58 protein-coding genes (1 of these 58 running past the window's edge) are annotated in these 54,485 nt (G+C 72.0%); 23 read left to right on the top strand and 35 right to left on the bottom strand.

The genetic code is table 11. The features are described 5' to 3' along the window. Together ACEPPI_RS12945 and ACEPPI_RS12940 are read right to left on the bottom strand one after the other, a co-directional pair. Positions 1-233: the beginning of an alpha/beta fold hydrolase gene (locus tag ACEPPI_RS12945; protein ID WP_373915372.1), read on the bottom strand. 592 nt of this gene lie to the left of the window's left edge; 233 of the gene's 825 nt are visible here — the first part of the coding sequence; the start codon lies at positions 231-233; its stop codon lies beyond the left edge, outside the window. A gap of 27 nt (positions 234-260) precedes the next feature. Continuing rightward, a complete protein-coding gene (locus tag ACEPPI_RS12940) occupies positions 261-680 on the bottom strand; it encodes a nuclear transport factor 2 family protein (RefSeq protein ID WP_373915371.1) in 420 nt (139 codons plus the stop codon). 94 nt (positions 681-774) lie between these two features. On the opposite strand from ACEPPI_RS12940, the gene ACEPPI_RS12935 reads away from it, so the two are divergent. Then, entirely contained in the window at positions 775-1,305 is a 531-nt protein-coding gene (locus ACEPPI_RS12935; RefSeq protein ID WP_373915370.1) for a TetR/AcrR family transcriptional regulator, read from the top strand. A 21-nt stretch (positions 1,306-1,326) separates the two neighbouring features. Here the strand turns inward: ACEPPI_RS12935 and ACEPPI_RS12930 are convergent, their stop codons facing one another. The 14 genes from ACEPPI_RS12930 to ACEPPI_RS12865 all read right to left on the bottom strand — a co-directional run bounded on the left by ACEPPI_RS12930 (position 1,327) and on the right by ACEPPI_RS12865 (position 12,359). Beyond that, entirely contained in the window at positions 1,327-1,965 is a 639-nt protein-coding gene (locus ACEPPI_RS12930; RefSeq protein WP_285535539.1) for an OmpA family protein, read from the bottom strand. Positions 1,966-1,969: 4 nt separating this feature from the next. Next, positions 1,970-2,539 (bottom strand): hypothetical protein, encoded by a 570-nt coding sequence (locus ACEPPI_RS12925; RefSeq protein WP_373915369.1) that lies wholly within the window; start codon positions 2,537-2,539, stop codon positions 1,970-1,972. Positions 2,540-2,586: 47 nt separating this feature from the next. Next, entirely contained in the window at positions 2,587-3,234 is a 648-nt protein-coding gene (locus tag ACEPPI_RS12920; RefSeq protein ID WP_373915368.1) for a pilus assembly protein TadG-related protein, read from the bottom strand. Further along, complete coding sequence (locus ACEPPI_RS12915) at positions 3,231-3,476, bottom strand: hypothetical protein (protein WP_373915367.1); 246 nt, start codon at positions 3,474-3,476, stop codon at positions 3,231-3,233. The genes ACEPPI_RS12920 and ACEPPI_RS12915 overlap by 4 nt, the downstream gene beginning before the upstream one ends. A gap of 110 nt (positions 3,477-3,586) precedes the next feature. Next, entirely contained in the window at positions 3,587-4,273 is a 687-nt protein-coding gene (locus ACEPPI_RS12910; RefSeq protein ID WP_373915366.1) for a response regulator, read from the bottom strand. Further along, positions 4,270-5,313, bottom strand: coding sequence for a sensor histidine kinase (locus ACEPPI_RS12905; protein ID WP_373915365.1), 1,044 nt, complete (start codon positions 5,311-5,313; stop codon positions 4,270-4,272). Before ACEPPI_RS12905 ends, ACEPPI_RS12910 begins: the two co-directional genes overlap by 4 nt. Before the next feature lie 102 nt (positions 5,314-5,415). Further along, positions 5,416-6,318: a DUF5936 domain-containing protein gene (locus ACEPPI_RS12900; protein ID WP_373915364.1), complete on the bottom strand. Its 903-nt coding sequence runs from the start codon at positions 6,316-6,318 to the stop codon at positions 5,416-5,418. Between the two features lie 16 nt (positions 6,319-6,334). After that, positions 6,335-7,273: a type II secretion system F family protein gene (locus ACEPPI_RS12895; RefSeq protein ID WP_373915363.1), complete on the bottom strand. Its 939-nt coding sequence runs from the start codon at positions 7,271-7,273 to the stop codon at positions 6,335-6,337. Continuing rightward, positions 7,270-8,616: a CpaF family protein gene (locus tag ACEPPI_RS12890; RefSeq protein WP_371676903.1), complete on the bottom strand. Its 1,347-nt coding sequence runs from the start codon at positions 8,614-8,616 to the stop codon at positions 7,270-7,272. The genes ACEPPI_RS12895 and ACEPPI_RS12890 overlap by 4 nt, the downstream gene beginning before the upstream one ends. After that, positions 8,613-8,948: a TadE/TadG family type IV pilus assembly protein gene (locus ACEPPI_RS12885; protein WP_373915362.1), complete on the bottom strand. Its 336-nt coding sequence runs from the start codon at positions 8,946-8,948 to the stop codon at positions 8,613-8,615. The genes ACEPPI_RS12890 and ACEPPI_RS12885 overlap by 4 nt, the downstream gene beginning before the upstream one ends. A gap of 40 nt (positions 8,949-8,988) precedes the next feature. Continuing rightward, positions 8,989-9,318 (bottom strand): TadE family protein, encoded by a 330-nt coding sequence (locus tag ACEPPI_RS12880; protein WP_373915361.1) that lies wholly within the window; start codon positions 9,316-9,318, stop codon positions 8,989-8,991. 60 nt (positions 9,319-9,378) lie between these two features. Beyond that, entirely contained in the window at positions 9,379-10,653 is a 1,275-nt protein-coding gene (locus ACEPPI_RS12875; RefSeq protein ID WP_373915360.1) for a CpaE family protein, read from the bottom strand. Positions 10,654-10,660: 7 nt separating this feature from the next. Then, positions 10,661-11,362 (bottom strand): Flp pilus assembly protein CpaB, encoded by a 702-nt coding sequence (gene cpaB, locus ACEPPI_RS12870; protein WP_373915359.1) that lies wholly within the window; start codon positions 11,360-11,362, stop codon positions 10,661-10,663. A gap of 40 nt (positions 11,363-11,402) precedes the next feature. Continuing rightward, positions 11,403-12,359 carry a hypothetical protein gene (locus tag ACEPPI_RS12865; RefSeq protein WP_373915358.1) on the bottom strand — a complete coding sequence of 319 codons (957 nt, stop codon included), beginning with the start codon at positions 12,357-12,359 and terminating at the stop codon, positions 11,403-11,405. Between the two features lie 350 nt (positions 12,360-12,709). Here ACEPPI_RS12865 and ACEPPI_RS12860 point away from each other — a divergent pair, with 350 nt between their 5' ends. After that, the gene (locus ACEPPI_RS12860; RefSeq protein WP_373915357.1) at positions 12,710-14,404 is read left to right on the top strand and encodes a chitinase; all 1,695 of its coding nucleotides are present in this window, start codon (positions 12,710-12,712) and stop codon (positions 14,402-14,404) included. Between the two features lie 125 nt (positions 14,405-14,529). After that, on the top strand, positions 14,530-15,867 hold the full coding sequence (locus ACEPPI_RS12855; RefSeq protein WP_373915356.1) for a M14 family metallopeptidase: 1,338 nt from the start codon (positions 14,530-14,532) through the stop codon (positions 15,865-15,867). Positions 15,868-15,934: 67 nt separating this feature from the next. Here ACEPPI_RS12855 and ACEPPI_RS12850 read toward each other — a convergent pair whose 3' ends face one another. Continuing rightward, complete coding sequence (locus ACEPPI_RS12850; RefSeq protein WP_030226332.1) at positions 15,935-16,345, bottom strand: RidA family protein; 411 nt, start codon at positions 16,343-16,345, stop codon at positions 15,935-15,937. Beyond that, positions 16,342-17,139, bottom strand: coding sequence for an IclR family transcriptional regulator (locus tag ACEPPI_RS12845; protein WP_373915355.1), 798 nt, complete (start codon positions 17,137-17,139; stop codon positions 16,342-16,344). Before ACEPPI_RS12845 ends, ACEPPI_RS12850 begins: the two co-directional genes overlap by 4 nt. Before the next feature lie 156 nt (positions 17,140-17,295). Here ACEPPI_RS12845 and ACEPPI_RS12840 point away from each other — a divergent pair, with 156 nt between their 5' ends. The 6 genes from ACEPPI_RS12840 to ACEPPI_RS12815 all read left to right on the top strand — a co-directional run bounded on the left by ACEPPI_RS12840 (position 17,296) and on the right by ACEPPI_RS12815 (position 22,664). Further along, positions 17,296-18,576 (top strand): amino acid deaminase, encoded by a 1,281-nt coding sequence (locus ACEPPI_RS12840; RefSeq protein WP_373915354.1) that lies wholly within the window; start codon positions 17,296-17,298, stop codon positions 18,574-18,576. 2 nt (positions 18,577-18,578) lie between these two features. Next, on the top strand, positions 18,579-20,171 hold the full coding sequence (locus ACEPPI_RS12835; protein WP_373915353.1) for an amidohydrolase family protein: 1,593 nt from the start codon (positions 18,579-18,581) through the stop codon (positions 20,169-20,171). Next, positions 20,168-21,202 carry a YdcF family protein gene (locus ACEPPI_RS12830; RefSeq protein WP_373915352.1) on the top strand — a complete coding sequence of 345 codons (1,035 nt, stop codon included), beginning with the start codon at positions 20,168-20,170 and terminating at the stop codon, positions 21,200-21,202. The genes ACEPPI_RS12835 and ACEPPI_RS12830 overlap by 4 nt, the downstream gene beginning before the upstream one ends. 116 nt (positions 21,203-21,318) lie before the next feature. Then, on the top strand, positions 21,319-21,504 hold the full coding sequence (locus ACEPPI_RS12825) for a hypothetical protein (RefSeq protein ID WP_373915351.1): 186 nt from the start codon (positions 21,319-21,321) through the stop codon (positions 21,502-21,504). A 120-nt stretch (positions 21,505-21,624) separates the two neighbouring features. Beyond that, positions 21,625-22,131 carry a peptidylprolyl isomerase gene (locus tag ACEPPI_RS12820; protein ID WP_373915350.1) on the top strand — a complete coding sequence of 169 codons (507 nt, stop codon included), beginning with the start codon at positions 21,625-21,627 and terminating at the stop codon, positions 22,129-22,131. Between the two features lie 80 nt (positions 22,132-22,211). After that, positions 22,212-22,664, top strand: coding sequence for a nitroreductase family deazaflavin-dependent oxidoreductase (locus tag ACEPPI_RS12815; RefSeq protein WP_373915349.1), 453 nt, complete (start codon positions 22,212-22,214; stop codon positions 22,662-22,664). On the opposite strand, the gene ACEPPI_RS12810 is transcribed toward ACEPPI_RS12815, so the two are convergent. Together ACEPPI_RS12810 and ACEPPI_RS12805 are read right to left on the bottom strand one after the other, a co-directional pair. After that, complete coding sequence (locus ACEPPI_RS12810; RefSeq protein ID WP_373915348.1) at positions 22,651-23,034, bottom strand: hypothetical protein; 384 nt, start codon at positions 23,032-23,034, stop codon at positions 22,651-22,653. The genes ACEPPI_RS12815 and ACEPPI_RS12810 overlap by 14 nt on opposite strands. 52 nt (positions 23,035-23,086) lie before the next feature. Next, complete coding sequence (locus ACEPPI_RS12805; RefSeq protein ID WP_373915347.1) at positions 23,087-23,836, bottom strand: DUF4386 domain-containing protein; 750 nt, start codon at positions 23,834-23,836, stop codon at positions 23,087-23,089. 119 nt (positions 23,837-23,955) lie between these two features. Here ACEPPI_RS12805 and ACEPPI_RS12800 point away from each other — a divergent pair, with 119 nt between their 5' ends. Both ACEPPI_RS12800 and ACEPPI_RS12795 read left to right on the top strand, forming a co-directional pair. Beyond that, positions 23,956-24,663, top strand: a complete 708-nt coding sequence (locus tag ACEPPI_RS12800; protein WP_373915346.1) for a TetR/AcrR family transcriptional regulator — start codon at positions 23,956-23,958, stop codon at positions 24,661-24,663. Between the two features lie 162 nt (positions 24,664-24,825). After that, positions 24,826-25,101 (top strand): hypothetical protein, encoded by a 276-nt coding sequence (locus ACEPPI_RS12795; RefSeq protein WP_373915345.1) that lies wholly within the window; start codon positions 24,826-24,828, stop codon positions 25,099-25,101. A gap of 73 nt (positions 25,102-25,174) precedes the next feature. On the opposite strand, the gene ACEPPI_RS12790 is transcribed toward ACEPPI_RS12795, so the two are convergent. The 4 genes from ACEPPI_RS12790 to ACEPPI_RS12775 all read right to left on the bottom strand — a co-directional run bounded on the left by ACEPPI_RS12790 (position 25,175) and on the right by ACEPPI_RS12775 (position 28,823). Next, positions 25,175-25,738, bottom strand: a complete 564-nt coding sequence (locus tag ACEPPI_RS12790) for an N-acetyltransferase family protein (protein WP_373915344.1) — start codon at positions 25,736-25,738, stop codon at positions 25,175-25,177. Positions 25,739-25,774: 36 nt separating this feature from the next. Continuing rightward, on the bottom strand, positions 25,775-26,251 hold the full coding sequence (locus ACEPPI_RS12785) for a macro domain-containing protein (protein ID WP_373915343.1): 477 nt from the start codon (positions 26,249-26,251) through the stop codon (positions 25,775-25,777). 32 nt (positions 26,252-26,283) lie between these two features. Continuing rightward, entirely contained in the window at positions 26,284-27,393 is a 1,110-nt protein-coding gene (locus tag ACEPPI_RS12780) for a hypothetical protein (RefSeq protein WP_373915342.1), read from the bottom strand. Positions 27,394-27,833: 440 nt separating this feature from the next. Next, complete coding sequence (locus ACEPPI_RS12775; RefSeq protein ID WP_373915341.1) at positions 27,834-28,823, bottom strand: NAD-dependent epimerase/dehydratase family protein; 990 nt, start codon at positions 28,821-28,823, stop codon at positions 27,834-27,836. 184 nt (positions 28,824-29,007) lie between these two features. On the opposite strand from ACEPPI_RS12775, the gene ACEPPI_RS12770 reads away from it, so the two are divergent. Further along, entirely contained in the window at positions 29,008-29,565 is a 558-nt protein-coding gene (locus tag ACEPPI_RS12770; RefSeq protein WP_373915340.1) for a hypothetical protein, read from the top strand. Position 29,566: 1 nt separating this feature from the next. Here the strand turns inward: ACEPPI_RS12770 and ACEPPI_RS12765 are convergent, their stop codons facing one another. Further along, positions 29,567-30,208, bottom strand: a complete 642-nt coding sequence (locus ACEPPI_RS12765) for a CatB-related O-acetyltransferase (RefSeq protein WP_373915339.1) — start codon at positions 30,206-30,208, stop codon at positions 29,567-29,569. A 461-nt stretch (positions 30,209-30,669) separates the two neighbouring features. On the opposite strand from ACEPPI_RS12765, the gene ACEPPI_RS12760 reads away from it, so the two are divergent. Then, positions 30,670-31,881, top strand: coding sequence for a pyridoxal phosphate-dependent aminotransferase (locus tag ACEPPI_RS12760; RefSeq protein ID WP_356225768.1), 1,212 nt, complete (start codon positions 30,670-30,672; stop codon positions 31,879-31,881). 125 nt (positions 31,882-32,006) lie between these two features. Next, complete coding sequence (locus tag ACEPPI_RS12755) at positions 32,007-32,408, top strand: hypothetical protein (RefSeq protein WP_371676928.1); 402 nt, start codon at positions 32,007-32,009, stop codon at positions 32,406-32,408. Positions 32,409-32,554: 146 nt separating this feature from the next. On the opposite strand, the gene ACEPPI_RS12750 is transcribed toward ACEPPI_RS12755, so the two are convergent. Then, a complete protein-coding gene (locus ACEPPI_RS12750; RefSeq protein ID WP_373915338.1) occupies positions 32,555-32,962 on the bottom strand; it encodes a hypothetical protein in 408 nt (135 codons plus the stop codon). Positions 32,963-33,105: 143 nt separating this feature from the next. On the opposite strand from ACEPPI_RS12750, the gene ACEPPI_RS12745 reads away from it, so the two are divergent. From ACEPPI_RS12745 to ACEPPI_RS12730, 4 genes are read left to right on the top strand one after another with little or no spacing between them, the layout of a single operon-like run. Beyond that, complete coding sequence (locus ACEPPI_RS12745; protein ID WP_373915337.1) at positions 33,106-34,206, top strand: hypothetical protein; 1,101 nt, start codon at positions 33,106-33,108, stop codon at positions 34,204-34,206. Next, entirely contained in the window at positions 34,203-35,387 is a 1,185-nt protein-coding gene (locus ACEPPI_RS12740) for a toxic anion resistance protein (protein WP_373915336.1), read from the top strand. The genes ACEPPI_RS12745 and ACEPPI_RS12740 overlap by 4 nt, the downstream gene beginning before the upstream one ends. Further along, complete coding sequence (locus ACEPPI_RS12735) at positions 35,384-37,045, top strand: substrate-binding domain-containing protein (RefSeq protein ID WP_373915335.1); 1,662 nt, start codon at positions 35,384-35,386, stop codon at positions 37,043-37,045. The genes ACEPPI_RS12740 and ACEPPI_RS12735 overlap by 4 nt, the downstream gene beginning before the upstream one ends. Continuing rightward, positions 37,032-37,667, top strand: a complete 636-nt coding sequence (locus ACEPPI_RS12730) for a hypothetical protein (RefSeq protein WP_373915334.1) — start codon at positions 37,032-37,034, stop codon at positions 37,665-37,667. Before ACEPPI_RS12735 ends, ACEPPI_RS12730 begins: the two co-directional genes overlap by 14 nt. Positions 37,668-37,736: 69 nt before the next feature. On the opposite strand, the gene ACEPPI_RS12725 is transcribed toward ACEPPI_RS12730, so the two are convergent. After that, on the bottom strand, positions 37,737-39,578 hold the full coding sequence (locus tag ACEPPI_RS12725) for a phosphoenolpyruvate carboxykinase (GTP) (protein ID WP_373915333.1): 1,842 nt from the start codon (positions 39,576-39,578) through the stop codon (positions 37,737-37,739). A gap of 220 nt (positions 39,579-39,798) precedes the next feature. Between ACEPPI_RS12725 and ACEPPI_RS12720 the strand changes: the two genes are divergently transcribed. Then, on the top strand, positions 39,799-40,494 hold the full coding sequence (locus ACEPPI_RS12720; RefSeq protein WP_373915332.1) for a hemolysin III family protein: 696 nt from the start codon (positions 39,799-39,801) through the stop codon (positions 40,492-40,494). A gap of 9 nt (positions 40,495-40,503) precedes the next feature. Here ACEPPI_RS12720 and ACEPPI_RS12715 read toward each other — a convergent pair whose 3' ends face one another. The 6 genes from ACEPPI_RS12715 to ACEPPI_RS12690 all read right to left on the bottom strand — a co-directional run bounded on the left by ACEPPI_RS12715 (position 40,504) and on the right by ACEPPI_RS12690 (position 50,440). Further along, the gene (locus ACEPPI_RS12715; RefSeq protein WP_373915331.1) at positions 40,504-41,268 is read right to left on the bottom strand and encodes a hypothetical protein; all 765 of its coding nucleotides are present in this window, start codon (positions 41,266-41,268) and stop codon (positions 40,504-40,506) included. 128 nt (positions 41,269-41,396) lie between these two features. Then, complete coding sequence (locus ACEPPI_RS12710) at positions 41,397-43,817, bottom strand: galactose oxidase-like domain-containing protein (protein ID WP_373915330.1); 2,421 nt, start codon at positions 43,815-43,817, stop codon at positions 41,397-41,399. A gap of 24 nt (positions 43,818-43,841) precedes the next feature. Continuing rightward, positions 43,842-45,026 carry a glycosyltransferase gene (locus tag ACEPPI_RS12705; protein WP_373915329.1) on the bottom strand — a complete coding sequence of 395 codons (1,185 nt, stop codon included), beginning with the start codon at positions 45,024-45,026 and terminating at the stop codon, positions 43,842-43,844. Positions 45,027-45,032: 6 nt separating this feature from the next. Further along, positions 45,033-46,757, bottom strand: a complete 1,725-nt coding sequence (locus tag ACEPPI_RS12700) for an ArnT family glycosyltransferase (RefSeq protein ID WP_373915399.1) — start codon at positions 46,755-46,757, stop codon at positions 45,033-45,035. A 101-nt stretch (positions 46,758-46,858) separates the two neighbouring features. Beyond that, the gene (locus ACEPPI_RS12695; protein ID WP_373915328.1) at positions 46,859-48,148 is read right to left on the bottom strand and encodes a glycosyltransferase; all 1,290 of its coding nucleotides are present in this window, start codon (positions 48,146-48,148) and stop codon (positions 46,859-46,861) included. A 240-nt stretch (positions 48,149-48,388) separates the two neighbouring features. Next, positions 48,389-50,440 (bottom strand): thioredoxin domain-containing protein, encoded by a 2,052-nt coding sequence (locus tag ACEPPI_RS12690; RefSeq protein WP_373915327.1) that lies wholly within the window; start codon positions 50,438-50,440, stop codon positions 48,389-48,391. Between the two features lie 197 nt (positions 50,441-50,637). Between ACEPPI_RS12690 and ACEPPI_RS12685 the strand changes: the two genes are divergently transcribed. Continuing rightward, positions 50,638-51,204, top strand: a complete 567-nt coding sequence (locus tag ACEPPI_RS12685; RefSeq protein WP_373915326.1) for a Uma2 family endonuclease — start codon at positions 50,638-50,640, stop codon at positions 51,202-51,204. 40 nt (positions 51,205-51,244) lie between these two features. Here ACEPPI_RS12685 and ACEPPI_RS12680 read toward each other — a convergent pair whose 3' ends face one another. Then, positions 51,245-51,502 (bottom strand): HNH endonuclease, encoded by a 258-nt coding sequence (locus ACEPPI_RS12680; protein WP_373915398.1) that lies wholly within the window; start codon positions 51,500-51,502, stop codon positions 51,245-51,247. Between ACEPPI_RS12680 and ACEPPI_RS12675 the strand changes: the two genes are divergently transcribed. Together ACEPPI_RS12675 and ACEPPI_RS12670 are read left to right on the top strand one after the other, a co-directional pair. Continuing rightward, on the top strand, positions 51,392-51,748 hold the full coding sequence (locus tag ACEPPI_RS12675) for a hypothetical protein (protein WP_373915401.1): 357 nt from the start codon (positions 51,392-51,394) through the stop codon (positions 51,746-51,748). The genes ACEPPI_RS12680 and ACEPPI_RS12675 overlap by 111 nt on opposite strands. A 332-nt stretch (positions 51,749-52,080) precedes the next feature. Beyond that, complete coding sequence (locus ACEPPI_RS12670) at positions 52,081-52,380, top strand: hypothetical protein (protein WP_373915325.1); 300 nt, start codon at positions 52,081-52,083, stop codon at positions 52,378-52,380. Here the strand turns inward: ACEPPI_RS12670 and ACEPPI_RS12665 are convergent. Further along, entirely contained in the window at positions 52,361-52,783 is a 423-nt protein-coding gene (locus ACEPPI_RS12665; RefSeq protein WP_373915324.1) for a DUF4344 domain-containing metallopeptidase, read from the bottom strand. The two genes, ACEPPI_RS12670 and ACEPPI_RS12665, sit on opposite strands and share 20 nt — an antisense overlap. Positions 52,784-53,223: 440 nt before the next feature. Between ACEPPI_RS12665 and ACEPPI_RS12660 the strand changes: the two genes are divergently transcribed. Then, a partial coding sequence (locus ACEPPI_RS12660) for an AAA family ATPase (protein WP_373915323.1) occupies positions 53,224-54,485 on the top strand: 1,262 nt, incomplete at its 3' end.

Raw genomic sequence — 54,485 nt, 5'->3', positions numbered from 1 at the left:
GCCAGGTCCTCCTCGTCCTCCACCCGGCTGCCCGGCCCCGGCGGGCGCTCGCTGCGGCTGTGGCCCCGGCGGTCGTACGCCACCACGCACAGCGGCGACCGCTCCGCGAGGCGGGGCACGACGGCCCGCCAGCCGTCGTGGTCGCTCCAGGAGCCGTGGACCAGGACGAGGGGCTCGCCCTCGCCGGTGGCCTCGTAGAAGAGGGTGGTGCCGTTCGCGCGGACCTCTGCCATGACTCCACGGAACCGCACCGGGCGGGATCAGGCGAGCCGGCGCTCGGCGGCGGCGATCGGGACGTCGTTGATGCTGGCCTCGCGGCGGCGCATCAGGCCGTCGGGGTCGAACTCCCACTGCTCGTTGCCGTGGCTGCGCCACCACTGGCCGGCGGTGTCGTGCCACTCGTACTCGAAGCGGACCGAGATGCGGTTGCCGGTGTACGCCCACAGTTCCTTGCGGAGCCGGTAGTCCAGCTCGCGCTCCCACTTGTCGGCGAGGAAGGCGCGGATCTCGGCCCGGCCGGTGAGGAAGCGGTCGCGGTTGCGCCAGACGGAATCCTCCGTGTAGGCGAGCGCGACGCGCTCGGGGTCGCGGCTGTTCCAGGCGTCCTCGGCGGCCTGGACCTTGGCTCGGGCGGATTCCTCGGTGAAGGGCGGCAGTGGCGGGCGGACGGAAACGGTCATGCGGGGTTCCCTCTCGATCAGTAGAGAACGATCGTTCTCCACTGTACGAGAACGATCGTTCTCACGGCAAGGCCGACTGGGCTACGCTGCCCCCATGGACGAGGAAGAGGCCTGCACCCGGCTGCTGGACGCGGCGGAGGAGCTGTTCTACGCGCACGGCATCCAGGCCGTCGGCATGGACCGCATCCGCGCCGGCTCGGGGGTGCCGCTGAAGCGGCTGTACCGGATCTTCCCGGCGAAGGAAGCCCTGGTCACGGCCTACCTGGAACGGCGCGACCGGCGCTGGACGGGGAGCCTACGGGAGGCGGTCACGGGGGCCCCACAGCCGGTCGGCGCGGTCTTCGACTGGCTGGAACGGTGGTTCTCGGAGCCGGACTTCCGGGGCTGCGCCTTCCAGAACGCGTACGGGGAACTGGGCGCCGGGGGCCCGCCCGGGGTCCTCGACGCCGTACGCCGCCACAAGGCGGAACTGCGCGCACTGCTGGCGGAACTCGTCCCGGACTCCCCCGACACGGCCGACGAGCTGCTGATCCTGGTCGAGGGCGCGATCACGGTGGCCACCCTCTCCCCGGGCCCGGAGCCGGCGCGCAGGGCGCGCGCGATGGCGGAACGCCTGACGGGCTGACGGGGCCGACCGGCCGACCGGCTAACCGCCGGTGCTGCGGGGGAAGGTGATCTCGACGCGCCGGTTCTTCTTGCGGCCCTCCTCGGTGCTGTTGTCGGCGATCGGGTAGTCCTCGCTGTAGCCGCGGACGTCGTAGGTGACCCCGGGGGCGGTGACGGTCTTGGCCAGCTCCGCCTGCACGGCGTCGGCGCGCTGCTTGCTGAGCTCCTGGCCGTGCTCGTAGCTGCCCTGGTCGTCGGTGAAGCCGAAGACGCGGACGCGGGTAGCCTTCTGGGTGTTGATCTCGTTGGCGATGGCCTGGATGCGGGCGGCGGCCTGGGCGTTGAAGACGGCGCTGTTCTCGGGGAAGAGCACCTCGGACTGGAGGGCCATCATCACGGTCTGATTGGTCTCCTGCCGCCGCTGCTCCCCACCGAGGTCCTCGACGACCTCGGCGATGTCGAGCACCTTGGCGGGGGCGAGGGTGCCGCCCTGGGGGATCTTGAGCCCCGGCGAGGCGGAGTCGATCGGCACGGGCGCCGAGGCGGACGGCTCGGTGCCGGGCGGCGTGGACGGCTTGACGTCGTCGGCGTGGGCGGCGGTGGCACCGATCAGGTGGGCCCCGGCGATGATCAGGGCCGAAACGGCTGTGGCGGCGGCTGCGCGGTGGCGTGTGGTCATGAGGTCACCCGGAGAGTTTGACGGTGGCCATGGCAAAGGTGGGGAGGTTGAAGTCCACCTCGGTGGTCGAAGCAGGAGGCGCGGGGAACTGTGCAAAGAAGGGAATGGTCTCGCCTGCGGCGATGCGTGTGATTCCGCTCGTGCAGAGGCACCTGCTCTCCGTGTCCCGGAGCACGTAGTAGCGCTTCTTGCCGGCCTTGTCGGTCAGCGTGGCGCCGGCCACGGACGCGGCGCTCGCGCTCTTCTCATCCCCGCGCCAAGCCGCTGTTTGCACGAAGGCCGACGTTCCGCCGTTCTTGATCTGCCCGCTGATGGTCAGGAATCCGCCTTGATCACGGACGGCGGAGTTCAGCGTGAGGACAATTCCTTCCGGACCGGCCGACGTTGCGATCACCTCGACGGGTGCCGAACTCTGACCTGCGGCCGACGGTGACTTCTGCGACTTGCCCGCGGAGGGCTGCCCAGCTGACGGAGCCTGCGACTTGGGCTTCTCGTCATCGCCATTGCCGCACCCGGCCAAGGCGAGAACCATGACCGCCGCCACAGCGGCAGCTCCCGTGCGCGCCTTCACCACGTGCCGAATCCTCATCTACGCCGCTTCCTTATCTGTCTCGTGCACCATCAGTCGACCAGTCGGACCTTGAACAGGGCCCTGGCCAACTTGTCCCAGGGTTCGGGCTTCGAAGGATCGAAGGTGAGATCGTCAGCCCCCTCACACACGATCGAAATCGACCCGGGCCTCTCGGGCCCGCCCGTCGCCGTCCCCCCAGAGGACGGCGTGGGGGTGGGGACGGGAGTAGGTACGGGGGCGGCCCCAAGGTGGCACCGCGGTTCGACCTCCGCGGTGGCCTCCGCCCTGCCATGCACACCGGCCGTTCCCGGAATCACAGAATCACCGACGGTTCCGTTCGTGACGACAGCCACTTTGAATCGCAGGCCGAGCGGTGCGCAGGTCGCCACAGCATCGTTCTGAGCCGCGAAACTCTCGGCTCCGGCACAGGCACGTGAGAGGTCGAAGCGATTTCCCGCGAGCAGCGCCTCCCAACCCGCGGGCGGGAGCGTGGTGAGGTCGAGTCCTGGGACCAGATGGCCCCTCGCATCACGAGCGGCCGCCAGCGCCGCCGCGTCTGCCGCGCCCTGCCCGTTGCTGCGCGTCACCGACGCTTGGCCGACCACGAAGAAGGCGAGCGCGGCGAAGAGCAGGCACGCCACCATCACGATGTAGATGGGGAATGCCTGCCCCAGGTCGCGCGACTTCTTCCCGATCACCCGGCGGTGATGTCCTCGACGGCTTGGGAAATCCGGTTCGTGATCGCCGTCCCGATGCCCGATCCGACGATCGCCCCGATGATGACGATCACCACCAGGATGATGCCCAGGTACTCGAACGCGGTCTGGCCCCGGTCGGGATTCGCGTAGCGCTTGCGGAGACGTGCCACCGCCGTGTCCGTCCAGCCGTTCAGGCGGAGCTTCGCCTCGACCGATGCCTTCAGTAGCGAGTTGTGTGACATGGGGGTCCCCTCCCGGGCCGGTGTCACCGTTGATGGGCGGACGGTACGGGGAGTTACCAGTGATAACCAAGGGTCCCGGGGCCCAAATACGGACCCACTGCGCACTCCGTCTACCCATGGCCGGTCACCCCTGGACGGGCGGTTCCCAGCCAGCGGGCTATCGCCTCGCTGCGGGAGGTGCTCCGGAGTTTGGCGAAGATGCGGTTGATGTGGTTCTTGACCGTTTTCTCGCTGATGAAGCAGGCGCCGGCGATCTGCTGGTTGTTCATGCCGGACGCGATCAGGTCCATGATCTCCACCTCCCGCGAACTCAGCCCAAAAGTAACGGAGTTGTGCACGCGCTCCGTAGACTGTCCCACACTTCGTTGCTGTTGCGAAGAGGACCGGAGTTCCGCGAGCACGGCGGTCGCCGCCGTCGGGGTGAAATGGGCGCGGCCGTCGCGGGTGTCGCGGACCGCGCGCAAGAGGTCGTCGGGGGTGAACTCGCCGTGGACCAGGTAGCCGCCCGCGCCCAACAGCAGTGCCTCGCGGACGACATCGGGCTCCTGGCTGTACGTCAGCATCAGCACGGGTGCCAGGCACACCAGGTGCGGCAGGGCCGAGATGCCGTCGACTCCCGGCATGCGGACGTCCAGCAGGATCACGTCCGGGCTGTGGAGCCGGGTCAGGTGGAGGGCCTCGTGGCCGTCCCGGGCCTCCGCCACGACCACGAGGTCGTCGGTGGTGGCCAGCAGGCTGCTCAGGCCCGCGCGGACGACCGGGTTGTCGTCGGCGATCAGGACGCGCAGGGCGCTCACGTGCGGCCCCCCGTCGGCAGGGTCAGGCGGATCCGGGTACCGGGGCCCGTGGTGCGGGGGCCGACCTCGAAGGCGGCGCCGATGGCCCGCGCGCGTTCCCTCATGCCGAGCACCCCGAAGTGCCCGGCCGGCAGCACGGGGGGCAGGCCGACGCCGTCGTCCTCGACCGTCACCGTGAGCGTCGTCGGCCCCGCGCACAGCGACATCTCGACGCGCGAGGCCCCCGCGTGGCGGCGGGCGTTCTCCACGGCCTCCCCGGCGACGGCCAGGAGCTGGTGCACCACCCCCGGGGGGAGGACGGGCAGCGTGCCCGTGGTGCGGAGTTCCGCGTCCAGGGCGCGCAGCCCCGGCAGGAGGGCGGCGCCGGGCACGCGCAGCTCCGTCAGCAGGGCCCGGGACTCCGCGGAGGCGCGGCGGGCCGCGTCCGCGACCAGTTCGGCCTGGCGGCGGATCGCCGCCGGGTCGGGGGTCCGGGCGAGGGCGTCGGCGGCCAGCGCCAGGCCGTGGAGGGTCTTGGACACCGAGTCGTGCATCTCCCGGGCCAGCCGCTCCCGCTCGTCCCGGACCGCCTCGGCCGCCGCCAGGCTCCGTACGGCCGCCCCGAAGCGCAGCAGCAGCTCCCGCAGCCCGGATCCGGCGGCCCCGGCCACCACGCACAGCAGGCAGAGCACGAAGCCGCCGCCCAGCGCGGCCACCGCCACCGCCTGCGCGGCCGCGTACACCGCCGAGCCCCGCCATCCGTAGACCAGCCCGGCCAGCAGCGGGGTGCACAGGGCGACCAGTCCGACCGGGGAGGTGGGGGTGGCCACGATCAGGAGGAGCCCGCTCAGGGCCATGTCCACCGCCAGCAGCCAGCGGTGGCGCAGCAGCAGCGGCCCGAAGCGCTCCCAGTCGCGGAAGAGGACGTAGGACAGCATGAAGGTGGCCAGCAGCGCGCCGGACACCAGGCACGCCGGCGCTCCAGGTGCGGTGTGGCCGAGTGCGAACGGCGCGCCAAGAGCGATCATGACCAGCCGGAACGCGAAGACCTGTCGGCTCAACGCCTGGAGGGCATTGGCTTGGACCGCGAGGGAAGGGGCGGTAGCCGTGTTCCGCCCCTCCGCCCCGTGCAGCGCAGGTAAGTGCAGTGCGGTCATGGCCGCTCACCCGCCCCCGAGCAGTGCGCCGAAGTCCACGTTGGCTCCGTAGACGAACCCGCAGACGAGCAGGATCAGTGTGCCCGGCAGCATGAACATGGTCACCGCAAACGTCGCCTTCGGAACGGCCCGCGCCGCGCGTCGGCGGGCGTTCTGCGCGTCGGTGCGCCGCATGTCCTCGGCGATGGCGATGAGGGTGTCCACGATCGGCGAGCCCAGTTCCTCGCCCTGCTGGAGGGCGGTGACGAACTGGGCGACCTGTTCTGAGTCGTTGCGTCTGCGCAGCTCGTCGAACGCCTGGCGGCGGCTGACTCCCATGTCCATCCGCTGCAGGGTGATGCGGATCTCGTCCGACCAGGGGCCCTCGTACTTGTCCGCCACCCGGTCCAGCGCCTGCCGGAAGCCGAGCCCGGCACTGACCACCACCGCCAGCACGTCGAGGAAGTCCGGGAGGATCCGCTCGATGTGGTCCCGGCGGACACGCACGGCCGACCACAGACCGAACTCGATCCAGAACAGCCCGAAAGCGATCATGAGGAGTGCCGCTACCCACTGTCCGTTCATCAGCATGGCCAGGGCGCCGAGTCCGCCCAGGAACCCGTAGACCGCGCGCCGGGCGGCGTAGCGGTCGATGGTGAGGCCGGCCGGGTTGCCCGCCATGTCGATCTGGCGGCGCTTGCGGGCCACCTGCTTGGCGCCCATCAGCCGCAGCACCAGCGGCGCCCAGCGGATGCCGAGGCGGTCCACGAGCGAGCCGACGGCGGTGGTGCGGGTGGCGCCGACCTCCAGGGCCAGGGCGAGGTCGGTCGGGAGTTTGACGTCGGCGCGGTAGAGGCGGATGCCGTGCAGGGCGCCGAAGACGGACAGGGCCACGGCCAGGGCGAGGAGGAGGGGGAGGTAGGCGGTCATCGCGGCGTCGGCCCCCTCACACGTCGATCTTCGACAGCCGGCGGATCAGGACGAAGCCCAGCGCGAAGAGCCCCAGGGCGACGATCACCGCGACCTGCCCGACCAGCGCGCCGGTCATCCGGTCCAGGGCGCCCGGCATCATCGCGTTCACCAGCAGCAGCGAGCCCAGTCCGATGGCCGGGACCAGGTACGCCGTCACCGTCACCTGCGAGAGCTGCGTACGGATCTCCCGGCGGGTCTCCTTGCGCTGCTCCAGGGTCACCGTGAGGTTGCGCAGGCTGCCCACGATGGCGCCGCCCGCACGGGCGGAGAGGACCAGGGTGGAGACGAGGACGACCAGTTCGCGGGACGGGAGCCGGTCGACGATCTCCCCGAGGGACTCCTCGATGGAGTGCCCGACGGCGAGGCGGTCCGCGACCCGGGCCAGTTCCTCGCCCGCCGGGGCCTCCAGTTCCTCCGCCGCCATGCCGATGGCGGTGCGCAGGGCGAGGCCGGCCTGGGTGGCGTTGGCGAGGATCCGGGCCAGTTCGGGGAGCTGGTTGATGAAGCGTTCGGTGCGGCGGGCGCGCTGCCAGTTCAGGAAGGCGTTGGCGGACCAGAGGCCGATCAGTCCGGCCACCGGGCCGAAGAACGGGGCCAGCAGGGAGGAGCAGACCAGCCAGGTGCCGGCGACGGCCAGCAGCATGTAGACGAAGAACTCGCCCGGGGTGAGGTCCAGTCCCGTGGTCGCCAGTTTCAGTTCGATGCGGCGGCCCAGCGCCGTCCTGCGCAGGCGGCGGTCGACGCCGCGGAAGCGGCGCCTGCGTCCGGTCGGCGGGGGTTCGCCGCTCGCCGAGAGGCGTTCGATGAGGGCGGCGCGCTGGGCGAGCCCGGCCGAGTAGGCGTGCACTCCGAGGGCCGTGAACAGGCCGGCGAGCAGGGTGGCGCCGAGGGTGAGGAGGACGAGGTCGTTCACAGGACGGTCCGGGGGGTGAGCGGGTCGAGGAGGGCGTCGGGCTGTGCGACGCCGAAGGCCTGGGGGATCGGCTGGCTGTTCATGTAGAGGCGCTCCGCGATCCGGCGGGGCAGGGGGGCGTACGCGAAGTAGCCGTGCACGCGTCCGTCGGCGCCCATGGGCTGGGCCACGTAGCGGCAGACGGTGGTGATCCGGAAGGGCTCGCGGCCGTGGGATTCGAGGATGGAGATCTCCGTGATGCGGCGCGAGCCGTCACCGAAGCGGGTGAGCTGCACGATGACGTTGACGGCGCTGTTGATCTGGTCCTGGAGCGCCTCGAAGGGGATCTCCACCTCCGACATGGAGGCGAGGGTCTGCAGGCGGGTGAGCGCGTCCGAGGAGCTGTTGGCGTGGACGGTGGCGAGGGAGCCGTCGTGGCCGGTGGACATGGCCTGGAGCATGTCGAGGGTCTCGCCGCCGCGCACCTCGCCGACGATGATGCGGTCGGGGCGCATGCGCAGGGAGTTGCGTACGAGGTCGCGGATGGTGATCTGGCCCTTGCCCTCCACGTTCGCGGGGCGGGATTCGAGGCGGATCACGTGCGCCTGCTGGAGCTGGAGTTCGGCGGAGTCCTCGATGGTGATGATGCGCTCGCCCTCCGGGATGAGCCCGGAGAGGGCGTTGAGGAGGGTGGTCTTGCCGGTGCCGGTGGCCCCGGACACGATCAGGTTCAGCTTCGCCTGCACCAGCCCGGACAGGAGCAGGAGCATCTGCTCGTCGAGGGAGCCGAGGGCGATCATCTCGGGCAGGGTGAAGGCGCGCGGGAACCGGCGGATGGTGAGGGTGGCGCCGGTGAGGGAGAGCGGCGGGATGATGACGTTGACGCGCTCGCCGCTGGGCAGGCGCGCGTCGACCATCGGATTGGCCTCGTCCACGCGGCGGTTGACGGTGGAGACGATGCGCTCGATGGTCTGCATCAGCTGCTCGTGCGAGGCGAAGCGGATCGGGAGCTGCTCCACCCGGCCGGAGCGTTCGACGAAGATCTGGTCGGGGCCGTTGACCATGATCTCGGAGATCGAGGCGTCTTCGAGGAGCGGTTCGAGGACGCCGAGCCCGAGGGCCTCGTCGACGACGCGGCGGATCAGCTGGGCGCGTTCGGCGGTGGACAGGACCGGGCCCTCGCGGCTGATGATGTGCCCGAGTACGCGTTCCAGGCGCGCGCGGCGCTCGGCGGGCGCGAGCGCGGACATCTCGGCGAGGTCGATCTCTTCGAGGAGTTTGGCCCGGTAGGAGGAGACCAGGCGGCCGTCCTCGCGGGGGCTGTGGCGGTCGTCGGGGGTGCTGACCCGGGAACGCAGGCTCACGGTCGGGCTCCGTCCGGGTCGGTGTTGGGCATGACGGCGGTGGCCGTGGCGTCCGGGAGGTCGAGGCCGGGGATGATGGAGTTGACCTTGATGGTCACGGTCGCGGTGATGGCGTCAGCGCCGCCGGGCACGGACACCGTCGCCGCAAGGCCCGACCGGATCGCGGCGAGCCCCGCCGCCTCGCCCCGGCCGCGGTGCTGGGCCTCCACCCGCGCCGCCGCCCGCGCCGCCGTGTCCGCCTGCTCGTGGACGTACGCGATCCAGCCCAGCTGGATCCCGCAGAGCGCGACGAACAGCAGGATCGGGACGAAGCCGATGTATTCGATGGCCACTTGGCCACGGTCGGAACGGGTGTGCCGTCGTCGTCTCATGTCACTCCTCCCGTTCCATCGCCGCGCCGGCCGTGCCGTCGATCCCGTCGAAACCGAGCCCGGGGAAGAGGACGGGGATCTGGAGCGTGACCGTCGCCTTGTAGACGTCGCCTTCCCTGCGGCAGTCGGGGGTACCCATGTTCCAGCTGCTCCCGATGTACTTGGACGCCGCGGCCACGCACTCCCTGCGCCCCTTCACCGCCCCCGCCCGCGCCCCCTGGTCCGCCGCGTTCCCGGCAAGGGAGAAGGCGTAGCCGATCAGCACGCACTCCCACACCGCCGCCACGAGCAGCAGGATGAGCGGGACCATGCCGACGAACTCGACGGCCACCTGCCCCCGGTCCCGGCACCACCCCCGCCCCCCGCGTACGGACCCCCGCGCGGTCACCGCTCAGCCCTCCCGGCCGCGCCGCAGGCGGGCCATCGGGCCGGCCGCGCGGAGGGCGAGGGCGGAGCCGGAGCCGGCGGGGGCCGGGGATCCCGCCGGGGCGTCGGGGGCGGCGAGGAGACCCAGTTCGCCGGCCAGGGTCCACAGGGCCTGCTTCACCGTCGAGCGGTTGTCGAGGTCCTGCACCCGGCCCGCGTCCACCACCGCCTGGAGTTCCTTGAAGGCGGCGGGGACCGGGGTGCGGGTGGGGCGGGTCTTGGTGATCTTCTCGATCAGGGAGGGCTGTATCTCGGTGTGCCTGCTCCAGCGGTTCACCACCATCGTGGTGTCCTCGGCCTTGCGCACCTGGAGCCGCTCCCACATCCGGACCGTCCGCTTCGCCGCCCGCACGGCGACCACGTCCGGGGTGGTGACCATGACGGCCAGGTCGGCGAGTTCCACGGCGGTGGCGTTCGCGCCCGTCACCTGGCTGCCGCAGTCGATGACGACGAGCTCGTAGCGGGCGCGCAGGGCGCCGATGACGTGCCGGGCGGCCCGTTCGTCGACCTCCTCGCCCCGCTCCCCGTCCGCCGGGGCCAGCAGCAGGGCCAGGCCGGTGCGGTCCTCGTAGACGGCGTCCTGCAGGACGCGCGGGGAGATGTCCTGGATGCCGGCGAGGTCGGCGATGGAGCGCCGGAACTGCACGTCGAGGTACGAGCCCACGTCCCCGGCCTGGAGGTCCAGGTCCACCAGGGCCGTGCGCCGGCCCGCCGCGGCGGCGGCCAGCGCGAACTGCACCGCGGTGAACGTGGCGCCCACGCCCCCCTTGGCGCCGGTGACGGTGACCACCCGGCCGCCCGGACCGGCGGGCGCCTCGGGGCCGCGGCCCAGGTGGCGGCGTACGCCCGCGGACCACTGGGCGGCGGCATGGACGCGGGCGGCGAGTTCCTCGTAGGCGAGGGGGAGGCCGATCAGGCCGCGTGCGCCGGAGTCCATGGCGGCGGAGAAGAGCGCGGGCCCGGCGTCGGAGGAGATCAGGACCACGCCGACGGCGGGGAAGCGCAGGGCGACTTCGCGGATCAGCTCCAGGGCGGGGACGGGGCCGATCCGTTCGTGGACGAGGACCACCTCGGGCAGTTCGTCCAGGGAGTCCGCGGCGAGGCGGAACAGGGTGTCGAGGAGGGTCGTGGAATCGGGGACGGGAGCGGCGGGCTCGGCGTCCGGGAGCTGGCTGAGCAGCGCCACAATGGCGCGGGCGGCGTCCGGGTCGCCGGCCGCGGGGAGGATTCGGGTGGTCATCCGGGCCTCACTTGTCCCCGTCGAGGGTGTACGTGCGGTCGCTCGGGCCGGGGGTCGAGTCGGTGCCGGGGGCCACCAGGGCCAGGCGGACGTGCTCGGCGAAGGACTCGGCGTACGCCACGCGCTGGGTGTCCTTGGTGTTCAGGGCGAAGGTGATCGGAACGGCCTCGGCGGGGCCCTTCTTGTCGCTGTCCTTGTCGAGGGCGGTGAGTTTGCCGACGCCCAGGACGCGGGCGTTGGCGACGATGATGACCGAACGGGCGGGGTCGGTGTCCTTGGCGCCCTTGAAGGTGGCCAGGATGTTGACCTTGGCGCCGGAGGTGATCTTGCCGGCCACGCCCGTCGCCGCGTCGATCATGATGGCGATCTCCTGCTCCCCGGCCTGGAGCTGCGGCTTGTCGACGAACATGTCGCTCTGGAGCAGCGAGCCCCGCTTCAGGGTGGTGAGCGCGATCTTGCCCTGGAGCCCGCCCAGGTCGGTGACGGCGGTGTCGGAGAGCCACCGCTTGGGGACCTTGACCTCTTCGAACTGGCCGGCCGTGAGCGGGCTGTACGGGGCGATGTCGCCCTTGACGCGGTAGGCGACGACCTCGGACCCGACCTTGGAGTTGACGTCGCCGATCACGACCAGGACCCCGGCGAAGGCTGCGAGGGCGCACAGGACCGACAGCAGGAGCAGGATGACGCCGCGGCGCTGGCGTGAGTTCATGAGCCGTACTACCTCGCCGTTCTTCGTTCGTTCGGGCCGGTCAGGTTCTGGAGCGGGAGTGGGTGCCGGTACGGGCGGGGGCCTCGGGCGGGGGTGCGGCCAGGGGTGCGGCGCAGAATCCGCAGCGGTCGCCGATGAGTTCGAGGCCGCACCAGCGGCACTCCTCCCGGCGGACCGATGCGACGAGCTGGTAGAGCACGGACAGGTCGGGGATGGCGGCGGCGAACTCGACGAGCTTCGGGGTGGCCCACCAGGCGGCGGAGTCGGCGGGCAGCGGGTTCTCCATGACGCCCTGCACCTGCCAGGCGGGGGCCAGTTCGGCCGTCACCCAGTCGGAGGACAGTGCTCCGCGCGCGAAGGTGAGGTGGGTGGCGAAGCCGGGTCCCGGCGGCAGCGCGCCCTGCGGCCCCGATCCCTTCGATCCCGATGCCTTGGATCCCGATGCCTTGGATCCCGATCCCTTCGGCCCCGATCCCTTCGACCCCGCGGGGCCGAGCCTGGCCAGGTGCGGCGTCGGGTGGGCCAGTACGGCGAACTGGGCGCTCGGCGACCAGGACCGGGCGTGGGCCTTGAGCCCGACGGGGACCCGGTCCAGCTTCGCGACCGTACCCAGCAGCGCGCCCGCGTGGATGTAGTGGGTCAGCAGCCGTGCGGCGGAGGCGATGACCCCGGGGCTGAAGTCGCAGACGGTGAGCTGGCGCAGCTGACGCACCAGCACGGCGGTGCCCAGGGGCGGCAGATCGATGTCGAGGAACGCGATCCGGTCGGTCTCCAGGATGGCCCGGACGGTGTGCAGCCGGCGCACGGTGGCGGGCGGGAGCCAGGGCGGTACGACGGCCACTAGGTGGCCGTGCAGCTCCAGCAGGGCGGAGGTCTCGGCGAGCGCGCCCTCCAGGTCGGCCTCGCCGGGCGGGCGCAGGACGGCGGCGCCGGGGGTGTGCCGGTCGGGGGCGGGCAGCACCAGGTCGGCGCTGGTGACAGCGATGGCGGTCGGCACGCGAATCCCCCCGTTCACCCTGTACGCGACGCCTGTTCGCACGGCTTTCACGTACGCGCACATGCTGCGCGACCGCAAACGATCGACGCGCTCCCCCCTTGCCCCAGCACCATAACCGCGTCACCCCTGGCCGGTCAGGGGCTTGGTGATTCCCGTGCCGGAAGGGGTTGTCACAGGTGGCGGGAAACCCGGACAACAGGGATCGCAAGCCCGGCCAGTTCAAGCCACTTCGCAAAGACCCTTGACACGAGGATTGGTCTGGACCAACTTGGCTGCGCCGGCAGTTCGTTCCGGGGGACCCCCACTCCCCCTCCTTCCGCTTCCCCCCTTCCTCCCCCCACGGAGCCCACGTGAACCGCATACGCCCCCTCGCCCTGCTGGGCGCCGCCACCCTCGCCGCGGGCGGGCTGACCGCCCTCTCGGCGGGCACCGCACAGGCCGCCGACGTCAACGTCGCCCGCAACGGCGGCTTCGAGTCCGGCCTCGCCAACTGGTCCTGCACCGGCGGCAGCGGCGCCGTCGTCACCTCTCCGGTCTACGCCGGCGCGGGCGCCCTGCGCGCCACCCCGGCGGGCTCGGACAACGCGCAGTGCAGCCAGACCGTCACGGTCAAGCCGAATTCCACGTACACGCTGAGCACCCAGGTCCAGGGCTCGTACGTCTACCTCGGCGCGACCGGCACCGGCACCCAGGACGTCTCCACCTGGACCCCCGGCTCCGGCTCCGGCTGGCAGAAGCTGTCGACCACCTTCACCACCGGCCCGAACACCACCCAGGTCATCGTCTGGACCCACGGCTGGTACGGCCAGCCCGCCTACACGGTGGACGAGTTCAGCGTCTTCGGCCCGGACGGGGGCGGCGGCACCGATCCCGGCCCGAGCGTGCCGGGCGCGCCCTCGGGAGCGGCCGTTTCCGGCCAGAGCGCGAGCGGGCTCACCCTTTCGTGGAACGCGGTCGGCGGCGCCACGGGCTACCACGTCTACCAGGACGGCGTCCGCGTCCAGACGGTGTCCGGCGCCTCCGCCCAGATCGCCGGGCTGGCCGCCGCCACCTCGTACGCGTTCCAGGTGAGCGCGTACAACGCGGCGGGCGAGGGGCCGAAGTCGGCGGCGGTCACCGGCACCACGACCGGGGGCGGCGGCCCGAACCCGAACCCGTCGGTGCCCCGGCACGCCCTGACCGGCTACTGGCAGAACTTCAACAACGGCGCGACCGTCCAGAAGATCTCCGACGTCTCCTCCCAGTACGACATCATCGCCGTCTCCTTCGCCGACGCCACGACCACGCCCGGCGCCATCTCCTTCACCCTCGACTCGGCGGGGCTCGGCGGATACACCGTGGACCGGTTCAAGGCCGACGTCGCGGCGAAGAAGGCGGCGGGGAAGTCCGTCATCCTCTCCATCGGCGGCGAGAAGGGCACCATCTCCGTCAACGACTCCGCCTCCGCGAACAACCTGGCGAACTCGGCGTACGCGCTGATGCAGGAGTACGGCTTCAGCGGCATCGACATCGACCTGGAGAACGGCCTCAACCCGACGTACATGACCCAGGCGCTGCGTGCCCTGGCGGCCAAGGCGGGCCCCTCGCTCGTCCTGACGATGGCCCCGCAGACCATCGACATGCAGTCCGCCCAGGGCGGCTACTTCAAGACGGCGCTGGCGGTCAAGGACATCCTGACCGTGGTGAACATGCAGTACTACAACAGCGGCGCGATGAACGGCTGCGACGGCAAGGTCTACTCCCAGGGCTCGGTGGACTTCCTGACGGCGCTGGCCTGCATCCAGCTGGAGGGGGGGCTCGACCCCTCGCAGGTGGGCATCGGCGTCCCGGCGTCCCCCAGCGGCGCGGGCAGCGGCTACGTCTCCCCGACGATCGTCAACAACGCCCTGGACTGCCTGACCAAGGGCACGGGCTGCGGCTCCTTCAAGCCGTCGAAGACGTACCCGCGACTGCGCGGCGCGATGACCTGGTCGACCAACTGGGACGCCAAGGCGGGTAGTGCCTGGTCCAACGCGGTGGGTCCCAAGGTCCACGGGCTCCCGTAGGCGGTAGGTGTGGGGGTGGCCGGTTCGGGTTCCCCGGAAAGACGGGGTTCTTGACCGGGACATGCCACGAGAGCACGCTGTGCGCGTCCGCACGGCTACCCCCACACTCCCACCCAGGAGAACGCATGCGGCTCCACCACCGCGGAAGGGCCGCCGTCACGGCGGCCCTCCTGGCGCTCGCGCTCGGCGCGCCCGCCTACGGCACGAGCGCGACGGCGGCACCGCCGCCCACCCCGTCCACCGCGACGCAGGACGAGGCGATCGTCCAGTACGAGATCCAGGGCCCGTCCACCGCCGCCGAACGCACCGCCCTGCTGAGCTCCGGCGTCTCGATCGACGAGGTGGACGCCCGCTCGGTCGTGGTCAGCGCCGACCCCGCGCAGGCCAGGGAACTGCGGGCCCGGGGCTACCGGCTCACCGCCCTGCCCGGCCCGCCGGACCGGGGCGAGCGCGGCACCAAGGCGAACCCGATGGACTTCCCGTCGGCGGACTCCAACTACCACAACTACGCCGAGGCGACGGCGGAGATCGACCAGCGCATCGCCCAGTACCCCGGGATCATGAGCAAGCAGGTCATCGGGAAGTCGTACGAGGGCCGCAACCTCTACGCCATCAAGATCAGCGACAACGTCGGCACCGACGAGGCCGAGCCCGAGGTCCTCTTCACCGCCCACCAGCACGCCCGCGAGCACCTCACGGTGGAGATGGCCCTCTACCTGCTCAAGGAGTTCGGCTCCAAGTACGGCACCGAACCCCGGATCACCAACATGGTCAACAACCGCGAGATCTGGATCGTCCCGGACCTCAACCCGGACGGCGGCGAGTACGACATCGCCACCGGCTCCTACCGTTCCTGGCGCAAGAACCGGCAGCCCAACAGCGGCTCGTCCGCCGTCGGCACCGACCTCAACCGCAACTGGGACTACAAGTGGGGCTGCTGCGGCGGCTCCAGCTCCAGCAAGAGCTCCGAGACCTACCGCGGCCCCGCCGCCGCCTCCGCCCCCGAGGTCAAGGCGGTCTCCGACTTCGTCCGCAGCCGCGTCGTCGGCGGCAAGCAGCAGATCAAGGCCGCCATCGACTTCCACACGTACAGCCAGCTGGTCCTGTGGCCCTTCGGCTGGACGTACAACGACACCGCGCCCGGCATGACCGCCGACGACCTCGCCGCCTACAAGAAGATCGGCACGGGCATGGCGGCCAGCAACGGCTACACGCCCGAGCAGTCGAGCGACCTGTACATCACCGACGGCACGATCGACGACTGGCTGTGGGGCGACCAGAAGGTCTTCGCCTACACCTTCGAGATGTACCCGTCCGAATCCGGCAGCGGCGGCGGCTTCTACCCGCCCGACGAGGTCATCGACCGCGAGACCTCGCGCAACAAGGAGGCCGTGCTCCAGCTCCTGGAGAACGCCGACTGCATGTACCGCTCGATCGGCAAGGAAGCCCAGTACTGCTCCTAGCCCGACGACAGGGCGGGGCGCCCCACCGCCAGGGGGGCGCCCCGCCCGGTCGATCAGCCCAGTCCGCTCAGCCCAGGACGGCGAGTGCGTCGATCTCGATCAGCAGCCCGGCCGGCAGCCCCACGTACACCGTGGTGCGGGCGGCCGGGGCCTCCTTGAGGCCCTGCTCCTCGAAGTAGGTGTTGTAGATCCCGTTCATCTCGGCGAAGTGGGCGGTGTCGGTCAGGTACACGCGGATCATCATCACGTCGTCCCAGCCCGCGCCGCCCGCCTCCAGTACGGAGCGGACGTTCTCCAGCGTCTGCAGGGTCTGCTCGCGCAGCGTCGGCCCGGCCGGCGTCGGCGGCTGCCCCTCGACGTGCGGGAGGAAGCCGACCTGGCCGGCGACCTGGAGGATGTTGCCCTTGCGCACGCCGTGCGAGAACCTCGCGGGCGGCGCGGTGTGGGTGTCGGGGGTGATGGCGGTCTTCTCGCTCACGGAAGGTCCTCGTCTTCTGGCTCTCGGTCCGGTGGCTCTCGGTCCGGCTCCGGCGCGGTGCCGGAGTACTCCCGGCTGATGATGTCGGCAGTACGGCACACGAGGGGCAGCAGCTCCAGCAGTTCTCCGGCGCCGACCACCACTCCGGGCGCCGAGACCGACATCGCCGCGACCACCCGCCCGCCCGGCCCGCGCACCGGCGCGCCCACGCAGTTCAGGGCCTCCTCGTGCCCGCCCAGGTCGGCGGCCCAGCCCTGCTCCCGTACGAGGGCCAGCTCGGCCAGGAACGCCTCCGCGTCCGGGGTCGACCGGGAGGTGTAGCGCGGGTAGTCGATCCGCCCCGCGAGCGCACGCCGGTCGTCCTCCGGCAGATCGGCCAGGAGCAGCTTGGCCACGGCGGCGACGGTGAGGGGGACGGGGCGGCCGATGCGCGAGTACATCCGGACCGGGTAGCGGCTGTCGACCTTGTCGACGTAGACCACCTCGTCGTCCTGGTGGAGGGCGAGGTGGACGGTGTGCCCGGTGAGCCGGTTCAGCTCGACCAGGTGCGGATGGGCGACGTCGCGGACGTCGAGGTTCTCGACGGCCTCGGCGGCCAGCGCGAACAGGCGGGCCCCCAGCCGGTAGCGGCCGTCCGGCTGCCGGTAGGCGAGGCCGTGCGCCTGGAGGGTGCGCAGCAGGCGCAGGGCGGTGCTCTTGTGCACGCCGAGTCCGTCGGCCACCTCGCCGAGGCCGGCCGGTCCCTTCGCGAGCGCGGGCAGGATCCGCAGCGCCCGCTCCACCGACTGGCTCATGCCACGCCCCTCCCGTCCCGTCCGCCCGTCGGCCGTTGCGCCGCCCCGCTCCGGAACCGGGCGCCGTTGACCTGTCGTCATCCGGGATGTTAGACACCACAAGCACCACCCGCAACGCTCGTTGCGCATCACGCAACGGTACGAGGAGGCATCCGCATGGCCAGCGACGCAGTCCGACGGCTCGCCGACGAACCGGTCGATCACCGGTTCAAGGGGCTCCCCCCGGACGCCCAGAGCGCCGGCCTCACCGTCGGCGAGCTCGCCGCGCAGGCCCGCGACCTGTACGACGGCGGATTCACCACCCCCGTCCTGACCCTGGACGCGGACGCCCTGGAGCACAACCTCACCGCCCTCGGCGAGTACGCCCGCCGCCACGACCTCGCCTTCGCGCCCCACGGCAAGACCTGCATGGCCCCGCAGCTCTTCGAGCGCCAGCTCGAACACGGCGCCTGGGGCATCACCGCCGCCGTCCCCCACCAGGCCCGCGTCTACCGCGCCTTCGGCATCCGGCGGATCTTCCTCGCCAACGAGCTCGTCGACCCCGCCGCCCTGCACTGGGTGGCCGCCGAACTCGCCGCCGACCCCGACTTCCGCTTCGTCTGCTACGTCGACTCCGTCCGCGGCGTCCAGCTCATGGACCGCGCCCTCCAGGGCCGCGGCGCCGTCCTCGACGTGGTCGTCGAACTCGGCGCCGGCGAGGGCGCCCGCACCGGCGCCCGCACCGACGACGACTGCCGCGCCGTCGCCGACGCCGTCGCCGCCACCGAAACCCTGCGCCTCGTCGGTATCGCCGGCTACGAGGCCGAGGTGCCCGACGCCGACCCGGACTCCGTCCACGCCTACCTGCGCCGCCTCACCGGCCTCGCCGTCGAGTTCGACAAGGCCGGACGGTTCGCCCCCGACCTGGAGGAGATCGTCGTCAGCGCGGGCGGCTCCGCCTGGTTCGACGCCGTCGCCGACGTCTTCGCCGCGATCCCGGAGCTCTCCCGCCCCGTGCTGCGGCTGCTGCGCTCCGGCGCGTACGTCTCCCACGACCACGGCTGGTACACCCGGCTGACCCCCTTCAACCGGGTCCCCGAGGAGGGCGGCCTGCGGCCCGCCTTCCGGCTGTGGACCCAGGTCGTCTCCCGCCCCTCCCCCACCCAGGCCTTCGTCAACGCCGGCAAGCGCGACATCGCCTACGACCTCGGCCTGCCCGACGCCGAACTGGTCCGCGACGCGCTCACCGGCGAGGAGCGGCCCGCCACCGGGATCCGCGTCGTCAAACTGTCCGACCAGCACGCCTGGCTGGAGACCGGCTCCGCCGACGACGTGCGGGTCGGCGACTGGGTGGCCCTCGGCATGTCGCACCCCTGCACCATCTTCGAGAAGTGGCCGCTGATCCCGCTGGTGCAGTCCGACGGCACCGTCACCGAATTCGTCCGCACCTTCTTCTGACGGTGGACCTCGTCATCCGCGGCGCCCGCGTCGCCGACGGCAGCGGCGGGCCCTCCTACACCGCCGACGTCGCCGTCCACGAGGGCCGCATCGCCGGGATCGGCCGGATCCCGGGCGGCGGACGACGCACGATCGACGCCCGGGGGCTGGTCCTGGCCCCCGGGTTCGTCGACATGCACGCCCACAGCGACCTCGCGCTGCTGCGCGACCCGGACCACAGCGCGAAGGCCGCCCAGGGCGTCACCCTCGAAGTCCTGGGCCAGGACGGGCTCTCGTACGCCCCCGCCGACGAGCGGACCCTCACCGGGGTGCGCACCGCCATCGCCGGCTGGAACAGCACCGGCGAGGACGTCGACTTCGACTGGCACACCGTCGGCGGCTACCTCGACCGCCTCGACCACGGCTTCGGCGGACGGGGCATCGCCGTGAACGCCGCCTACCTCGTCCCCCAGGGCACCGTCCGCGCGTACGCCCTCGGCTGGGACGACCGCCCCGCGACCCCGGCCGAACTCGACCGGATGCGTTCCCTCGTCGCCGAGGGCCTGGAGCAGGGCGCCGTCGGCCTGTCCTCCGGGCTCACCTACACCCCCGGCATGTACGCGTCCGGCTCCGAACTGACCGAACTGTGCCGCGTGGTGGCCCGCTACGGCGGCTACTACTGCCCGCACCACCGCTCGTACGGCCGCGGGGCGCTCGACGCCTACGCCGAGATGCTCGACCTGGCCCGCGAGGCCGGCTGCGCCCTCCACCTCGCCCACGCCACCATGAACTTCGCCGAGAACGAGGGCCGGGCCGCAGAACTGCTGGACCTCCTCGACACCGCCCTCGCCCAGGGCGCCGACCTGACGCTCGACAGCTACCCGTACACCCCCGGCTGCACCACCCTCGTCGCCCTGCTGCCGAGCTGGGCCAACGAGGGCGGCCCCGAGGCGGTCCTGGCCCGGCTGCGCGACGGCGCCACCGCCGACCGGATCCGCCACGCCATGGAGGTGGAGGGCGTCGACGGCTGCCACGGGGTGCCCGTGGACTGGTCGACGATCGAGGTCTCCGGGACCGCCTCCGCGGCCCTCGCCGGCCACGTGGGCACCCGCCTGGACGGCTGGGACACCGCCCGGCGGCTCCTGCTGGCGGACCGGCTCGGCCCGACCGTCCTCCAGCACGTCGGCCACGAGGACAACGTCCGCACGATCATGCGCCACCGGGCCCACACCGGCGGCTCCGACGGCATCCTGCACGGCGCGAAACCCCACCCCCGCGCGTACGGCACCTTCCCGCACTACCTCGGCCGCTACGTCCGCGAACTCGGCGTGCTCTCCCTGGAGGAATGCGTCGCCCACCTCTCCGGCCGCCCCGCGGCACGGCTGCGCCTGCCCGACCGGGGCCTGGTGCGCGAGGGGTTCCGGGCCGACCTGGTCCTCTTCGACCCGCAGACGGTCGCGGCCGGGTCCACCTTCGAGGCTCCGCGCGCGCTGCCGCACGGCATCCCGCACGTACTGATCGACGGCCTTCCCGTCATCCGCGACGGACGCCGCACGGACGTCCTGGCGGGCCGCTCCGTGCGCCGGACTCCCGTTCACCGACGGCCCATACGATGAACGCCATGGTCGCCGCCTTCGTCCTCCCCGCCCTCCTCTTCATCGTGTTCTGCGTCAGCGCCTGGAAGGACCGCCGCCGCTTCCGCAACGCGGTCCTGCTCGGACTGACCTTCGTCTCCCTCTCGTTCGTCATGCTCCTGCAGCTGACGGCGCTGCCGCCGTGGGCCGCGCTGACCCTGTTCGCGCTCGTCTTCTTCGTGCCCGTGGTCGGCGTGGTGGCCCTGGGCGTCTTCCTGGTCCGCAACGGCGTGACCATGGTCCGCAAGGAGGGCGGCCGGCCGGCCAACCTGCTGTCCCTGCTGGCGGGGCTCGGGATCTTCGCGATGATCGCCCTGCTGGTCGCGGTCGCCTGGACCGGCTCCAAGACCCTCGCCGGCGTCGCCGCGACCCTCACCCTGGTCGTCGGCTACGTCTCCTTCGTCTTCCTGTGCTTCTTCGGCTACGCCTTCCTCTACGGCCGCATCAAGGTGCGCGGCGACGTCGACCACGTGGTCATGCTGGGCTCCGGCCTGATCGGCGGCGAGCGGGTGCCGCCCCTGCTGGCCTCGCGCCTGCGCAAGGGCCAGGAGATCTACGCGGCCCAGATCGCCCGGGGCAGCCGCCCGCCGGTGCTGCTCCCCTCGGGCGGCAAGGGCACCGACGAGAAGGTCGCCGAGGCGCGGGCGATGGCGGACTGGCTGATCGCCGAGGGGGTTCCGGCCGAGCACATCGTGCTGGAGGACCGGTCCACCACCACCGAGGAGAACATGCTGTTCTCCCGGCAGATCATGGAGGCGGCCGACCCGGGCTACCGGTGCGTGGTCGTCACCAACAACTTCCACGCCTTCCGCGCCGCGATGATGGCCCGCAAGGCCGGGGTCAACGGACAGGTGCTGGGCTCGCCGACGGCGCGGTACTTCCTGCCCAGCGCGACGCTGCGCGAGTTCGTCGCGGTGTTCTGGGAGCACAGGTCGGTCAACCTGTGGATCTGCGGACTGCTGACCGCCGTCGGCGCCCTGGCCACCCTCACCGCAGCCGGATCCGGGGCATGATCCGGGGCCTGATCCGGCGCCCGGCCCGGGGTCCCGTGCGGCGCCCGGCGTCCCGAGGTGCGTTCATGGGGCCGGGGCCGGAGTATGGGGGCCTGAGGGGGCACGAGGAGGTACCGATGGACAGTGAAGCGGACCAGCAGCCCACCCGGTCGGACCGGCTCTTCACGGGCGGGGAGCGACCGTACGACCCCGAGGACCTGGTGATGGCGACCGGCAGGGACGTGACACCGGAGCGGGTCGAGAAGGCGCGCCAACTGATGGAGAAGGAGGGGCCGCAGGTCATCGAGCGCTATCTGCCCTAGCGGCCGCTCGACGGCACTGCCGACGGTCCGGCCCGGGGCCGCACCCCGGGCCGTGGTCCCCCGGTGACCCTCTGCGAAGCTGAGAGGCACGTTTCAGCACCGGAAGGGACCGGAACCGCCATGCCACAGGTGAAGCTGACCACCAGCCTCGGCACCATCGTCATCGACCTCTACGAGGAGCGGGCTCCGGCATCGGTGGCCAACTTCCTCGGCTACGTGGAGAGCGGCCACTACGACGGCACGGTCTTCCACCGGGTGATCCCCGGCTTCATGAACCAGGGCGGCGGCTTCACCGCCGACATGCGCCAGAGGCCCACCCGGGAGCCGGTCCGCAACGAGGCGGACAACGGGCTGAAGAACACCCGGTACGCGGTGGCGATGGCCCGGACCAGCGTCCCGCACTCGGCGACCTCGCAGTTCTTCGTCAACACCGCCGACAACCCGGCCCTGGACCACACGGCCCCGACGCCCGCCGGGTACGGCTACGCGGTCTTCGGCGTGGTCACCGACGGCCGGGACGTGGTCGACTCCATCGCCGCCGTCCGCACCGGCCGGGCGGGCGGGCACGGGGACGTGCCGCTGGTTCCCGTCGTGATCGAGCGGGCGGCCGTGGCCGCGGCGGACTGACCGCCCCGCGGCTGCCGGTGTGCCGCATCCAGAACCGACGGGGGTCGTTAGCCGTCCGGGGGCCGCGCCACGGAGGTCAGATGAACAGCGTCGCCGTCACCGTCGACTGGGACCACCCCACGGACCCGCACCCCGGACCGCGCCTGGACCACGTCCGGACGTACGTCGCGAGCGGGGGCGCGGACGGCCACCTGTGGCACGGTGTCCCCACGCTGCTGCTCACCACCCTCGACCGGGCGACCGGGCGCACGGTCCGCACGCCGCTGGTCTACGGGCGGGACGCCGGCCGCCACCTGGTCGTGGCCGTCGGCTCGGGCGGCCCCCGCCACCCCGCCTGGTACCGGAACCTCACCGCCCACCCGGAGGTCCGCCTCCAGGTGGGCGCCGACGTCTTCCCGGCCCGGGCGCGTACGGCGACGGCGCTGGAGCGGGAAACGTACTGGGAGGCCATGACGGCCCTGTGGCCGCTGTTCGACGACTACCGGGAAGCGTCCCGGCCGCGGGAGATCCCGCTGGTGATCATCGAGGCATGAGGCGGAGGTTGGGGCGCTCGGTGGTGAACTTCACCGAGCGGACCTTCATGTCGTCCGTGGCGCGCTGGCCCTTCGGCTGCAGGACCTCCTTGGGGCTCGTCTCGTCGCAGTCGGCGCCGAGGTAGAGGACCGCGTAGGAGTCGGTGGCGTTCTCCGGACCGTAGCCGGCCGGGACCTCGTCGGCGCCGGCGCCGAAGAGGTTGACACAGCTGTCGTTGGCCGGGTTGCTGAGGGCGGCCTCGCGCACCTGGCCGTCCTCCTCCTGGAACGTGTAGTGGAACTGGCCCTCGGCAGCGAAGGCCGAGCCGGACATGGACAGCGTGAGCGCGAGGGCACCGAGGGTGGCGGCGACGGCGTTGCGGAGCTTCATGCGGGGAATGATCCCTTCTCGACGATGATCAAGTGGGACTGCGGGGCCGACCCTAGGAGGCCCGCGCGTGGCGAATCGATTCGCCACGGACCGCCGATCCGGCGTGTCCGGCACGATCACCCCTTCGGCCGCCCGGAACCGACGTGCCGTGCGGCCCGAACCCCCTGGCGATCACCCATCCGGCGAACCCCAGCTCCCAGGCGAACACCGGGAGCGCGGCGAGGGAACCGGGCACGGAGAGCTGCGCGTAGAGCCCGAACATCACGGCGACGGCCGAAGCGCAGATCAGCGGCCCCCCGACCAGCCCGAGCAGGGCGAGCGGGCGGGGCACGAGCCGCGCCCGGTAGGCCAGGGACGCGAGCAGGACGGTGTTCACCCCGAGGGCGATGTTCGGCCCGAGCAGGAACGTCCAGTCGTGGACGGCCACCAGCGCGGCGTCGGCCGCGCCACCCGCCGCGCCCCCGGAATCCCGCCGCAGGGTGACGAGCCCCAGCACGGCGACGATCCCGACGGCGATGAGGGCCGCCTCCAGCAGCCTCCCGCAGACGTACCCCAGCGCCATCCCCTCGCCGCGGCGCCGCAGCACGGGGAACAGCGCCGCCCCGGTACCCGTCACCGCCGCCACCAGAACGAGCTCGCACAGGACCCCGAGCAGCGCCCGCGTGTCGGCGCCCGGCGCGAGCCGGCCCTCCGCCGCGCCCAGCAGCGGGCGGTACAGGACTGCCCCCGCGATCGCGGCCACCTCGGTCAGCAGGAACAGCACCCCGGTGGCCACCGCGGTTCTCCGGTCCGGACCCCTCATCGATTCCCCTTCCCTGGTGTACGCCGTACACCCGCCGATGGGTGTACGCCGTACACCTATCGGCGACCATAGGTGTACGGCGTACACTCGTCAAGGCCGAACGAGGAAAGGGGCCCGGAATGACCCGGCAGGAAGCCACGCACCGCACCGCGCAACGGACGCCCCTCAACCGGGAGCGCGTCCTGCGGGCCGCCGTCGCGCTGGCCGACGGCACCGGCATCGACGCGCTCAGCATGCGCAGGCTCGCGCAGGCGCTCGACGTCGTACCGATGGCGCTCTACAAGCACGTGGCCAACAAGGAGGAGCTGCTCGACGGCATGACCGACGCCGTCGTCGGCGAGATCGACCCGCCGGGCGCGGGCCCCGACTGGCGGCACGTGGTCCGCGCCCGGATCCTCTCGGCCCGGCGGGTCCTGCTCCGCCACCCCTGGGCGGCCCGGGTCATCGAGTCACGGACCGGGCCTACCCCGGCGGTGCTGGAGTACCTGGACTCGACGGCCGGGATCTTCCGTGAGGGCGGCCTCTCCGCCGACCTCACGCACCACGTCATGCACGCGATGGGCAGCCGCCTGCTGGGCTTCAGCCAGGAACTGTTCGCCACCCCGGGCCCCGCGGACCCGGCGGACCCCGCGGCTCCCTCCGGCCCCCCGGACCCGGGGCTCGCGGAGCGCTACCCGTACATCGCGGAGCTGGCGGCCGCGTCGCACGACGCGGACTCCGCCGTCGGCGGCGGCTGCGACGACCAGTTCGAGTTCGAGTTCGCCCTGGACCTCCTCCTCGACGGCTTCGAGAGGCTCCGCGACCAGGGCTGGACGTCCGCGCGGTGAGCGCGGGTGCGTGCGGCGGGGAGCTGCTCTAGCGTCGAAGGGGGAAGGGCGGACGAGGGAGGACGAGGGAGGACCCTCGCATCCGCTCGTTTCCGACCTTCCTCCGCGGATCCGGGACACCCGGTTCCGCGGCCGCGCGATTCCGGAGAGCAGGTGCCTCCCATGCGCACGTCGACCCGTATCGCCGGCGTCCTCACCGGCCTCACCCTCACGCTCGGCGGCGCCGCCCTGGCCGCCCCCGCCGCGCACGCGGACATCCCGGCCTGCAAAAAGACGGTCGAGATGTCCGGCGTCGCGGTCACCGACTCCGTCACGGCCGCGTGCACCCGTGGTGTGGTCAACGACCTCGCGGGGTGCGTGAACGGGCTGACCGCGGCCGGCGTCGCAGGCGGCGCCGCGAACGGCGCCTGCCGGCAGGCGGCCCAGGAGCCTCGCTAGGCAATACGGCCAGGCCGCCCCCACAGGTCTTGCCGGGCGCGCCCTCTCAGGCCGCCCCCGAGCCCTCCTCAACTCACGGAGCGACCGGCACCGCCGCCGCCACCGCCGTGTAGGTCCGGCCGTCGACGACGTACTCCCCGAGCGGGGTCATCCCGAAGGCGTCGACGTGCACCTTCCACGAAGGGGCGTTCCCCGCTTCGATGAAGGCCACCAGCAGCTCGGCCCGCCCCACTGCCGCGTCGAGCGCCGTCCCGAACAGCCCCCGGGCCACGCCGTGTCCACGGAACGCGGCGTCGACCACCACCGGCCCGTACAGCAGCCACGGCACCTCGCCGAGCGGCCGCCCCTGCCAGTCGAGGCCGTCCTGCGCGTGCAGCAGTCCGAGCACCGCCGCCGGCGGATCGCCCATGTCCCGGGCCACGGACAGCGCGAGCAGCCCGGCGAGCCGCCCCTGCCCGGCATCGGCGACCAGCAACTCCCGGTCCCGGGCCATCCCGCGCAGGGTCTCGGCCCCGAAGGCCCCCTGCACGAAGCCCTGTTCGGCCCGCTGTTCCTCGGTCAGGGCGTCGTGGTGGTTGGCGGCGAACAGCCCGGCGAGGGCGGGCGCGTCGGCTTCGACGGCGTATCGGTAGCGCATGGCCCCGATGCTGCCACGGGGGTACGGGTTCGGTGCTCAACTCCGGTCGTAGACCGTCACCTCCACGTCCCTGGCGCACAGGGCTTCGGTGATCAGCGGTTCGATACGGGCCCACTTGCCGCCGGCGAGCCCGCAGCCTATCCGGGGCATGTGGACGCCGGCCCCCAACTCGACGGCGTGGTCGCCCAGGGCCGCGAGGCAGCGCGCGACGGCGTCGTAGCGGATCGGCGGCCCGCCGCTGCCGGTCCGGATCCCGCGCTGGCCGACCATGTTGGCCACCCACACGTCGGGCCGCACCCGCACCACCTGCACGGACCCGAGCCCGAAGTCGTTCCCGCTCCTCCCCCGGTGCCAGGCCCGGAACGCGGCCTCCGGCTCGGGCCAGCGCCGCGACACGGCGAGCACGAACCCCTTGCCCCACCCACCGATGTCGTTGCACACGTGCGCGATCAGCTTCGGCCCCTTGGCCTGGGGACTCGTGGCGTCTCCGGCGATGATCCTGATCGGCTTCATGCCTCCACGTTAGGCGGCGGCACCGACAACCCTCACTGGATGCTCCAGCGGTGCGGGTGGCCCGGATCGGCCGGGCAGGCGAAAACGTTGAGCTCACCCCAGCGGCCCACGACGGCCCCGGTGGGCGTGGAGGACACCCTGACGCCCGGACCCCGGTCCTCCAGCGGTCGCCAACTGCCGCTGCCGCCGTCCCACTCCGAGCTGTCGATGGTCAGCAGCAGTTCCATCGGCGCCGCGCAGGCCGTGCAGTCCATGGCAGCCGGATCGGTCAGGTGCCAGGAGGCGAACCCGCCGACGCGCCAGCCCGGCGGGATGGAGAGGTCGTACTGATAGGCGGGGCAGGAGAGGCCGTCCGGTTCCGGTCCTTCTTCGTACTCCCCGTCCTCGCTTTGGGCTTGGGCGTGGCTCTGGGCCAGGGCTCGGGCGTCCGCGTCCTCTTCCGCCAGTTCGTCGAGGGCGTCCTCCCGGGCGTGGATGCGGTCGCACAGGTCCTCGGACAGGAGCCCTGCGAAGGGGTACGTGACCACCTGCTCGGGATGCAGCACGCAGGGCTCCACCACGTACCCGGGGGAACCGACGACCTGCGGCCGGGGCGGAGACACCAGCACTTCGGTCGCCCCGGTCACCTCGGAGGAACGCCGCCAGAGCAACTGGAGTGCCATACCGGTCAGGTTGACGCCGTGGGCGTCGAAGGGACACCAGAAGACCTGGAGGAGGTCGCAGCCGTCCGGACCGGCCGGCAGGTCGGGGAGGTCGCGGCTGTAGAGCTGCGCGACACCGATCAGCGGGAGGGGGTCGGTGTCACCCGCCCCGGGGACCCGGTGCCTGCGGCGCAACTCCTCCAGGAGCGCGCGCTCTTCGTCCGTCGGGCCGTGGACCGGGTCCCGCTCCCAGGCGGCGTCCAGGACCTGCCGCTCGCGGTGGACGTCCTCGGGGCGACGGCCCCGGGACCGCTTGTGCTTCGCGGTACAGACCGGCCACGGCTCGTCCGCCGGCCACAGCATCGGCCCGCCCACGGAACTGCCCCCCACCTCCGGGCGGCCCGGCCGCGGATGCAGCCGGGTGGTCGTCCCCCGGTGGGCCGCGAGCTCGGGGAAGAGCCCCTCGACGTCGAGCGGGCGAGGCGGAGTGGTCCGGGTCATGGGAGGGACCTTATGCAGGGCGGGGGCTTGGCGCGCCGGGTGGGGGTGGGCGGGACTTGACCTGATCCGTGTCGGGGGAGGGCTGGGGGCGTCCCGTCAGTCCACTGTCCTTCCGTGTCGGGCCGGTCCCTCAAGGGCGCTCCTTCGTCGCGTCGCTTCGCGATGGCCTTCGGCCACCCTTGACCGACCGTCCCGCCCCGGAATGCCAAAGACTGTCGGGAAGCCCCCAGGGAAACGGCCGGGAGGAAGAGTGGATGTGCGGGTGTCTCAGGGATGCCCATGCCGTCCCCGCCTGAGTGGACCCGAGATGCGGGCCCTCTCGATCTGATTCCGGGCCGGGGGCAGCCGGACCCGGCAGCCACCCGCGCATCGGATCGCTACGCGCTTCACTCGGCTTGGCGGCTGCGGTCCGCCTGTGGCTGGGCATGGTGGGCTGGGGCTTACGGAGTGAGGAGGTCCAGGAGGGCACGTTCGCGGGTGGCGCTCAGGCCTGCACGGCGCGGTCGGGTCAGGCCTGCTTCGCGCTCCCAGCGCAGGGTGTCCTTGAGCAGGTCGGCCCGGGGGCGGTGGTGGAGGCCGGCCGCAATCGCCGCTGCTCCGCTGCGGGCTCCGAAGCCCGCCCACTCCCGGTCGGGCATCCACATGGCCAGCGATTCCGGCCCCATGAACCGCTCCACGCCCTGCGCGAGCAGCCAGTCGGGGTCGGCCTCCACCACCGGACCGGTGTGCCCGCCCACCTCCCGGGACAGGGCGACCCACTCGGCGAAGGGCACGACCGGGCCCACCGCGTCGTAGGTCCCGGTCGTACCGTTCTCGGCGCAGTCCAGCAGCCAGGACGCGAGGTCCCGGACGTCGATCGCCTGCGTCAGGAGGTCCGGGGAGTCCGGGACCAGGAGGGGCGCCAGCGGGTCGCGGGCGGCGCGGGCCACCCAGTAGCCGGTGCGGCCGCTCCCGTCGCCGGGACCGCCGATCAGCCCGGCCCGCGCGATCAGCAGCCGGTCCCCCACCGCGTCCGTGGAGGCGCCCTCGCAGGCCACCTTCGCCTCCCCGTACGCCTCACGGCCGACCTCGGCCGGCCGGGCCGCCGGAAGCAACGTGGTCGACTCGTCCGCGCCCGGCCGCCCGTGCTCGGCGTACGCGCTGACCGACGACACGTACGACCAGTGCCGGGCGCGGCCGCCGAGGGCGGCCAGAGCGTCGCGCACGAAGCCGGGCTGCCAGGACACCTCCAGCACGGCGTCCCAGTCCCGGCCCACCAGGGCCTCGTACGCCGCGGGGTCGCGCCGGTCGGCGGCCACCAGGCGCACGCCCTCGGCCACCCCGCCGCTCTCCCCGCGGGCCAGGCAGGTCACCTGGTGCCCCCGTTCGTACGCCTGCCGCGAGATCTCGCGGCCCACCCATGCCGTTCCACCCAGTACCAAGATCTCCATCAGGCCACTGGACCACGGCCCGCGGGTCCGGGGCAGGCCCCTTCGCCCAGAGCGGAGCGCCCCGTGTGTGGGCCTCACGGTCTTGGGTGGTGGACGCGGATTGACGGAAAAGGGCCTTTAGGTAGGCCTTACCTTGCCTCGACACGGCAGATGGTGCCGTGGCCTTCCCCCGGAGTCAGCTCACATGTCGTCCCCTGCCGTCAGACTTCCCGCCCGCCCCGTCCGCCTGTTCGACTCCTGGTGGACGGTGGCGGCGGGAGCGGTGTGCGCGATGGTCGTGCTGACGGCCGGCCTGTGGTTCTCGCTCCACATACAGACCGACGAGACGCTGCATTCCGCCGCGCTCTTCGTGCACCTCGCCTCCCTCGTGCTCGGCTTCGGTGCGGTCCTGTCGGCCGACTACTACGGACTCCTCTGGGCCACCGATCGCTGCACCCTCGCCGAGGTGATCGGGGCGACGGCGCGGCTGCACGTGCCCATCCGGGCCGGTCTCGGGGGCCTCGTCGCGAGCGGCATGATGCTGCACCCCGACGTGCACTCGCCCCTGACCCTCACGAAGCTCGGGCTGGTCGCCGTACTCACCCTCAACGGGCTCCAGGCGGGCCTGCTGGGCCGTCGGCTGGAGGAAGCGACCGCGCCGGTGGGCGGCCGGCTCCTGCTCTGGGGCGGGGTGACCGCCCTCGTGTCACAGGCGTGCTGGTGGGGCTCCGTGGTCATCGGCTTCCTCAACACCAACACCTGATTCAGCGCGGTGCGACCGCTTCCAGCTCGTCGACGCTACCGGACATGATGACGCGGACGTGCCGGGTGATGTGATCGACGGGCCAGTCCCACCAGGCCACCCGCAGGAGGCGGGCGACGCCGGCATCGTCGTAACGCGTGCGGATGAGGCGTGCGGGATTCCCGCCGACGATGCCGTAGTCGGGAACGTCGTCGACGACGACGGCGCCCGAGCCGATGACCGCCCCGTGACCGATGCGCACTCCGGGCATCACCATCGTGTCGTAACCGAACCAGACGTCGTGGCCGACCACGGTGTCGCCCCGGCCGGGCAATCCGGTGAGCAGGTCGAAGTGCGCGGCCCAGGAACCGCCCATGATGGGGAACGGGAACGTGGAGGGGCCGTCCATCCGGTGGTTGGCGCCGTTCATGATGAATCGGACCCCTGTGCCGAGGGCGCAGAACTTCCCGATCACCAGCTTCTCCGGCCCGTAGTGGTAGAGCACGTTGCGGGTCTCGAAGGCGGTCGGATCGTCCGGATCGTCGTAGTACGAGTACTCCCCGACCTCGATCAGCCCGGACGTCACGAGCGGCTTGAGCAGCACCACGCGCGGCTGGTCGGGAAACGGGTGCAACACCGTCGGATCCGCAGGCAACTGATTCATGGTGAGAGTCACGTTAGACGCTTATGTCCAGCCCCGGACGGCCGCCGGACGCCATGCCGGGCGAAGCGCGTAGCGATCTGACGCGCCTGCCGCCCCGAAGGCATTGCCGGACGGTCCGGTCGCCGTTTGGCGTGGTCTGGCGGCTCCCGGCCCGGAATCCGACACCCCCGGCCCCGGGACGATCACCTGGGCCCTGTCGCCGACGCCCCGGCCCCGACCCCGTCCCCGGCCCCGGCCCCCGCCGCAGCTGCCCCGGAACCCGCCTCAAGTGACGAGCGCAACACCTCCGACGACTCCGGCCCGGCCCCCACTCATTCCGCAGGTCATGGTGGCGGCGCGCCGCCGTTTCAAAGGGTGGACGGGGCCACCACCCACCCATCGCGCGAAACGGGACATTTCCCTACACCACGTTCGGCCGAAATGACCAGGCGGGCGGCTGCGGGGGGCCGTAAGCTCCCGTCATGCAGGTGATCCAGTCAACGAAACTCGCCAATGTCTGCTACGAGATCCGCGGCCCCGTCCTCGAAGAGGCGATGCGGCTCGAAGCGGCAGGTCATCGCATCCTCAAGCTCAACACCGGCAACCCCGCGGCCTTCGGCTTCGAGTGCCCGCCGGAGATCCTTGAGGACATGCTCCGCAACCTGGGCAACGCCCACGGCTACGGGGACGCGAAGGGGCTGCTGTCGGCGCGCCGCGCGGTCATGCAGCACTACCAGACCAAGGGGATCGACCTGGACGTCGAGGACATCTACCTCGGCAACGGCGTCTCCGAGCTGATCCAGATGTCGATGCAGGCGCTGCTCGACGACGGCGACGAGGTGCTGGTCCCGGCCCCGGACTACCCGCTGTGGACCGCCTCCGTGAGCCTGGCCGGCGGCACCGCCGTGCACTACCGGTGCGACGAGCAGTCCGACTGGATGCCCGACCTCGCCGACATCGAGCGCAAGATCACCGACCGCACCCGCGCCATCGTGATCATCAACCCGAACAACCCGACCGGCGCCGTCTACGACGACGAGATGCTCCGCGGGCTGACGGACATCGCGCGCCGCCACAACCTGGTCGTCTGTTCCGACGAGATCTACGACCGGATCCTCTACGACGGCACCACCCACACCAACACCGCCGCGATCGCCCCCGACCTGCTGACGCTGACCTTCAACGGGCTGTCGAAGAACTACCGCGTCGCGGGCTACCGGGCCGGCTGGATGGCCGTCTGCGGCCCGAAGAAGCACGCCGCCTCGTACATCGAGGGCCTGACGATCCTCGCCAACATGCGCCTGTGCGCGAACATGCCCTCCCAGCACGCCGTCGCCACCGCCCTCGGCGGCAGGCAGTCGATCAACGACCTGGTCCTGCCGGGCGGCCGGATCCTGGAGCAGCGCAACGTCGCGTACGACCTGCTCACCCAGATCCCGGGCGTCACCTGCGTGAAGCCGAAGGGCGCGCTCTACGCCTTCCCGCGGCTCGACCCGTCCGTCTACAAGATCAAGGACGACCGGCAGATGGTCCTCGACCTGCTGCGGTCCGAAAAGATCATGGTCGTGCACGGTACGGGCTTCAACTGGCCCGAGCCCGATCACTTCCGCATCGTGACGCTGCCCAACGCGAAGGACCTCGCGGACGCGGTCACCCGGATCGGCAACTTCCTGGACGGGTACAGCCAGCCGTAGGACGCCGGGGCGCCCCCGACGGAGTACCCCCGGAGGGTGTTCCACCCACACTCCACCAGGATTCAACTCAACTTTAGACCAGTTCCAATGTAGGATGGTCTCCTGACCCAGCAGGAGGCCTCCTCATGTACGAGCCGATCCGCACGAAGCCGGTCGTCCACCATCGCGAGGGCGGCCACCACGGCGCATCCGACTACCCGCGCCGCAGCCGTGGCGAGGAGCTGGACATCCAGCTCGCCGGACACCTGTCGGCCCTGCTCACCCTGACCGACGAGCTCGCGCTCGACGAGGCCGCCGAGCAGATCGCCGCCCAGGTGACCCGTCTGCGCGGGGCCCGCCCGGCCCGCGCCGCGGGGGCCTCCGACGAGGACCCGGCGGTGCTGCACCGGCGCGCCCACGACCTCGCCGCCCGCGCCCTCCTCGTCGCCGCGTCCCGTGCCGACACCGCCGCCGCGATCCTCGCCGCCGAGCGCATGGACGCGCACGCCGCCGCCCTCGACTCCGTCGACCTGGCCGGCGCCCACTGACGGCCCCGGTCCGGGGCCGCGGAGGCTCCGGACCGGGTGCCACGATTCCGGGGCGGGCCCGTGCACGCGTATGCGTGGCGCGGGCCCGCCCTTTCCTTCGACGCGGGCGCTCCCGCCGCCGTCCGTACCGGAACTCCGCCCCGGGCTCAGCGGGACGGCGGCGCCGGCGTCACCCCGGCGATCCCGCACCACGGGGCCGTGGACGGGGGCCAGACCGGGCCGATGGCCTCGGACTGGGCCGGGGCGGCCGGGCTGAGGCCCGGGACGCCGATCAGGGCGCGGGCCGTGCGGGCGTCGGGGGCGGGGGGTTCGCGGTCGCGGAACTCGACCGTGACGACGTAGGAGCCCGTGCCCCGTGCCTCCACCGTCGCCACCACGCGCCGGCTCGCGGGGTCGACGCGGCAGGCGGTGACCCGTACGTCCGGCGGGGGCGGGGCCGCGGCGGGGCCGTCGCCGCCGCTGGCCCATACGTAGAGGCCCAGGGGGGCGAACACCAGCAGGCCCGCCAGTCCCACCAGGCCCACGAGCCAGCCCTGCCACTTCAACGCGCTCACGCCCATGGCACGATCCTCCTCGGCCCCCGCCCGGCCCACCAGCACCCACGGGCCCACACAGCATTTCGAAGTGGGACCGCCTGGCCACCCGGCGTTCACCGGACCCGCCGCGGAATGTGGGTTTCCGCGAGCACGCTGCACCCGTGAGACGCATCCTGGGAATCGCTCTGGCGGTCCTCCTGATCGGCGGCGTGATCGCCGTCATCGTCATCGGGGGCCAAGGGCCAGACCGCACGCCAACGAAGAGCGTGCGCGGCGTCATCGGGTCGGAGAAGTCCGAGTTCTTCCGCGACCCCGACGTCACCAAGGCCCTCGCGGCCAAGGGCTACACCGTCAAGACCGAGACATCGGGCTCCTGGGCCATGGACCAGCTCGCCCTCAAGGAGTACGACTTCGCCTTCCCCAGCAGCAGTGAGCCGGCACAGGAGATCGAGGCCGCGGCCGGGGTCAAGGGCGCGCAGACCACCAAGCCCTTCTTCTCCCCCCTCGTCGTGATCGCCCGCGCCAACGCGGCCAAGGTGCTCGCCGACAACGGGCTCGCGAGGATGTCGGGGAAGAACTCCGGCACCCTGCTGATGGGGCCCTACCTGAAGGCCGCCGAGGAGGACCGCAACTGGCAGCAGCTGACGGGGGCGAACGCCTTCGCCGAGCTGGCCGGACGGGTCTTCGTCAAGACGACCGACCCCGCCACCTCCAATTCCGGCGCCCTGTTCATCGCCGCCACCTCCAACGTCGCCAACGGCGGCACCGTCGTCTCCGACGACGCCGGGATCGCCCGTACCGCACCCCTGCTCCGCAAGCTGATCTCGGTCCAGGGGGCTCTGGAGCCCAGTACCGACGACCCCTTCCGGGCGTTCATCAGCGGCAGCGGCGAGCCGCTGATCCTCGCCTACGAGTCCCAGGTGGCCTCGCTCCTGATCCAGAAGCAGGCCACCGGGGAGGCCGCCGACATGGTGGTGCTGTACCCGGACACCACCGTCAACTCCCCGCACACCTTCGTACCGATCAGCGAGAAGGCCAAGGAGCTCGGCACCCTCCTCGCCACCGATCCGAAGCTGCGCGAGCTGGCCGTACGCCACGGCTTCCGCCCGCAGGAGGGCGTCGCCGAGTTCACCGCCGCGACCGCGCCGTACCCGGGCTACCTCAATCCGGGGCTGACCGGGATCCGCCAGGTCGGCGCACCGACCGTCAAGGTCCTGATGGCGCTGGCCGCACGCGCCAAGGGGCAGGGGGACACGCCATGACACTGACACCGCCCGAGGACGCCCCGCTCGTCCTCACCGCACCGGAGCCCGTCGCCCCCGTCCGCCGGGAGCAGGCCTCCGGGCTGGTCCCGCTGGAGGACGGGGTGCGCGAGGAGATGAACCGCCGGGCCGGGGAGTACGTCGGCCAGCTCGCCGCGATCGACGTCCGCTCCCCCGAGTTCGCCACCCGGATCGGCGAGATCGCCGCGCTGGGGTCGGCCGACATGCGCGACGCCGCCCAGCAGTCGAACCGGATGCTGGACCGGGCCGTGCGCTCGCTCGGCACCGAGGGCGGCGACGCGCCGGGCCGGGTCGCCGGCTCGCTCGTCGAGCTGCGGCGCACCGTCGAGGACCTCGACCCGCGGGACGCGCCCGCCAAGGGGGCCCGCCGGCTGCTCGCGAAGCTGCCCGGCGGGAACCGGCTGCGCGACCACGTGGCCAAGTACGCCTCCTCGCAGGCCACCCTCAACCGGATCGTCGGCGCGCTGCGCGGCGGTCAGGACGAGCTGCGCCGCGACAACGCCGCCCTGCACACCGAGCGGGCCCGGCTGTGGGAGACCATGGGCCGGCTCCAGGAGTACGCGGTGCTCACGGAGGCGCTGGACGGCGTCGTCGAGCAGCGGATCGCCGAGACGGAGCGGACGGATCCGCAGGCAGCGGACGCGATGCGTGCGGACGTGCTGTTCCCGGTGCGGCAGAAGCACCAGGACCTGCTGACGCAGCTGGCGGTCTGCGCCCAGGGCTATCTGGCGATGGACGTGGTGCGCCGCAACAACGACGAGCTGATCAAGGGCGTCGACCGGGCCGCGACGACCACGGTGTCGGCGCTGCGGATCGCGGTGATGCTGGCCGCGGCGCTGGACCACCAGCGCACGGTGGTCCAGCAGGTGAACGCGCTGAAGGGGACGACGGAGGAGCTGATCCGGGGGAACGCGGAGATGCTGGCCACCCAGAGCGGGGAGATCCAGCGGATCGCGGCGGACCCGGCGGTGGGGGCGGAGACGCTGCGGACGGCGTTCGCACAGATCTACAAGACCCTCGACGCGATCGACTCCTTCAAGGTGCAGGCCACGCAGAACATGGCGGCGACGGTGGAGTCCCTGACGGGTGAGCTCCGGTCCGCTTCGGAGCACCTGGCCCGGACGCGGACCGCGGGCGCCCTGGAAGGCGGAGAGCGATGAGTGCCCGTACGGCGCGCACGCGCGCGCGGCTGATGGCGGCCGTCGCCCTGGCCGCGACGCTGCTGGGGGCGGCCGGCTGCACCTCCGACGGTCCGTCGGCGGCTTCCGGCGGCTCGGGGTCGTCGGGGGCCTCGGGGTCATCGGGTCGCGGGCCGAAGCAGCAGGAGTACAAGGAGGGCAGGCTGCGGGTGCTGGCCTCCAGCGAGCTCACCGACATGGAGCCGGTGCTCAAGGCGGCGAAGGCCGCGACCGGCGTCTCGGTCGACTTCACCTGGTCGGGGACGCTGGACGCGGCGGAGCAGGTGGCCTCCGGCAAGGCGGACGGAAAGTACGACGCGATCTGGCTGTCGTCCAACGACTACCTGCGGCTGCGGCCGGAGGCAGCGTCGAAGCTGGCCAACGAGACGCCGGTGATGTCCTCGCCGGTGGCGGTCGGGGTGAAGCCGCAGGCGCTGGCCCGGCTGGGCTGGAAACCGCAGGAGGTGACCTGGTCGGCGGTCGAGGAGGCCGTCGCGGCCGGGAAGCTGACGTACGGGATGACGGATCCGGTGCACTCCAACTCCGGTTTCTCCGCGCTGGTGTCGGTGGCCTCGGGCCTGTCGGGCGCGCAGTCGGCGCTGACCGACGCCGACGTGCGCACGGCGCAGCCGAGGCTGCGGGAGTTCTTCAAGGGGCAGAAGCTGACCTCGGGTTCCTCGGGCTGGCTGGTGACGGCGTACGCGAAGCGCGGCGACGTGGACGCGCTGGTCAACTACGAGTCGGTGATGCTGTCGATGAACGACCGGGCGAAGGAGCCGCTGACGGTGATCCGGCCGAAGGACGGGGTGGTGACGGCGCACTATCCGCTGACGCTGCTGACCTCCGCCCCGTCCGGCGCGCGCGAGTCGGGCCGGCTGCTGACGGAGTACCTGCGGGGCGACGCCGCGCAGAAGGCCATCACGGAGAAGACCTTCCGACGGCCGGTGGCGGCCGGGGTGACCCCGGCGGCCGGGCTGGACGGGGAGCGGCGGCGCGAGCTGCCGTTCCCGGGCTCGCGGTCGGTGGCGGACGGCCTGCTGGCCTCGTACGAGAACGAGCTGCGGCGGCCGTCGCGCACGGTGTACGTGCTGGACACCTCGGGTTCCATGGCGGAGCAGGACCGGATCGGCCGGCTGAAGGCGGCTCTCACCGACCTTACGGGGAGCGGGAGTTCGGGGACGGGCGAGCGTTTCAGGGACCGCGAGGAGGTGACTCTGCTGCCCTTCGGTGACAAGGTGAAGCAGGTGCTGACGCACGTCGTCGAACCGGGGAACCCGGGGCCGGCCCTGGAGGCGATCCGGGGTGACGTGGGGTCCCTCCGACCGGAGGGGGGCACGGCCGTGTACGGGAGTCTGAAGGCCGCGTACCAGCACCTGGGGCAGGGGAACGCGGACGCGTTCACCTCGATCGTGCTCATGACGGACGGGCAGAGCGGGGACAGGGTGCAGGATTTCGACTCCTTCTACGCGGGGCTGCCGGAAGGGCAGAAGCACACTCCGGTCTTCGCGGTGCTGTTCGGGGACTCGGACCGCAAGGAGCTCACGCACATCACGGATGTGACCGGCGGGCGTCTCTTCGACGCCACCGACGGGAACGGTTCGCTGGACGGCGCCTTCGAGGAGATCCGTGGCTACCAGTAGAGCGTCCGGCGGCGCGACCGCCGGGGCCCGGGTGCTGGGGTACCTGGAGTCGGGCAAGAACCTGGCGGGCGGCGTCGGCGGGCTGATCGGGCTGGGGCTGACGCTGGCCGGGGTGGCGGGTGCGTACTGGCCGGTGGTGGTCGCGGGCCTGTACGCGGCGGGCGCGCTGATCGCTCCGCCGGCTCGGATCGACTCCCCGTACTTCCCGGATCCGGCCGAGCAGTTGGGCGTCGTACGGGAGGACCTGGGCCGGCTCCGGGAGTACGTGGCGGAGGTGGAGCTCCCGCCGGCCGCCGAGGGCAAGCTGAGCGAGCTGCTGGACCTGTACGCGGCGCTGCTCGATGCGGGCTGGGTGGCCGACGTGCTGGCCACGGAACCGGAGGCGGTGCACACGCTGTCGCGGGCGATCCGGCTGGACGTGCCGGAGTGCGTGGACACGTACAACCGGACCCGCTGGTGGACCCGGCTGACGCCGGGCGGGGAATCTCCGGAGCGGCACCTGGAGCGGCAGCTGTCGGTGCTGTTCGAGGAGGCGGAACGCGTGACGGCGGGCCTCCACGATGTGGAGGCCCGCCGTCAGCAGACGCACACGACCTATTTGGAAGGTCGCAGGGAGTCCTAGGTCGGGGAATCCCGCGTCAGCCCTCGGCCGGGGACAGCCGGCCTCGGTTCTTGGGGGTGGGGCCGGGGACTAGCCCAGGCGCTCGACGAGCGCGTGGTACTGGTCCCACAGCTCCTTGGGGGTGTGGTCGCCGTAGGTGTTCAGGTGCTCGGGGACCAGGGCGGCCTCCTCGCGCCAGACCTCCTTGTCGACCGTGAGGAGGAAGTCCAGGTCCTCGGCCGGAAGGTCGAGGCCGTCCAGGTCGAGGGAGTCCTTGGTCGGCAGGACGCCGATGGCGGTCTCCACGCCCTCGGCGGTGCCGTCGAGGCGGCCGACGATCCACTTCAGGACGCGGCTGTTCTCGCCGAAGCCGGGCCACACGAACTTGCCCGCGTCGTTCTTGCGGAACCAGTTCACGTAGTAGATCTTCGGGAGCTTGGCCTGGTCCTTGTCGGCCGCGACCTTGACCCAGTGGGCCATGTAGTCGCCCATGTTGTAGCCGCAGAAGGGCAGCATCGCGAAGGGGTCGCGGCGCAGTTCGCCGACCTTGCCCTCGGCGGCGGCGGTCTTCTCGGAGGCGATGTTCGAGCCGATGAAGACGCCGTGGTTCCAGTCGAAGGACTCGGTGACCAGCGGGACGGCGGAGGCGCGGCGGCCGCCGAAGAGGATCGCGGAGATCGGGACGCCCTTGGGGTCCTCCCACTCGGGGGCGATCGTCGGGCACTGCGAGGCCGGGACGGCGAAGCGGGCGTTGGGGTGCGCGGCCGGGGTCCCCGACTCCGGGGTCCAGGCGTTGCCCTTCCAGTCGATCAGGTGGGCGGGCGCCTCTTCGGTCATGCCCTCCCACCAGACGTCAGAGCCGTCGGGGGTGAGCGCGACGTTGGTGAAGACGGTGTTGGCGTACATGGTCTTCATGGCGTTGGCGTTGGTGTGCTCGCCGGTGCCGGGGGCGACGCCGAAGAAGCCGGCCTCGGGGTTGATCGCGTAGAGGCGGCCGTCCTCGCCGAAGCGCATCCAGGCGATGTCGTCGCCGATGGTCTCGACCGTCCAGCCGGGGATGGTCGGCTCCAGCATGGCGAGGTTGGTCTTGCCGCAGGCCGACGGGAACGCGGCCGCCACGTACTTCGCTTCGCCCTCGCCCTGCGGCGGGGTGAGCTTGAGCACCAGCATGTGCTCGGCGAGCCAGCCCTCGTCACGCGCCATGACGGAGGCGATGCGCAGCGCGTAGCACTTCTTGCCGAGCAGGGCGTTGCCGCCGTAGCCGGAGCCGAAGGACCAGATCTCGCGGGTCTCGGGGAAGTGCGAGATGTACTTGGTGCTGTTGCACGGCCACGGCACGTCCTCCTGGCCCTCGGTGAGCGGGGCGCCGAGGGTGTGGACGGCCTTGACGAAGAAGCCGTCGGTGCCGAGCTCGTCGAGGACGGCCTTGCCCATGCGGGTCATGGTGCGCATGGCGACCGCGACGTAGGCGGAGTCGGTGATCTCGACGCCGATCGCGGAGAGCTCGGAGCCGAGGGGGCCCATGCAGAAGGGCACGACGTACATCGTGCGGCCCTTCATGGAGCCGCGGAATATGCCCTGCTCCCCGCTGAAGATCTCCTTCATCTCGGAAGGGGCCTTCCAGTGGTTCGTGGGGCCCGCGTCCTCCGCCTTCTCGGAGCAGATGAAGGTCCGGTCCTCGACGCGCGCGACGTCGGAGGGGTCGGAGGCGGCGTAGTAGGAATTCGGGCGCTTGGCCTCGTCCAGCTTCTTGAACGTTCCCTTGGAGACGAGCTCCTCGCACAGGCGCTCGTACTCGGCCTCGGAGCCGTCGCACCAGACGACGCGGTCCGGCTGGGTGAGGGCTGCGATCTCGTCCACCCAGGAGACGAGCTCCGAATGCTGAGTGGGGAGGGTCGAACCGGAAGTGGGAGCCGCGTTGTCGCGCGCCACGATTGCTCCTTGTTGAGGGGTTTGTTTGGTGTATGCCCCGTGGGGGCTGCGACCCGGATGCTTCGCGCTCCGCTCATCCGGTGCCGACCGCACTCATCTGATCATCCGGTGGATGTGCGCATATGTCCAGAGGGCCTCTCACGTGAGCATCGACACGTCCGTCAATCTTCCGTAAAGAGCGCTACCGGGAACCTACGGACCCGTAGGTAGCATGTGGACCATGACTTCTGACGCCGCCGCCGTAGCGGCCTCACCGGCAGCGCCGGGGGTGGAGACCGAGGCCAAGCCCCTGATGCGGGGCTGGCTGCACACCGGAATGTTCCCGGCCGTGGTGGTCGCGGGCCTGGTGCTGATGGCCTTCACCGACTCCACCAGGGCACGCGTGGCCTGCGGCGTGTACGTCCTCACGGCCTGCCTGCTCTTCGGCGTCAGTGCCGTCTACCACCGCGGTACGTGGGGGCCGCGCGGCGAAGCGATCCTGCGCCGCCTCGACCACGCCAACATCTTCCTGATCATCGCGGGCACCTACACCCCGCTCACCGTCCTGCTCCTGCCGGACTCCACCGGGCGGACCCTGCTGTGGGCGGTGTGGATCGCGGCGGCCGCCGGGATCGCCTTCCGCGTCTTCTGGGTCGGCGCACCGCGCTGGCTCTACACCCCCTGCTACATCGCGATGGGCTGGGCCGCGGTCTTCTTCCTGCCCGACTTCCTGCGCACCGGCGGCATCGCGGTCCTGGTCCTGGTGATCGTGGGCGGACTGCTCTACAGCGTGGGCGGCGTGATCTACGGCATCAAGCGGCCCAACCCCTCCCCCCGCTTCTTCGGCTTCCACGAGGTCTTCCACTCGCTGACGCTCGCGGCCTTCGTGGCCCACTACGTCGGCATCTCCCTGGCCGCCTACTCGCACCGGGGGTGACGGCCGGCGTCAGCGCGGCAGGTCGCGGGCGAGGGCGGTCAGCACGGCCCGGGTCTTCGTCTCCCCCGTCCGCGGCGGGGTGAGGCCGCGGACGCGCAGGCCCTGCCCGAGGAGGTCCTGGACCCGGGTCGCGTCGGCGACGTCCGCGCGGACCGACACCTCCAGGAACCTCAGTCCGCCGTCGGTGGTCCACTCCTCGATCGCCACCGATCCGGGCAGCCCGTCCCAGTCCTGCTTCCACTTGACGGCGTGCACCGGGCCCAGCGCCGTCAGGGCGTCGAGGTCCTCCCCGTCCGCGTCGGCCGCCTCCAGCAGTTCCAGTTGCGGCTTGGTGACCAGATCGCCGAGGGCGCCCCGTTCGGCGTCGAGGGCCTCGTCGAACTCCCGGTCGGCCTCCAGCGAGGCCGCCAGGACGGGGCCGAAGTCGGGCCCGGCCCGGTCCTCCTCGATCCGGTACTCCCAGTGCTCCTCCTCGCGCTCCTCCTGCCAGGACTGCGGCAGCGGGGTGCACGGGCGCAGTTTGACGGTCAGGTCCGCCTTGTGTTTGGAGCCCGGTCCGGCCTCGTCCCGGCGCAGGCGCAGGATGAGCCCCCGGTCCAGCAGGGGCAGCGCGATCGCGCCGCCGGCCGACTTCACCGGCCGGTCCCAGAAGTGGACGGCCCGCGAGCGGCCCTCCTCGCGGTCGAGCTCCAGCGCGTCGAACGCGGCCCCGGCCTCCGCTCCGACGAAGCTGATCTTGATCTCTGCGGCCGTGGCCGTCGGGAGCTGCTTCATGGTGCCGTTATCGCACGGCGGACCGGGACCCGCATTCCGGGCGACGGGCCGGCAGCGCCGCCCCCGCTACCGCCCGCGTACCGGGCCGGTACGGGGGCGGGCGGGGCCGGGGCCGGCGGCGGGGCCTGCTAGCAGGCGTGACCGTCGCCGTCGGGGTCCAGGCGCAGCGGGTCGCTGCCGTTGACCTTCATCCGCTGGGGGAACCGGTGGGCGGCCAGCCAGTCACAGCGCGCCCGGGTGGTCTTCTCGACCTCCGCCGGGAAGTTCGTCGGCACGCACAGGCTCGTCGTGCCGTAATGGCGGTCGCAGCCGGCCACGGTCGGGGCGACCGGGGCGGCGTCGCGCTGCCCGGGATTGGGCTTCGGGGCGGCCAGTGCGTTCGCGAAGGAGTGCTCGTGGGCGGTCGGCTGCTGCCCCTGTGCGGCCGCGAGCGCGGGGGCTCCGCCGAGGTGGACCCAGGTGGCGACCGAGGGGACGCCGTTCGCGTCGACGCCGAAGAGCATGTACCAGCCGGGCGGCGCCAGGTTGGGGTTGCTGGTGACGTTGAGGTCGATGGTGGTGTTGTTGACGACGCTCATGGGCAGGTCCACGAACCGCTGGTTGGGGTCGGAGGAGTGGGTGACGGCCGCCGGGCGGATCAGTTCCGCCTTGACGATCGGCCGGTCGACGGTGATCCGCTGCGTGTCGCCGTAGACCCACTCGGTGTCGATCACCGAGGTGAGCCGGGGACGCGGGCCCTTGAAGAGGTACGGCGGGGTGTAGATCGACACCGCGTGGTTGTACGTGCCGTTGCCCGGGTTGTCCCCGACCGACATGACCCGGCCGTCGGGCAGCAGGAAGGCGCCCGAGTGGTAGGTGCGCGGGATCGGGTCGGTGGCCAGGCCCGGCTGGTAGGTGTTGTTCGCGGGGTCGAAGAAGGAGGCCTCGAAGACCGGGTCGGCCCGGTCGTGCAGCCCGCCGCCGGTCTCCAGGACCTTGCCGTCGGGCAGCAGCACGGCGGACACGTACATCTTGCCCTCGGCGCCGGTCTGCGGGCGCTTGCCGGCGCCGACGTCGACGAGGCCCTGCGGGAGGTCCGGGCCCGCCGTGTAACCGGGGCTCGGCTTCTTCAGGTCGATGATGTCGGTGAGGCGGTTCGCGGGCGGGTTGGTCTCGTTGTTGCCGCCGCCGATGGTCAGCACCCGCTGGTCCTGGGCCGGCGGCAGCAGCACGCTCGCCGACTCGTCCCGCGCGTCCTTCCCGCGCAGCCCGGGAACGTCGGTGACGGTGTTGGCGTCGTAGTCGTAGATCGAGGAGCCGGATCCGGTCGTGCCGTTGCCGAAGGTGTGGCTGCCGGAGTAGAAGAGCCGGCCGTCCTGCATGAGGATCATCGAGGGGTACAGGCCCCAGTACGACCAGGTCTGGTTGACCTGGTTCATCGGCAGCCACGCGTTCTGCGCCGCCGAGAACTTCTCCGCCGTGACGTTGCCGGTTGAGTCCTCCTTCAGACCGCCGAAGGAGATCACGTCGCCGTTGCCGAGGATCGTGGCGGACGGGTACCAGTGGCCGCCGTTCATGTCGTTGGTCTTCGTGTACGTCTCGGTCACCGGGTCGAAGACGTACGAGTCCTTCAGCCCCTGGTAGCCGATCTTGCCGTCGGCGGACGGGTACCCCTTGTTGCCGCTCATCACCAGAACCCGGCCGTCGGCCAGTTGCACGTGCCCGGAGCAGAACATGTCCACCGGCGTCGGGATCGTCCTGACCGAGCCGGCCACCGGGTCGTACACGGCGGAGGTGAAGGTCCCCGCGTTGAACTGGGATATGTCGTTGCCCGATCCCGCGATCAGCAGCACCTTGCCGTTCTTGAGGACCACGGCGTGCATCGAGCGGACGGGGTTCTGGGCGGCCATCACCTCCCATTTGCCCTTGGCGCACTGGTCGGGCGTGCCCGTGCAGGCGGGCTGGGGCGGGACGGCCCCGACCTCCTCCACCGCGTAGTCGTCGGTGGTGAGGGTGCCGACGCCGTAGACCGACAGCCCCCAGGTGATCTTGTCGGTGTTCGGCGGGACGGTGGGCGTACGGACCTGCGTGCGCGCCCACGCGGCGCTGACCGGCGGGTTCTGCAGGTCGGTCCAGTACTGCCAGCCGGCGGTGGTGTCGTGGCGGAAGACGGTCACGGAGACGTCGGGGGTGTTCGACTTGTACCAGGCGGACAGGTCGTACTGCCGGCCCGGTGTGATGGTGGGGGCGCAGGTGGCGTTCTCGGTGACCAGGGCCTTGCGGTCGCCGTCGACGCGGCGGGTGAGGGAGACCTTCATGGCCCTGGTGCCGCCGTGCGCGTCGGCGACGGTGGCGAAGGTGAAGTCGTTGTCGCCCCAGCCGGACTTCTCCCAGCAGGAGGGCATGTCGGTGCCGGCCGGTCCGGCGGTCTCGAAACCGGGGTTGGTGAGCAGGTTGGGCGGTCCGGCCGTGGCCTGCTGCGGTGCGGTGAGCAGCAGGCCGGCGGTCATCGCCCCGACGGCGAGGAGGGCGGCCCGGCGCCCTGACCTCCGTCGGATCTTCCTCTGCATGCGGGGGTGTCCTTTCGGTGCGTCTCAACTCCTGCGTGAGGTCGCCGCACGTGGCCCGCGCGGCAGGTAGACGAGGGCTTCGGTGGCGGCGAAGCGCAGGACGAAGGTGGTCACGAGCGCGAGGGCGGTCGCGGGCAGGACTCCGAGGCCGAGCCGGGCGACGAACAGCGCGATGAGCGGGATCCGAAGGAGCAGGTCGGCGTTGGCGAGGAGGGCGAAGCGGCCGATCCGGTCCGCCCAGTGGCGGTGGCGACGGCGGTCGCGGAAGAGCAGGGTCTCGATGAGGAGGAAGTTCCACAGCACCCCGGCCTGGTTGGCGAGGACCTCGGCGGCCAGGTACTGCACCCCGGCGTGGGTCAGGAGCCACAGGGCCAGCAGGTTCGGGGCGAAGCCGGAGAGGCCGATCAGGCCGAAGCCGATCATCCGGGCGAGCGGGCTCGCGGAGCGCAGGGCGGCCAGGTGCGCGAGGAAGCGGATCCCCTCGCGGGCACCGGACTTGGACTCCCCGGCGAAGCGGTCCTGGAAGACGAAGGGGACCTCGGCGGTCTTCGCGGGGCGGCAGCGGACGGCCAGCTCCAGCAGGATCTTGTAGCCGAGGGGTTTGAGGGCGTCGGCACTCACCGCGGAGCGGCGCATCGCGAAGAAACCGCTCATCGGGTCGCTGATCCCGCGCAGGGCGCGCGGGAAGAGGCCCTTGGCCAGCCAGGTGGCGCCGCGCGAGACGGCGACGCGGTAGCTCCCGGCGAGGCCCGCCCGGCTGCCGCCGACGATGTAGCGGGAGGCGACGACCAGGTCGGCGCCGGTGCGGGTGCCCTCGCCGACCAGTTCGGGGACGAGGTGGGGAGGGTGCTGGAGGTCGGCGTCCATGACGACGATCCACTCGGAGCCGGCCCGCTTGACGCCCTCGACCACGGCCCCGCCGAGGCCGCCCTCGGCGACCTGCCGGTGCAGGACCGCCACCGGGAAGGGGCAGTCCGCGGCGGCCTTCTCGATCACGGCCGGGGTGTCGTCGGTGGAGTCGTCGACGAAGAGCACCTCGCAGGGCGCTCCGGCGGGCAGCGAGGCGCGCAGCCTGCTCAGCAACTCCCCCACGTTCGCCGCCTCGTTGAAGGTCGGGATGATCACTGTGACGCTGCCGGGGGCGGGCGCCCCCCCCGCGGCGGCCTCCGGCGCGTCCACGGCGCGCGGGGGCCACACGTCCTCGCTCATGGTGGTTCAGCTCCCACTCTCGCGGTCGGTGCGGCGGATCTCGACGCGGTCCTCGCCCGTACCGAAGACGGCGACCGCGGTCGAATGCTCCAGTGCAGCCTTCACGTTGGGCAGGTCCGCCGCATCACGACGCACGGTGGGCGAGGAGACGACGTAGTCGATGTCCCGCCACCCGCGCGGCAGGGTCTTGGTGACGGCCGGGTCGAGGTCCGCCTTGTAGAACCAGATGGCGCCCGTTCCGGGTGCAAAACCGTGGTGAACAGCGTCGAGCCACAGGGCGTCGTCCACGAGGACGCGGGTGTTCGCCGGTTCGGCGACCGTGCCGAGCCAGGCGGCGGCCTGCCGGTAGGGGGCGTTCGCGTCGACGGTGAGAGCGGTGCGGTTGCCGTCGTACCAGCGCGGCAGGACGTAGACGGCGGCGCAGGCGGCGAGCACGACGGTCAGCGCCCAGCGCGCGACCACCAGGGCGCGGCGCTCCCCCGGGGTGCGGCGGCGGCGCAGGACGGCGTGGGTGACGCCGGCCGCCGCGGCGGCCAGGACCAGGGCGAGGAAGGGCAGGGCCTGGATCACGTACATGGCGGGCAGGTAGCCGGAGGGCCGCAGGGCGACGAGCGCGAGGATCACGGCGGCCAGGGCCGGTCCGGCCAGGGCCCTCGCGGTGACCGACCAGCGGATGGTGGCCAGCAGCAGGACGGCGCCGGCGAGGCCGCCGAGCGGCAGGACGGTGTCGTAGTAGAGCCAGGACCGGAACACGCCGTACGAGCCGGAGCCGGGGTCGAGGATGAATCCGGAGCCGGGGCGGCCCATCTGGTAGGTGATGCCGTCGATGAGGGAGACGTGTCCGGCGCCGGGCAGCAGTTCGCCGTTGAGCAGGGCGTACAGCGGGTACGAGAGCCCGATCAGGGCGCAGGCGGTGATGGCTCCGGTGACGGCGAACTTGCGGGTGTCGCGGTGGCTGTGGCGCCACATCGTCACCAGCAGCGCCGGGAGCACCACCAGCATCGTCTCCTTGGTCAGGACGGCTGTGGCGGCGGCCAGGCCCGAGCCGAAGTGGTGCCAGAGGTGGCGGCTGGGGGACGCGGCGAGGCAGAAGGCCAGCAGCATCCACATCACGGCGAGGTTGTCGAGGAAGATCTCCCGCTGGAGCACGACGGAGAGCGGGGAGAGCCCGAAGAGGGCCATCGCGAGTCCGGCCGCCCAGCGCGGCAGCCAGAGCCGGCGGGCGAGCACGTAGATCAGCACCGAGCTGACGCCGGAGACGGCGAGCATCGAGAACCGCATCGGCGCGACCGTCATCCAGTCGGGCACGAAGAGGGAGGGCAGGTACGTCAGCCCGGCCACCTGGATCCAGCCGAGCGGCGGGTGGTCGTACCAGTAGGTGTAGTGGGCGAGGCCCTTGCCCTGCTGGACGGCCCAGGCCTGGGCGAGGTACGTGCCCTCGTCGTCGCTCAGGGTGGGGAAGTGGGTGATGTTCCAGCCCTGGACGAGGAGGATCGCCAGCAGCAGGGTGGCGCAGAGCAGCAGGTCGGGGCGGGAGGAACGGAAGCGGGCCAGGGGCCGGGCGGGCGCGGGCGGACGGACGCCGAGGCCGCCGCCGGGGCCGGGTCCGGCGGGGCGGCGCTGGGCGGGGCGGCGCTGGGCGGGGACTCTGGGCTCGACGGCGGTGGAGGTGGAGGCTGCGGCGGTGGCGGTGGAGGTGGCGCCCGCGCCGGCCCGGGGGCGGACGGGCAGGGTGGCGGAGGCGTCGGCGGTCGAGGCTTCGGCTTCGTCGGCGGCGGCTTCGTCGGGTCCGGGCTGAGGCTGGGGATCAGTGGCCGTGGGCAGGGTGGCGGTCACCGGTGGCTGTCCTCTCGGATCGCGGTGGAAGCGGTGGAGGCCGTCGCCCCGGTCAGGTGGGCGCCGGTGTGGCTGGTCAGTTCCCACTCGTTGCGGCCACGCTGCTCGCGCCAGACCGCGCGGATCGCGGCGCCGGCCAGCATCACCTGGTAGAAGGGGCCGCCGACGACGAGCTTGACGTAGTGCACGAAACGGACCCGCAGGCCGTACTGGCGGCCGAAGTCGTGGAGGCCGACGATCTCGAAGACGAAGGTCACCAGCGCGGTGATCATGGGCAGGAAGGTGATGATCGCGATGCCGACCGGCACGTCGAGGAAGAGCGCGACGGCGAAGTTCACCGGGATGATCACTCCGGAGGCCGCCTGCATGAAGGGGGTCATCAGCGTGTAGCGGGCCAGCCAGCGCTGGCCGCGGCCCGGCAGCTGCCGCCAGTCCTTCTTCCGGTAGACCTGGAGGAAGCCCTGGTTCCAGCGGGTGCGCTGCTTGAGCAGGCTCATCAGCGAGCCCGGCGTCTCCTCGCGGGTGACCATGTCGGAGTCGTAGGCGACGACCACCTTCTTGCCGACGGAGGAGAGCCGCACCCCCAGGTCACAGTCCTCGGCGAGGCAGTTCTGGTCCCAGCCGCCCGCCTCGCGCAGCACCTCGGTGCGCACGAAGACGGTGTTGCCCCCGAGCGGGATGAAGCCCTTCTCGGCGTGCAGGTGGAGCCGGGAGCGGAACCAGAAGAAGTACTCCAGGCAGTTGCGCAGGCTGTACCAGCTGGAGTGGAAGTTGATCAGCTGTACGCCGCCCTGCACCACGTCCGCCCCGGTGGCCCGGAAGGCGTGGTCGACGTGGGCGAGGAGCTCCGGGTGGACCTGGTCCTCGGCGTCGAAGACGCCCACGATGTCGCCCCGGCAGTGCGGGAGTGCGGTGTTGAGGGCCTTCGGCTTGTTCTTCGCCTCGTGGTGGTCGGTGACGACGCGGACGCGCTCGGGTGCGCGGGCGGCGGCGCGTTCGGCGACGGCCGCCGTCCCGGGGTCGTCGTGGCCGACGATCACGATGATCTCGTAGTCGGTGTGGCTCGATTCGAGGAGCCGGTCGATCGTGTGCTCCAGGACCGCCTGCTCGTGGCGGGCGGGCAGGAGCAGCGAGAACGCCAGCCGGCCGCCGCCGTCGGGGCGGTCGAACCGGGTCGACGCGAGCGTCTCCGGCGTGCGCCACGCGTGCATCTGCCACCACAGGGTGAAGGCGGCCATCCAGAAGAGCGCCAGCGAAATGGCAGCAATGAACACAGAAGTGTACAAACTGTCCCCCACAGACATGCCGCAACCCCAGGCGGCGATCGAAAACCCCCCGGAGGCGGACCACGGGCCCCCCGGCCCTCCGCCTCCGCTTCCCCCTCGTGCGCACCCCCCAGTGCGCGGCTCGGCGAATCCCGAAGCCATGAGATTAGGCAGGGAACGTGAAGCGGAGGCGCCGCCCAGATAAAAACCACGTTTCGGAGTTGATGTACAACAACCGGAATTGACGGTACTCCGGGTACTTCAGGGACGAACTGCGCCCAACTGATCCGCCAATTCGACCAGTTCTGTCGTAGGACGCGCGCAGACGAAGTGTCGGCACACGTACGCCGCCGGAAGGTCGCGAACAAGTGTGCGCTCGGCCAGAAGGGGGAACTCCCCGCCGCTCCCGTCCGCCGCACGCGGCAGACCCACCGCCACCACCGCCCCGGGAGCCGTTCCCAGCAACGCCGTCCGGTGCAGCGCGGCCCGCGCCGGATCGTCCGGATGCCCCACGACGGCCACCTCGCGCGGCCCGTCCACGAGCGCCTCCGCCACCGCCAGGCCGTGCCCGATGAAGCGCGGGGCGCGCGGCCCGAGGGCGTGCACCACACCCAGCGCCCGCTCGGCCGCCGTGCGGTGGGGCTGCGAACCGGTGTGCGCGGCGTACGAGAGCAGCGCGCCGGCGGCGGCCGTCCAGCCGGAGGGGGCGGCCGTGTCGGTGGGGTCCTGCGGCCGCCTGATCAGCCGCTCGGCGTCGTGCGCGGTGTCGTAGAGCGAGCCGTCCTCGGCGGTGAAGCGGGCCATCACCAGGTCCACGAGGAATCCGGCGAACTCCAGCCACACCCCCTCACCGGTGACGGAGGCCAGCGTCAGGAAGCCCTCGGCGACATCGCCGTAGTCCTCCAGCACCCCGGCGTTGGAGCCGACCCGGCCGTCGCGGCTGGTGCGGGCCAGGCGGGCGGAACCGTCCATGTGGACCCGGACGAGCAGGTCGGCGGCCTCGGTGGCCCTCTCGACCAGGTCCGGACGCTCGAAGTACGCCCCGCACTCGGCGAGCGCCGCGATGGCCAGCCCGTTCCAGGCGGCGACGACCTTGTCGTCCCGGCCGGGCGCCGGGCGCCGCCCGCGGGCCGAGAGCAGCCGCTCCCTGATCCCGGCGAGGCGCTCCGCGTCGAGGGCGGGTCCGTCCCGGTGCAGTTGCAGCACCGAGGCCCCGTGCTCGAAGGTCCCCTCCGGCGTCACCCCGAAGTACGCCTGCGCCAGGGCCCCGTCGGCCTCGCCGAGCACCTCGGCGAACTGCTCCGGGGTCCACGCGTAGTAGGCCCCCTCGACGTGCTTCCCGCTGACCGGGTCCTCGCTGTCGGCGTCGAGGGCGGAGGCGAACCCGCCTTGCTCGGTGCGCAGTTCACGGACCATGAAATCGGCGGTCTCCAGCGCGACCCGGCGCGCGAGGTCCGATCCGGTGGCCCGCCAGAGGTGGGCGTACACGCGGCAGAGCAGCGCGTTATCATAGAGCATCTTCTCGAAGTGGGGCACCACCCACTCCCGGTCCACGGAGTACCGGGCGAACCCGCCGCCCAGCTGGTCGTAGATCCCGCCCCGGGCCATCGCCTCGCAGGTGTCGACGGCCATCTGGAGGGCGCCCTCGGAGCCGGTCCGGGCGTGGTGGCGCAGCAGGAACTCCAGCACCATGGACGGCGGGAACTTCGGCGCGCCGCCGAAGCCCCCGCGCACGGCGTCGTAGTCCCGCGTCAGCCCGAGCAGCGCCCCGGCCAGCTCCTCGGGACCGGGCACGCCGGCCTTGCCGTAGTCCAACTGCCGCCCGGCCAGGTCCCGTACGATCCGCTGCGCGACCTCGGCGACCTCCTCGGGCCTGCCGACCCAGGCGGTCCGCACGCCTTCGAGCACCTGCGTGAAGGAGGGCATCCCGTGGCGGGGCTCGGGCGGGAAGTAGGTGCCGAAGTAGAAGGGCTCGGCGTCCGGCGTCAGGAACACGGTCATGGGCCACCCACCCTGCCCGGTCGCGGCCTGCACGGCCTCCATGTAGACGGCGTCGATGTCGGGCCGCTCCTCGCGGTCCACCTTGACGTTGACGAAGTGCTCGTTCATGAAGGCGGCGGTCGATTCGTCCTCGAAGGACTCGTGCGCCATGACATGACACCAGTGGCACGCAGAGTAACCGACTGACAGCAGAACGGGCACATTGCGCCGCCGCGCCTCCTCGAAGGCCTCCGGCTCCCACGGCCACCAGTCGACCGGATTGTCAGCGTGCTGAAGCAGATAAGGCGAGGTCACACCAGCCAACCGGTTCATAAGGCCCAGCCTCTCACAACGCCCGCCGCGCCCGACGAAACCCTCGCGAGCCCGCCTCGCTTGGCCGAATTGCACTTGTGAGCCATCACGTGGTGGGCGGCTCAATTCCCGTCAGAGTCCGGCGGCCCGACACCTCGGAACAGTAGGCTGGGCGCAGCAGCGCTGGACCTGTCGAGGCCCCTCGAAGGAGGTACACGATGACCGCCGAGATGGTGGCGCCCGCGTGGATGCATACGCAGATCAGTGCGGAACAGTACGACTCCTGGTCCGAGGAGCAGTGCGCCGGCATCGAGATCGTGGACGGGATGGTCGTCGTGAGCCCGAGCGCCTCCAAACGGCACAATCGGCTGGCGCGAGTCCTGGCAAACACCCTGGACACCGCCGCAGGCCCGGACTGGAACGCAGACACGGACTTCGACGTCCGCCTGCAGGACGTTCCGCTCACCAACCGACGTCCGGACGTCATTGTCTACCGGGCGGAGACCATCGACCTCACGCCCACCCGCCCCGAGCACGTACTCCTGGTCGTCGAGGTCGTATCGCCCGGTTCGGAGACCACTGACCGGATCGTGAAGGTGGACCAGTACGCCAAGGCCGGCATCCCCTTCTACTGGCGGGTCGAGCAGGCCGCCACCGGGGTCCCGATCATCTACACCTACGTTCTCGATCCCGCCACCAAGGCTTACAGGGAAGGCGAGATGTTCACCGGCACAGTGAAGGCCACCGTGCCTTTCGCCGTCTCGGTCGATCTTGGGGTCCTGTAGGGAACCGAGAAGTCGCCCCGCTATCGACGCTCCGGAGCACTCAGGAAGAGCCACCTGACTCCAAGATCGCCAAGATGGTGTCCCACCTTCTCCTGGGGCCAGGCGGGTGAGGCCCGCCGCCGCGCCCCCTCGAAGGCATCCGGCCCCCACGGCCACCAATCCACCGGATTGCCGCGTCCATGAGCACATGACAGTTGGCGCACAGACACAGCAGGTTGCCGATCGTGTCCGCACCTCCGCGGGAACTTCCCAACGAGCGGATGTGCGCCGCTTCGGCATAGGCGCGACCGTCCCTCAGCTGGAGGCGGACACCACAGACCTGGCACCTGAAATCGTGGAACTTTTTGACGAGGTTGGCGACGGCCGTGCTGCGGACAACACGCTGGACCGGGAGGGGCGATCGCATACCGCCGGCCAGGCCTGGTCCCTCGGCTTCTTCGAGTTGTGCAAGGTCTGCCACACCCTGTTCGGCAGGCACCTCCCGGACGAGGCGGAATCGCCACACGCGCCGTCCGTCCAGTCCTTGCTCGGACCAGTCGTGTAGAGCCCGTCGTAGCGGTAGGCCTGGGCACCGGAGGTGGCCGTGGTGTCGGCGGCCCCAAGCCTGATCCTGGGTTCGTTCTTCTTCTTCGGGATGGTCTGCCCTGCGGTCTGGTCCCGGAAGCCGCAGCGCCGGAAAGCGGCCCTCACCGTGATGACCTCCCTCCTCGGAACGGCTCGGCGCCGGAACTCGACCCGACGCCGAGGTTCGGCGGGTCAGCCCGCGTGGCCTCACCAGCCCGCAACAGCACTCTGCGTCCCCTGCCCTCTTCGCCGGCCAGGCAGGGGACGCCGAAAGCCTGCACGGTGTAATAGAAGCCCTCTTACGCTGTAGGCGTGAAGCCGCCCAGAGCCGGGACCACCGAGAACATTTCCGTGTCCATGCCCGCAGATCTGGTCAGTGAGCTCCGATCTCGAACCGGCCGCCGCGGCCTGTCCGGCTACATCACCGAGGCTGTCAGGCACCAGCTCGCCATGGACGGACTCGCCGAAATCGTCGCTCGCGAGGCGGTTCGACATACGCCCATCCTGCCGCACCGCCCGGCTCCCGCCCCGCGACGGGGCCAGCGGGCCGCCGGTTCGGCCGATCGGCCCGTACGGCCGGACCGTCCCGGCGTCAGCGGAGGAAGGGGGTGAGGGCTTCGGTCCAGGTGGTGCGGGTGGTGGGCCAGTCCGGGGTGCAGGTGTGGGCTCGGGGGGACAGGTCGGGGTGGCGGGTCGGGGAGGCGCCGTACAGGAGGCACAGGTGGGTGGCGGCGCGTTCGGCGGGCGGGGCGTGTTCGGGGCCGGGCTCCGGGTCGGCGGCGGCGGCCCGCAGGTACTCCTCGGCGGCGGTCCGCAGTGCCCGCTCGCCGTCCGGCCCCTCGCGGATCAGCATGAGGGCGGCGAACCGGTCGGCGGCGTCCTCCTCGGCGCGGGCCGAGGGGAAGGGCAGGTCCAGGGCGTCGGCGAGGGCGTGGCCGGCTTCGTGGTGGACGGTCTCGGTCACGACGTCGGCGACGGCCTCCTCGTCCGTGAGGAGTTCCCGCTCCTGCACCACGTCGTCGCAGCAGAGCCCGATGCGGCGGGTGGTCCGGGTCGTGGCCCGCGCCCTCTGCGGCGCAGGAGCGCGAGGACGGTGACCGGTTCCGGGAGGTCGAGGTAGGCCTCGAGGGCGGCGGCGGCCCGTTCGCCCGGTTTCCGGGTGCGCAGCAGGGGCGAGCCGTCCGCGTCGGCCGGTGCGGGTTCTTCGTGGCGGACCGTGAAACCCCGCGCCGGTGGGGGGTGTTGGCAGGCCGGGGCGGACAGGAGGGTGGCCGGCCTGCGTCGTGGGCTTGTCCGCCGAGCGCAGGGGGCGTTCGCGGGCCCGGGGTACATATATGCACTCGGGTGACCGAGGGGTCGTCAACTCCCTCTGAAATAGCTCAGATTCCTCGCGCTCACGATGGTCCCGCCGCACACTTGGGCCACGTTGCACGGAACGCTCCGAGGAGGACGCCGATGCGGGACAGCCATCGTGTCGAGGCCGAACGGCTGCTGGTGCGGGCCGTCGAGGAGGAGGTCCGGCGGGCGGACGCCCCGGTCGGCCGCGAGGCCCTGATGGCGCGCGGACGGGAGGCCCTGGAGGGGCTCGCCGCGGCGGCGGCCGAGGAGTACGGGGCGTACGTGGCGGCCCTGGACGAGGCCGCGGCCGGGGAGGAGTCGCTCGGCGAGGCGTTCCGGCGCGGGAACACCTCGACGGCCCTGCTGGTGACGGCGGTCGCGGCCGCCGCCGCGGCCGGTGCGGACCTGGCCTTCGGCGTCTCCGCCGGTACGGCCCTCAGCGCGGGCATCGTCGTCGGCGTCGCGGGGGCGGCGACGACGGTGGCCAAGGTGACCGCCGTGCACCTGCCCGCCGCGAACCGCCGGGCCGGGGCCGCGGGCCGTCCCGGCGGGCCGGAACAGCTGAGGCTCCAGTGGCTGACGGCGCTGGAGGTACGGGGGATACGGCCCTTCCTGGAGCAGCAGCGTGCGGTGCGCACCCCGCCGCGCGGCATCCGCAACGGTGCGGCGGGCGGGGCCGCGGGCGGTGTCGGGGCCGGGGCGGCGCAGCCGCTGCGCGGGGCGGACCGCAGTGCGGAGGCCCGCAGGCGCAGCATGCTGGAGCAGTCGTTCGCGCAGCTGCCGGACGCCGGGGACCTGTTCACGGGCCGACGGGCGGAGCTGACCCGGATCGCCCAGTGGGTGCAGGCCGGTCGGGCCAGTACCGAGACGCGTCCCGTCGTGGTGGTGCTGCACGGGGAGCCGGGGGTGGGCCGTACCGCGCTGGCGCTGCGGGCGGCGCACGCGCTGCGCGACCAGTTCCGCGGGGCCTGCCTGGTCGACCTGCGCGGGGGTTCCGCTCCCGGTGAGCCCCCGCTGTCGACGCGGGAGGCACTGCTGCACCTGCTGAACCGGCTGGGTGCCCCGCGCGAGCAGCTCCTCTTCCGGGAGGGGGCCACGGCGGAACAGCAGGTGCGCCGGCTCGGCGAGCTGTACCACCAGCACCTCCAGGGGTTCCCGGTGACGGTGGTGCTGGACGACGCGGTGGACGTGGCGCAGGTGCGGGCCGTGGTGCCGGAGCGGACCGAGAGCCTGGTGCTGGTGACGGCCCGGGAGCCGCTGGAGCTGCCGGACGACCTGCAGGCGTGGGTGCACCAGCTGCCGGTGGTGCGGCTGGCCGGTGCGGAGGCGGCCGAGGTGCTGGCCGCCGGGGCGCGGGCGGCGGGCGGGGCGGCGCCGGC

It is taken from the genome of Streptomyces sp. AB3(2024), assembly GCF_041862025.1.
Taxonomy (GTDB): domain Bacteria; phylum Actinomycetota; class Actinomycetes; order Streptomycetales; family Streptomycetaceae; genus Streptomyces.
The sequence above is the reverse complement of the archived record's forward strand: the minus strand, read 5'-3'. Positions and strand labels throughout refer to the sequence as shown.

What these genes read in the sequence shown, in the direction of transcription:
- ACEPPI_RS12940 (WP_373915371.1), bottom strand. Translation starts at nt 680, where the DNA reads ATGACCGTTTCCGTCCGCCCGCCACTGCCGCCCTTCACCGAGGAATCC.
- ACEPPI_RS12935 (WP_373915370.1), top strand. Translation starts at nt 775, where the DNA reads ATGGACGAGGAAGAGGCCTGCACCCGGCTGCTGGACGCGGCGGAGGAG.
- ACEPPI_RS12930 (WP_285535539.1), bottom strand. Translation starts at nt 1,965, where the DNA reads ATGACCACACGCCACCGCGCAGCCGCCGCCACAGCCGTTTCGGCCCTG.
- ACEPPI_RS12915 (WP_373915367.1), bottom strand. Translation starts at nt 3,476, where the DNA reads ATGTCACACAACTCGCTACTGAAGGCATCGGTCGAGGCGAAGCTCCGC.
- ACEPPI_RS12900 (WP_373915364.1), bottom strand. Translation starts at nt 6,318, where the DNA reads ATGACCGCCTACCTCCCCCTCCTCCTCGCCCTGGCCGTGGCCCTGTCC.
- ACEPPI_RS12875 (WP_373915360.1), bottom strand. Translation starts at nt 10,653, where the DNA reads ATGACCACCCGAATCCTCCCCGCGGCCGGCGACCCGGACGCCGCCCGC.
- cpaB (WP_373915359.1), bottom strand. Translation starts at nt 11,362, where the DNA reads ATGAACTCACGCCAGCGCCGCGGCGTCATCCTGCTCCTGCTGTCGGTC.
- ACEPPI_RS12855 (WP_373915356.1), top strand. Translation starts at nt 14,530, where the DNA reads ATGCGGCTCCACCACCGCGGAAGGGCCGCCGTCACGGCGGCCCTCCTG.
- ACEPPI_RS12845 (WP_373915355.1), bottom strand. Translation starts at nt 17,139, where the DNA reads ATGAGCCAGTCGGTGGAGCGGGCGCTGCGGATCCTGCCCGCGCTCGCG.
- ACEPPI_RS12840 (WP_373915354.1), top strand. Translation starts at nt 17,296, where the DNA reads ATGGCCAGCGACGCAGTCCGACGGCTCGCCGACGAACCGGTCGATCAC.
- ACEPPI_RS12830 (WP_373915352.1), top strand. Translation starts at nt 20,168, where the DNA reads ATGAACGCCATGGTCGCCGCCTTCGTCCTCCCCGCCCTCCTCTTCATC.
- ACEPPI_RS12825 (WP_373915351.1), top strand. Translation starts at nt 21,319, where the DNA reads ATGGACAGTGAAGCGGACCAGCAGCCCACCCGGTCGGACCGGCTCTTC.
- ACEPPI_RS12820 (WP_373915350.1), top strand. Translation starts at nt 21,625, where the DNA reads ATGCCACAGGTGAAGCTGACCACCAGCCTCGGCACCATCGTCATCGAC.
- ACEPPI_RS12815 (WP_373915349.1), top strand. Translation starts at nt 22,212, where the DNA reads ATGAACAGCGTCGCCGTCACCGTCGACTGGGACCACCCCACGGACCCG.
- ACEPPI_RS12810 (WP_373915348.1), bottom strand. Translation starts at nt 23,034, where the DNA reads ATGAAGCTCCGCAACGCCGTCGCCGCCACCCTCGGTGCCCTCGCGCTC.
- ACEPPI_RS12805 (WP_373915347.1), bottom strand. Translation starts at nt 23,836, where the DNA reads ATGAGGGGTCCGGACCGGAGAACCGCGGTGGCCACCGGGGTGCTGTTC.
- ACEPPI_RS12800 (WP_373915346.1), top strand. Translation starts at nt 23,956, where the DNA reads ATGACCCGGCAGGAAGCCACGCACCGCACCGCGCAACGGACGCCCCTC.
- ACEPPI_RS12795 (WP_373915345.1), top strand. Translation starts at nt 24,826, where the DNA reads ATGCGCACGTCGACCCGTATCGCCGGCGTCCTCACCGGCCTCACCCTC.
- ACEPPI_RS12790 (WP_373915344.1), bottom strand. Translation starts at nt 25,738, where the DNA reads ATGCGCTACCGATACGCCGTCGAAGCCGACGCGCCCGCCCTCGCCGGG.
- ACEPPI_RS12785 (WP_373915343.1), bottom strand. Translation starts at nt 26,251, where the DNA reads ATGAAGCCGATCAGGATCATCGCCGGAGACGCCACGAGTCCCCAGGCC.
- ACEPPI_RS12780 (WP_373915342.1), bottom strand. Translation starts at nt 27,393, where the DNA reads ATGACCCGGACCACTCCGCCTCGCCCGCTCGACGTCGAGGGGCTCTTC.
- ACEPPI_RS12775 (WP_373915341.1), bottom strand. Translation starts at nt 28,823, where the DNA reads ATGGAGATCTTGGTACTGGGTGGAACGGCATGGGTGGGCCGCGAGATC.
- ACEPPI_RS12770 (WP_373915340.1), top strand. Translation starts at nt 29,008, where the DNA reads ATGTCGTCCCCTGCCGTCAGACTTCCCGCCCGCCCCGTCCGCCTGTTC.
- ACEPPI_RS12765 (WP_373915339.1), bottom strand. Translation starts at nt 30,208, where the DNA reads ATGAATCAGTTGCCTGCGGATCCGACGGTGTTGCACCCGTTTCCCGAC.
- ACEPPI_RS12760 (WP_356225768.1), top strand. Translation starts at nt 30,670, where the DNA reads ATGCAGGTGATCCAGTCAACGAAACTCGCCAATGTCTGCTACGAGATC.
- ACEPPI_RS12755 (WP_371676928.1), top strand. Translation starts at nt 32,007, where the DNA reads ATGTACGAGCCGATCCGCACGAAGCCGGTCGTCCACCATCGCGAGGGC.
- ACEPPI_RS12740 (WP_373915336.1), top strand. Translation starts at nt 34,203, where the DNA reads ATGACACTGACACCGCCCGAGGACGCCCCGCTCGTCCTCACCGCACCG.
- ACEPPI_RS12735 (WP_373915335.1), top strand. Translation starts at nt 35,384, where the DNA reads ATGAGTGCCCGTACGGCGCGCACGCGCGCGCGGCTGATGGCGGCCGTC.
- ACEPPI_RS12720 (WP_373915332.1), top strand. Translation starts at nt 39,799, where the DNA reads ATGACTTCTGACGCCGCCGCCGTAGCGGCCTCACCGGCAGCGCCGGGG.
- ACEPPI_RS12715 (WP_373915331.1), bottom strand. Translation starts at nt 41,268, where the DNA reads ATGAAGCAGCTCCCGACGGCCACGGCCGCAGAGATCAAGATCAGCTTC.
- ACEPPI_RS12710 (WP_373915330.1), bottom strand. Translation starts at nt 43,817, where the DNA reads ATGCAGAGGAAGATCCGACGGAGGTCAGGGCGCCGGGCCGCCCTCCTC.
- ACEPPI_RS12705 (WP_373915329.1), bottom strand. Translation starts at nt 45,026, where the DNA reads ATGAGCGAGGACGTGTGGCCCCCGCGCGCCGTGGACGCGCCGGAGGCC.
- ACEPPI_RS12690 (WP_373915327.1), bottom strand. Translation starts at nt 50,440, where the DNA reads ATGAACCGGTTGGCTGGTGTGACCTCGCCTTATCTGCTTCAGCACGCT.
- ACEPPI_RS12685 (WP_373915326.1), top strand. Translation starts at nt 50,638, where the DNA reads ATGACCGCCGAGATGGTGGCGCCCGCGTGGATGCATACGCAGATCAGT.
- ACEPPI_RS12675 (WP_373915401.1), top strand. Translation starts at nt 51,392, where the DNA reads ATGACAGTTGGCGCACAGACACAGCAGGTTGCCGATCGTGTCCGCACC.